55 protein-coding genes (1 of these 55 only partly in view) are annotated in these 55,366 nt (G+C 66.0%); 19 read left to right on the top strand and 36 right to left on the bottom strand.

Annotated elements, in window-relative coordinates; genetic code table 11:
* Positions 1-37 precede the first annotated feature (37 nt).
* From ACI48I_RS07655 to ACI48I_RS07580, 16 genes are all read right to left on the bottom strand, one after another.
* A complete protein-coding gene (locus ACI48I_RS07655) occupies positions 38-1,699 on the bottom strand; it encodes a 4Fe-4S binding protein (protein WP_498573795.1) in 1,662 nt (553 codons plus the stop codon).
* A 67-nt stretch (positions 1,700-1,766) separates the two neighbouring features.
* Positions 1,767-2,495 (bottom strand): DUF3306 domain-containing protein, encoded by a 729-nt coding sequence (locus ACI48I_RS07650; protein WP_498573794.1) that lies wholly within the window; start codon positions 2,493-2,495, stop codon positions 1,767-1,769.
* 8 nt (positions 2,496-2,503) lie between these two features.
* A complete protein-coding gene (locus ACI48I_RS07645; protein ID WP_498573793.1) occupies positions 2,504-2,944 on the bottom strand; it encodes a DUF3305 domain-containing protein in 441 nt (146 codons plus the stop codon).
* Entirely contained in the window at positions 2,944-3,660 is a 717-nt protein-coding gene (locus ACI48I_RS07640) for a hypothetical protein (RefSeq protein WP_498573792.1), read from the bottom strand. Before ACI48I_RS07640 ends, ACI48I_RS07645 begins: the two co-directional genes overlap by 1 nt.
* The gene (locus ACI48I_RS07635) at positions 3,657-4,121 is read right to left on the bottom strand and encodes a hypothetical protein (RefSeq protein ID WP_193685311.1); all 465 of its coding nucleotides are present in this window, start codon (positions 4,119-4,121) and stop codon (positions 3,657-3,659) included. Before ACI48I_RS07635 ends, ACI48I_RS07640 begins: the two co-directional genes overlap by 4 nt.
* An 8-nt stretch (positions 4,122-4,129) precedes the next feature.
* Entirely contained in the window at positions 4,130-5,206 is a 1,077-nt protein-coding gene (locus ACI48I_RS07630) for a formate dehydrogenase subunit gamma (RefSeq protein ID WP_193685310.1), read from the bottom strand.
* 9 nt (positions 5,207-5,215) lie between these two features.
* Complete coding sequence (locus ACI48I_RS07625) at positions 5,216-5,434, bottom strand: hypothetical protein (protein ID WP_193685309.1); 219 nt, start codon at positions 5,432-5,434, stop codon at positions 5,216-5,218.
* On the bottom strand, positions 5,431-6,114 hold the full coding sequence (fdh3B, locus tag ACI48I_RS07620; protein ID WP_227496418.1) for a formate dehydrogenase FDH3 subunit beta: 684 nt from the start codon (positions 6,112-6,114) through the stop codon (positions 5,431-5,433). Before fdh3B ends, ACI48I_RS07625 begins: the two co-directional genes overlap by 4 nt.
* Before the next feature lie 43 nt (positions 6,115-6,157).
* Positions 6,158-8,977: a formate dehydrogenase subunit alpha gene (locus ACI48I_RS07615; protein WP_193685308.1), complete on the bottom strand. Its 2,820-nt coding sequence runs from the start codon at positions 8,975-8,977 to the stop codon at positions 6,158-6,160.
* Positions 8,978-8,996: 19 nt separating this feature from the next.
* Positions 8,997-9,218: a twin-arginine translocation signal domain-containing protein gene (locus ACI48I_RS07610; RefSeq protein WP_193685307.1), complete on the bottom strand. Its 222-nt coding sequence runs from the start codon at positions 9,216-9,218 to the stop codon at positions 8,997-8,999.
* A 28-nt stretch (positions 9,219-9,246) separates the two neighbouring features.
* Positions 9,247-9,948, bottom strand: a complete 702-nt coding sequence (locus ACI48I_RS07605; protein ID WP_193685306.1) for a TorD/DmsD family molecular chaperone — start codon at positions 9,946-9,948, stop codon at positions 9,247-9,249.
* A 116-nt stretch (positions 9,949-10,064) separates the two neighbouring features.
* Positions 10,065-10,214 (bottom strand): DUF2474 domain-containing protein, encoded by a 150-nt coding sequence (locus tag ACI48I_RS07600; protein WP_193685305.1) that lies wholly within the window; start codon positions 10,212-10,214, stop codon positions 10,065-10,067.
* A complete protein-coding gene (gene cydB / locus ACI48I_RS07595) occupies positions 10,214-11,221 on the bottom strand; it encodes a cytochrome d ubiquinol oxidase subunit II (RefSeq protein WP_193685304.1) in 1,008 nt (335 codons plus the stop codon). Before cydB ends, ACI48I_RS07600 begins: the two co-directional genes overlap by 1 nt.
* On the bottom strand, positions 11,222-12,673 hold the full coding sequence (locus ACI48I_RS07590; protein ID WP_498573791.1) for a cytochrome ubiquinol oxidase subunit I: 1,452 nt from the start codon (positions 12,671-12,673) through the stop codon (positions 11,222-11,224).
* Between the two features lie 171 nt (positions 12,674-12,844).
* Positions 12,845-13,099, bottom strand: a complete 255-nt coding sequence (locus tag ACI48I_RS07585; protein WP_498573790.1) for a hypothetical protein — start codon at positions 13,097-13,099, stop codon at positions 12,845-12,847.
* Positions 13,100-13,179: 80 nt separating this feature from the next.
* Positions 13,180-15,018, bottom strand: a complete 1,839-nt coding sequence (locus ACI48I_RS07580) for a DUF885 domain-containing protein (RefSeq protein ID WP_498573789.1) — start codon at positions 15,016-15,018, stop codon at positions 13,180-13,182.
* A gap of 191 nt (positions 15,019-15,209) precedes the next feature.
* On the opposite strand from ACI48I_RS07580, the gene ACI48I_RS07575 reads away from it, so the two are divergent.
* Entirely contained in the window at positions 15,210-15,611 is a 402-nt protein-coding gene (locus ACI48I_RS07575) for a TraR/DksA family transcriptional regulator (RefSeq protein WP_193685300.1), read from the top strand.
* Between the two features lie 180 nt (positions 15,612-15,791).
* On the opposite strand, the gene ACI48I_RS07570 is transcribed toward ACI48I_RS07575, so the two are convergent.
* The gene (locus tag ACI48I_RS07570) at positions 15,792-16,265 is read right to left on the bottom strand and encodes a hypothetical protein (protein ID WP_498573788.1); all 474 of its coding nucleotides are present in this window, start codon (positions 16,263-16,265) and stop codon (positions 15,792-15,794) included.
* Positions 16,262-16,606: a hypothetical protein gene (locus ACI48I_RS07565; protein WP_498573787.1), complete on the bottom strand. Its 345-nt coding sequence runs from the start codon at positions 16,604-16,606 to the stop codon at positions 16,262-16,264. The genes ACI48I_RS07570 and ACI48I_RS07565 overlap by 4 nt, the downstream gene beginning before the upstream one ends.
* A gap of 975 nt (positions 16,607-17,581) precedes the next feature.
* Here ACI48I_RS07565 and ACI48I_RS07560 point away from each other — a divergent pair.
* The 7 genes from ACI48I_RS07560 to ACI48I_RS07530 all read left to right on the top strand — a co-directional run bounded on the left by ACI48I_RS07560 (position 17,582) and on the right by ACI48I_RS07530 (position 25,738).
* Positions 17,582-18,802, top strand: coding sequence for a metal-dependent hydrolase (locus tag ACI48I_RS07560; protein ID WP_498573786.1), 1,221 nt, complete (start codon positions 17,582-17,584; stop codon positions 18,800-18,802).
* A 169-nt stretch (positions 18,803-18,971) separates the two neighbouring features.
* Positions 18,972-20,294 (top strand): sigma-54 dependent transcriptional regulator, encoded by a 1,323-nt coding sequence (locus tag ACI48I_RS07555; RefSeq protein WP_498573785.1) that lies wholly within the window; start codon positions 18,972-18,974, stop codon positions 20,292-20,294.
* Between the two features lie 530 nt (positions 20,295-20,824).
* A complete protein-coding gene (locus tag ACI48I_RS07550) occupies positions 20,825-22,504 on the top strand; it encodes a hypothetical protein (RefSeq protein ID WP_498573784.1) in 1,680 nt (559 codons plus the stop codon).
* Positions 22,505-22,595: 91 nt separating this feature from the next.
* The gene (locus tag ACI48I_RS07545; RefSeq protein ID WP_193685295.1) at positions 22,596-23,027 is read left to right on the top strand and encodes a hypothetical protein; all 432 of its coding nucleotides are present in this window, start codon (positions 22,596-22,598) and stop codon (positions 23,025-23,027) included.
* Entirely contained in the window at positions 23,024-23,719 is a 696-nt protein-coding gene (locus ACI48I_RS07540; RefSeq protein ID WP_193685294.1) for a C39 family peptidase, read from the top strand. The genes ACI48I_RS07545 and ACI48I_RS07540 overlap by 4 nt, the downstream gene beginning before the upstream one ends.
* Positions 23,720-23,728: 9 nt before the next feature.
* Complete coding sequence (locus ACI48I_RS07535) at positions 23,729-24,253, top strand: hypothetical protein (RefSeq protein WP_193685293.1); 525 nt, start codon at positions 23,729-23,731, stop codon at positions 24,251-24,253.
* 24 nt (positions 24,254-24,277) lie between these two features.
* Entirely contained in the window at positions 24,278-25,738 is a 1,461-nt protein-coding gene (locus tag ACI48I_RS07530) for an acetate kinase (protein ID WP_227496417.1), read from the top strand.
* A 308-nt stretch (positions 25,739-26,046) separates the two neighbouring features.
* Here the strand turns inward: ACI48I_RS07530 and ACI48I_RS07525 are convergent, their stop codons facing one another.
* A complete protein-coding gene (locus ACI48I_RS07525) occupies positions 26,047-27,213 on the bottom strand; it encodes a 4-hydroxybenzoate 3-monooxygenase (protein WP_498573783.1) in 1,167 nt (388 codons plus the stop codon).
* A 126-nt stretch (positions 27,214-27,339) separates the two neighbouring features.
* On the opposite strand from ACI48I_RS07525, the gene ACI48I_RS07520 reads away from it, so the two are divergent.
* Positions 27,340-28,254 carry a helix-turn-helix domain-containing protein gene (locus ACI48I_RS07520; RefSeq protein WP_193685291.1) on the top strand — a complete coding sequence of 305 codons (915 nt, stop codon included), beginning with the start codon at positions 27,340-27,342 and terminating at the stop codon, positions 28,252-28,254.
* On the opposite strand, the gene ACI48I_RS07515 is transcribed toward ACI48I_RS07520, so the two are convergent.
* From ACI48I_RS07515 to ACI48I_RS07495, 5 genes are all read right to left on the bottom strand, one after another.
* On the bottom strand, positions 28,184-28,792 hold the full coding sequence (locus tag ACI48I_RS07515; protein WP_498573782.1) for a GNAT family N-acetyltransferase: 609 nt from the start codon (positions 28,790-28,792) through the stop codon (positions 28,184-28,186). The genes ACI48I_RS07520 and ACI48I_RS07515 overlap by 71 nt on opposite strands.
* Before the next feature lie 146 nt (positions 28,793-28,938).
* Positions 28,939-29,844: an alpha/beta fold hydrolase gene (locus ACI48I_RS07510; protein ID WP_498573781.1), complete on the bottom strand. Its 906-nt coding sequence runs from the start codon at positions 29,842-29,844 to the stop codon at positions 28,939-28,941.
* A complete protein-coding gene (leuD, locus tag ACI48I_RS07505) occupies positions 29,841-30,494 on the bottom strand; it encodes a 3-isopropylmalate dehydratase small subunit (protein WP_498573780.1) in 654 nt (217 codons plus the stop codon). Before leuD ends, ACI48I_RS07510 begins: the two co-directional genes overlap by 4 nt.
* Positions 30,491-31,891: a 3-isopropylmalate dehydratase large subunit gene (gene leuC / locus ACI48I_RS07500; RefSeq protein ID WP_498573779.1), complete on the bottom strand. Its 1,401-nt coding sequence runs from the start codon at positions 31,889-31,891 to the stop codon at positions 30,491-30,493. The genes leuD and leuC overlap by 4 nt, the downstream gene beginning before the upstream one ends.
* Positions 31,892-31,910: 19 nt before the next feature.
* Positions 31,911-32,870, bottom strand: a complete 960-nt coding sequence (locus ACI48I_RS07495; protein WP_193685286.1) for a tripartite tricarboxylate transporter substrate binding protein — start codon at positions 32,868-32,870, stop codon at positions 31,911-31,913.
* Between the two features lie 133 nt (positions 32,871-33,003).
* Between ACI48I_RS07495 and ACI48I_RS07490 the strand changes: the two genes are divergently transcribed.
* Positions 33,004-33,936, top strand: coding sequence for a LysR family transcriptional regulator (locus ACI48I_RS07490; protein ID WP_498573778.1), 933 nt, complete (start codon positions 33,004-33,006; stop codon positions 33,934-33,936).
* Positions 33,937-34,139: 203 nt separating this feature from the next.
* On the opposite strand, the gene ACI48I_RS07485 is transcribed toward ACI48I_RS07490, so the two are convergent.
* Positions 34,140-34,913, bottom strand: a complete 774-nt coding sequence (locus ACI48I_RS07485) for an IclR family transcriptional regulator domain-containing protein (protein ID WP_193685284.1) — start codon at positions 34,911-34,913, stop codon at positions 34,140-34,142.
* Between the two features lie 142 nt (positions 34,914-35,055).
* Here ACI48I_RS07485 and pcaH point away from each other — a divergent pair, with 142 nt between their 5' ends.
* From pcaH to pcaCD, 4 genes are read left to right on the top strand one after another with little or no spacing between them, the layout of a single operon-like run.
* Entirely contained in the window at positions 35,056-35,748 is a 693-nt protein-coding gene (gene pcaH, locus ACI48I_RS07480) for a protocatechuate 3,4-dioxygenase subunit beta (RefSeq protein WP_193685283.1), read from the top strand.
* A 10-nt stretch (positions 35,749-35,758) separates the two neighbouring features.
* The gene (locus ACI48I_RS07475) at positions 35,759-36,292 is read left to right on the top strand and encodes a peptidase associated/transthyretin-like domain-containing protein (protein ID WP_193685282.1); all 534 of its coding nucleotides are present in this window, start codon (positions 35,759-35,761) and stop codon (positions 36,290-36,292) included.
* 37 nt (positions 36,293-36,329) lie between these two features.
* Complete coding sequence (gene pcaB, locus ACI48I_RS07470) at positions 36,330-37,736, top strand: 3-carboxy-cis,cis-muconate cycloisomerase (protein ID WP_498573777.1); 1,407 nt, start codon at positions 36,330-36,332, stop codon at positions 37,734-37,736.
* Entirely contained in the window at positions 37,733-38,995 is a 1,263-nt protein-coding gene (gene pcaCD, locus ACI48I_RS07465; RefSeq protein WP_498573776.1) for a bifunctional 4-carboxymuconolactone decarboxylase/3-oxoadipate enol-lactonase PcaCD, read from the top strand. Before pcaB ends, pcaCD begins: the two co-directional genes overlap by 4 nt.
* 114 nt (positions 38,996-39,109) lie before the next feature.
* Here the strand turns inward: pcaCD and ACI48I_RS07460 are convergent, their stop codons facing one another.
* Both ACI48I_RS07460 and ACI48I_RS07455 read right to left on the bottom strand, forming a co-directional pair.
* Positions 39,110-40,066: a PDR/VanB family oxidoreductase gene (locus ACI48I_RS07460; RefSeq protein ID WP_498573775.1), complete on the bottom strand. Its 957-nt coding sequence runs from the start codon at positions 40,064-40,066 to the stop codon at positions 39,110-39,112.
* Positions 40,063-41,106: an aromatic ring-hydroxylating dioxygenase subunit alpha gene (locus tag ACI48I_RS07455; protein WP_193685278.1), complete on the bottom strand. Its 1,044-nt coding sequence runs from the start codon at positions 41,104-41,106 to the stop codon at positions 40,063-40,065. The genes ACI48I_RS07460 and ACI48I_RS07455 overlap by 4 nt, the downstream gene beginning before the upstream one ends.
* Positions 41,107-41,242: 136 nt before the next feature.
* Here ACI48I_RS07455 and ACI48I_RS07450 point away from each other — a divergent pair, with 136 nt between their 5' ends.
* Both ACI48I_RS07450 and ACI48I_RS07445 read left to right on the top strand, forming a co-directional pair.
* A complete protein-coding gene (locus ACI48I_RS07450; protein WP_193685277.1) occupies positions 41,243-41,752 on the top strand; it encodes a MarR family winged helix-turn-helix transcriptional regulator in 510 nt (169 codons plus the stop codon).
* 185 nt (positions 41,753-41,937) lie between these two features.
* The gene (locus tag ACI48I_RS07445) at positions 41,938-42,933 is read left to right on the top strand and encodes an extracellular catalytic domain type 1 short-chain-length polyhydroxyalkanoate depolymerase (RefSeq protein WP_193685276.1); all 996 of its coding nucleotides are present in this window, start codon (positions 41,938-41,940) and stop codon (positions 42,931-42,933) included.
* Between the two features lie 50 nt (positions 42,934-42,983).
* Here the strand turns inward: ACI48I_RS07445 and ACI48I_RS07440 are convergent, their stop codons facing one another.
* From ACI48I_RS07440 to ACI48I_RS07405, 8 genes are all read right to left on the bottom strand, one after another.
* Positions 42,984-44,147 carry an ABC transporter substrate-binding protein gene (locus ACI48I_RS07440; RefSeq protein WP_498573974.1) on the bottom strand — a complete coding sequence of 388 codons (1,164 nt, stop codon included), beginning with the start codon at positions 44,145-44,147 and terminating at the stop codon, positions 42,984-42,986.
* 183 nt (positions 44,148-44,330) lie between these two features.
* The gene (locus tag ACI48I_RS07435) at positions 44,331-45,032 is read right to left on the bottom strand and encodes an ABC transporter ATP-binding protein (RefSeq protein ID WP_193685275.1); all 702 of its coding nucleotides are present in this window, start codon (positions 45,030-45,032) and stop codon (positions 44,331-44,333) included.
* Positions 45,025-45,777, bottom strand: a complete 753-nt coding sequence (locus ACI48I_RS07430) for an ABC transporter ATP-binding protein (RefSeq protein ID WP_193685274.1) — start codon at positions 45,775-45,777, stop codon at positions 45,025-45,027. The genes ACI48I_RS07435 and ACI48I_RS07430 overlap by 8 nt, the downstream gene beginning before the upstream one ends.
* Positions 45,774-46,751 (bottom strand): branched-chain amino acid ABC transporter permease, encoded by a 978-nt coding sequence (locus ACI48I_RS07425; protein WP_193689012.1) that lies wholly within the window; start codon positions 46,749-46,751, stop codon positions 45,774-45,776. The genes ACI48I_RS07430 and ACI48I_RS07425 overlap by 4 nt, the downstream gene beginning before the upstream one ends.
* Positions 46,752-46,822: 71 nt before the next feature.
* Positions 46,823-47,689: a branched-chain amino acid ABC transporter permease gene (locus tag ACI48I_RS07420; protein ID WP_193685273.1), complete on the bottom strand. Its 867-nt coding sequence runs from the start codon at positions 47,687-47,689 to the stop codon at positions 46,823-46,825.
* 79 nt (positions 47,690-47,768) lie between these two features.
* Positions 47,769-48,971: a 3-oxoadipyl-CoA thiolase gene (gene pcaF, locus ACI48I_RS07415; RefSeq protein WP_193685272.1), complete on the bottom strand. Its 1,203-nt coding sequence runs from the start codon at positions 48,969-48,971 to the stop codon at positions 47,769-47,771.
* A 15-nt stretch (positions 48,972-48,986) separates the two neighbouring features.
* Positions 48,987-49,625 carry a CoA transferase subunit B gene (locus tag ACI48I_RS07410; protein ID WP_193685271.1) on the bottom strand — a complete coding sequence of 213 codons (639 nt, stop codon included), beginning with the start codon at positions 49,623-49,625 and terminating at the stop codon, positions 48,987-48,989.
* The gene (locus ACI48I_RS07405) at positions 49,622-50,287 is read right to left on the bottom strand and encodes a 3-oxoacid CoA-transferase subunit A (protein WP_193685270.1); all 666 of its coding nucleotides are present in this window, start codon (positions 50,285-50,287) and stop codon (positions 49,622-49,624) included. Before ACI48I_RS07405 ends, ACI48I_RS07410 begins: the two co-directional genes overlap by 4 nt.
* Before the next feature lie 189 nt (positions 50,288-50,476).
* Here ACI48I_RS07405 and ACI48I_RS07400 point away from each other — a divergent pair, with 189 nt between their 5' ends.
* Entirely contained in the window at positions 50,477-51,322 is an 846-nt protein-coding gene (locus ACI48I_RS07400) for an IclR family transcriptional regulator domain-containing protein (RefSeq protein WP_193685269.1), read from the top strand.
* Between the two features lie 172 nt (positions 51,323-51,494).
* Here ACI48I_RS07400 and ACI48I_RS07395 read toward each other — a convergent pair whose 3' ends face one another.
* A complete protein-coding gene (locus tag ACI48I_RS07395) occupies positions 51,495-52,583 on the bottom strand; it encodes a porin (protein ID WP_193685268.1) in 1,089 nt (362 codons plus the stop codon).
* A 172-nt stretch (positions 52,584-52,755) separates the two neighbouring features.
* On the opposite strand from ACI48I_RS07395, the gene ACI48I_RS07390 reads away from it, so the two are divergent.
* Positions 52,756-53,928, top strand: coding sequence for an ABC transporter substrate-binding protein (locus ACI48I_RS07390; protein WP_498573774.1), 1,173 nt, complete (start codon positions 52,756-52,758; stop codon positions 53,926-53,928).
* Between the two features lie 344 nt (positions 53,929-54,272).
* Positions 54,273-55,366: the 5' portion of a peroxidase family protein gene (locus tag ACI48I_RS07385; protein ID WP_498573773.1), read on the top strand. 526 nt of this gene lie beyond the right edge of the window; 1,094 of the gene's 1,620 nt are visible here — the first part of the coding sequence; it begins with the start codon at positions 54,273-54,275; its stop codon lies off the right edge, out of view.

The following is a 55,366-nucleotide window of genomic DNA, read 5'->3' as shown; positions in this document are numbered from 1 at the left end:
GCCGGCGCGGGGCAACCCGGCCGGCTCTTCGGGGAGATCAGCGTGGGCGGCGCAGCGGCACCGACAGCTCGCCCTCCGGCTGCATCATGTCGATCACGCGGCAATCGCCGCACATCTTGAGGCGATCGAGGTTGCCGGCAAAGGCGCCGTGCTGCGACAGCTTGGACAGCATGTTTTCGATCATGTGCAGGGTGCCGAAAGGCTTGCTGCAGCGGATGCAGTGGAAAGGCTGGGATTCGTTCAGCAGCACGGTCTGCTTGCGCGTTTCGCCGAAGGCCATGCGCGGCACCAGGGTGATCGCGTTTTCAGGGCAGGTATTCGCGCACAGGCCGCATTGCACGCAGTTCTGCTCGACGAAGCGCAGCTGCGGCGCGTTCGGCGTGTCCATCACGGCCGAGGACGGGCAGGCGCCGACGCAGGCCATGCACAGGCTGCAGGCCTGCTTGTCGACCGCGATCGCGCCGAAGGGGGCGCCTGCCGGCAGCGGCACGGCGTCCGGCTGCTGGCGCGCATGGCGGAACAAATGGTCGAGCGCGTAGTCGAGCGTATTGCGCTTGTCCTGGGCCAGGTTGAAGGTCGCGGGCTGGGCCGGGGTTTCGCCGCGCGGCGCGTGCTGCAGGGCGAGCGTCAGTTCCTGCGGGCCGGCGACGCGCAGCAGCTGGAAGTGCGGGCCGGCATAGCCGAGTCCATCGAGCACGGCCTGGGCGACGCGCATCTGGGTGTCGAGCGCGGCCGCGTATTGCGGGGCTTCGGCCTCGGTCATCAGCACCGTGATGCCGGCGGCGCCATAGGACAGGCTCGTGAGCCACAGGTCGATGCCGGTCGAGGCAGTGTGATGCAGGGCCATCGGGATCACGCGGCCGGGCACGGCGTCGATTGCCGCCTCGAGCAACGGCGCGCCGCCATCGCTGTGGAACAGCAGGACCGGGTCCTGGCCGCCGGCCTCGGCATACGCGCGCAGCGCGGCCTTGATGCGGCTGCCCGTGTGCGCCGGCGACGGATAGTTGTAGCTCATCGCGCCGGTCGGGCAGACGGTGCCGCAGGCGCCGCAGCCGGCGCACAAATACGGATTGACCTTGACGCGGTCGCCGTCGCCGACGATGGCCTTGGCCGAGCAGATCTCGATGCAGGCGTTGCAGCCGGTCAGGCCGTTGCGGCTGTGGGCGCACAGGCGTTCCTTGTAGGCGAAATACTTCGGCTTGTCGAAGTCGCCCGTCATCTCCATCATCTCGGCGGCGGCCGCGCGGCGGGCGCCCTCGTCGGGGCCCGGCGCGTAATAGCCGTGCGGATGCTGATGGGTCGAAATCAGCGGACTCGGCGACAGGTCGAACACGAGGTCGAACTTGCCCTGCTGGGCCGGCTGGCCAGGTGCCTGCCAGCGCGCCTCGAAGGCGCCGAGCCAGCCGGCAACGGCCACCGCGCGCGCCACGAAGACTGGGTACAGGCGCTCGCCGACGTCGACGTTGTCGAGCAGCAGCAGCGTGACCGGCAGGCTGCTTGCGAGGTGCTCGGCCCAGGCCAGGGCCTGCAGCGAGCTGCCGACGACCAGGGTGCGCCCGCCCGAGCGGTAGCTGACGGAGGCGGCCGGCTCGAAGGGCGCGATGGCGTCGGCTGCGAGGATGGCGGCGGTCTTGGCAAGGGCGTTGCGGCGTTCCTGCAGCGGATCGCCGGCCTGCCCTTCCAGAAATCGGATGTTCATGCGTTACCTTGGTTGAAATGCGCTTGAGTGAATTGCTGGTGGAGACTGGCCTGGGCTTCAATGACAATCACGGGCGTGCCTCTGCATTGTGCGCGCCCAGGCTGGGGAGTGCAATGGTGTCGACGGCGGGCTCGATGGGGAGCGCCGGGAGCGGCTGCGGCATGGGCGCTGCGCCGCTTGCCGGGTCGGACCGGACAGGCATGTCCGCGGCGGGTTCGTCGAGAGCAATCCCGGGCGCTGCCTGCTCCCCTGCCGCCGCGGCCTGCTCGTCGACGTCCGGCACCTCGGAGAGCTCCGCCTCCAGGGCCCGGGCTGCCGCGTCGGCGGGCCGGTCGCGCGCGGCCAGCCTTGCCAGCTCGGCCTGCACCTCTTCCGGACGGCGCAAGACCCCGCGCGCGTGCTCGAGCGCCGCCAGCATCGTGGCCGACACCGGGTCCGGCTTGTTGTAGTCGTCCATGTACATGTCGAGCCGGTCCAGCACCTTGAAATGGGGATCGGCGAACAGTTTTTTCAGCGCCAGGCGGCGCACGTCCTTGTCCACGCCCTGGCTGACGAAGGCGGAAAAGTCGGAAGCGGGCGTCAGCCGGGCAGCGTCCTCGAGCGTGGGAGCGGAAGCTGCAGGCCCGGCGGCGGGCTCGCCGGCGGGCGCCGCTTGCACGGGTTCGGGGACGGTGGCAGGCGCAGGGGCTGCGGCGGGCGGCCCGGGGCGCTTCGCTTCGGCCGGGGCAGCGTCGCTGCCAGCCTCGCCGGTTGCCTTCATGCGCGCCCAGCGGCGCAGGAATCCTTCTTCGGGCATCAATGCTCCTACCCGTGCTGGCGGCCGCGGCGCGGCTTCGGCGTGTAGTTCTCGCGCAGGTAGCCGGCGACCCAGGCGTAGATTTCGGCCGGCATCGTCACGCCGTCGGCCGATTCGCCGGAATCGAACATGCGCGTGCCTTCGACATAGCTGACCGAGGCGCGTGCAGGCATGGCGCGGCCGTCTTCCATGCGCCACAGTACGAACACTTTCGATTCGGGCGCGATCACGTTCTCGTAATAGCCTTCGTGTTCGTCCGTGTAGAGCTCGAGTTCCAGGCCCGAGACCAGGTAATAGTCGCGCTCCGGACTTTCGCCGAGTATCTGCAGGCGCGGCAGGTTGCCGCGGTCGGGCACGACGCCGACGGCGGACCAGGCCTCGTCGGCCCAGCGGTGCTGCAGCGCGCGGCGCTGCATGATCACCGCGATCGGCATGCTGGCCATTTTCATCAGTGCTTTACCTCTTTTGCATTGCCCTTGTCGACAGCCGGCGAAGCGCCCTTCGGCACTGCCTGGGTCGGAATTTTCTTGGCGTCCGGACTCGGCGTGGCGGTGCCGAGCTTCTCGCTCTTGATCGGCACGTTCGCGGACTCCATCGCCTGCGGGCTGCGCGGCGCCGCGCCGTTACCAGGCGAGGCGGCCGCATTGCCGGCCGGGGTGCCGGTGAGCGTGTTGGCCGAGACGCCGGTTGCGCGCGGCGCGACGCCTGGCATCGGCGTGCCGGTGGTGGCCACGCCGGTGGTCTGGACCGCCTGCGGCACCGCGCCGCTCAGCGCTGCGCCCGCTTGTGGACCACCTTGTGCGCCGGTGGCCGATGGACCCGGTCCGGGCACGCCCGCGGACGTTGCGCCGACCGATGGCGCGCCGGCGACCGGAGCGCCCGGCGCGCCAGCCGCGGCGGGCGCGGGTGCCGCCGCGATCGCCACCGGCGGGTGCGTGGTCCAGCCCTTGGCGCTGGCATTCGAACGCCAGCGCGCACTGAGCGACTCCATCGAGGCTGCCAGCAATTCCTTCTGCTTTGCCGCTTCGGCATCGGCCGCCGCTTTCTTGGCGGCCGCCGCCTGCTGCGCCGCCGGCGTCGGCGCCGGCAAGGTGGCCCAGGCAAAGCTGGTCGTGGCCAGCGAGGCCAGCACCAGTGCGCGCTGCAACAGTCGGATGCGCATCATTTCTTTTCTCCCGTCAGCGTGCCCGGGGCCGCGGCCGGGGTGCTGTCCTGGTTGGTGGCGCTGCCGGCGCCGACCGGGGTGACGCCGGCCGCCGGGGCGTTCGCCGCCTTGGTGCCGTAGTCGCCCGCAGGCTTGTTGCCCGGCGCCCCACCGCTGACCGGCGCGGTCACGCCCGAGGACGGGCCCTGGCCGGTCTCGGTGACGGTGCCGCCCATGGCCGCGCCGCCGGTGGTGCCGCCCGAGCCGCCGGCGATGCCCGGCGTGCCGCCGGCATAGGCGGCGTTGGTTTCAGGCTTGCTGCTGCGCGCCATCACCTGGCCGCTGGTGCCGCCACCGGCCGTGACCTGACCCGGGAATTTGGTCTGGATCACGCCGTCCTTCGGGTTGGCGTGGCCGCGGTCGCAGCCGGCGAGCGTCATGCAGGCGGCAAGGATGCCAAGAGCGAGTGTGGATACTTTCATCGTTGACCTCAGTGTGCCGGTCCCGGACGCGGCGCCGCCGGCGGCACCTGTCCCGGACGCGTGGTGTCGGGCGCGGCGCCCGATCTGGCTTCCTCGTACCACAGCGCGTGGTGCGCCTTGGCCCAGTTTTCGTCGACGCTGCCGTGGCGCATGGCGTCGTAGGCGCCCGGCGTACCGATCGTGCCGATATAGATGTGGCCCATGGCCGCCGCCATGTACAGCGTGGCGCCGCCGATGTGCAGGTAGTTCGCCATCTGCATCACGTAACGGGTCTGGCCGAAGGTGACGAAGTCGAGGATCAGGCCGGTGATCGACATGACCAGGCCGAGCATCACGACGCCGAACCAGAACCAGCTCTTTTCGCCGGCATTGAAAAAGCCGGCCGGCACGTGTTTATGGGAGATGAGTCCGCCGCCCTGCTTCACCCACTGCCAGTCGATGCGATTGAAGAAGTTACGGCGCAGGAAGGTGAAGATCATCAGGATCGAGCACAGGACGAACAGCGGCCCGACGACATTGTGCAGGTATTTCGAGATGATCGCGACCCAGGAGAACAGCGTGTGCCCCATCCACGGCATCAGGATGTTCTTGCCGAACATGATGATGATCCCGGTGACGGCCAGCGCGATGAAGGCAAAGGCCGTGGCCCAGTGCACGGTGCGTTCCCAGCTGTTGAAGCGGTGGATGCGCCGTCCGGACGGCGCCGGATCGAACGGCGCCGGACCGAAGGCTTTATAGAATACGAGCAGCAGCAGCGGCACGGCCAGCAGGATGGTTCCGGCGATCAGCGCCAGCGGACCATTGCGCAGGAAGCGCCAGGTATTGCCGCCGCGCTGGACGATGACATTCGCCTCGTTGTTGCCGTACTGGCCGAGGTAGTGGCGGTCGATATGGACGCGGCCCGAGGCGCTCTCGTCCAGACCCGGTTCGCGCACGCGCGAGTCGCCTTCGACCTGCAGCATGGTCTGCTCTTCGGCATAGGCCGGCCTCGCGTCCTTGTTCGGCACGCCCGCAAAGGCCGCGGGCACGAGCAAGGCCAGCATCAACGCAAGGATCGCACGCACGGCATTGAATTGAGCTCGCATGGCGGTCTCCTAGGGATTGGCGCGGTTGTACTCGTTCTGCTGGTTGTTGCGATTGATGATCGCAGCGCTCCAGGAGAGCTTGTCGTTATGGAACAGCGTCTGGAAATGGCGGGTGTCCTTCTTGCCCGCGTACTGCCCTTTCACCCAGGCCGGATGCTGTTCGACTTCGAGGCAACCGGACAGGGCGAGCACGAGCGGCAACGCCGCGAGGAGAGTCAGTTTTTTCATGTCGGCAGGCTCCCCGGATCGTTCTGGCTGTCGCCAGGTTTCTGGTTCACGCGCGGCAGGTCGCCGGTCGCCTTGCGCGGGCCGCCGCGTTTGTTCGGGCCGTAGGCGATCTTCCAGCCCCACAGCTCGGGGCCGTAGCCGCGCGTCTCGACGCGCTGGCGGTAGATGTCGGCAATCAGGTTGGCCTCGCCGCCCAGCAGCGCCTTGGTGCCGCACATTTCCGCGCAGGCCGGGAGCTTGCCCTCGGCGATGCGGTTGCGGCCGTACTTCTTGAATTCGTCTTCCGAGGTATCCGGCTCCGGACCGCCGGCGCAGAAGGTGCACTTGTCCATCTTGCCGCGGTGGTTGAACAGGCCGGTGGACGGGAATTGCGGCGCGCCGAACGGGCAGGCATAGTGGCAATAGCCGCAGCCGATGCACTGGTCCTTGCTGTGCAGGACGATGCCGTCTTCGGTGTGATAGATGCAGTTGACCGGGCACACGGCCAGGCAAGGCGCGTCGGTGCAATGCATGCAGGCGATCGACACCGAGCGTTCGCCCGGTGCGCCGTCGTTGATGGTGACGACGCGGCGCCGGTTCACGCCCCAGGGCGTCTCGTGTTCGTTCTTGCATGCGGTAACGCAGCCGTTGCAGTCGATGCAGCGCTCGGTATCGCAAATGAATTTCATCCTTGCGGACATGTTCGTCTCCTGTTCCTGTCCAGAGGTCTCGTCGTATGGTCTACTACGCGCGCACGAGGCGGCACAGCGAAACCTTGGTTTCCTGCATCATCGTGACGGCGTCGTAGCCATAGGTCCAGCCGGTATTGATTGCTTCGCCGCGCACCGTCGGCGCCCCGTCTTCGGGATAGTGGCGCTCCAGGTCCTCGCCCATCCACCAGCCGCCGAAGTGGAACGGCGCCCAGACCATGCCCACCGGAACCCGCTCGGTGACCATCGCCATCATCTTCAGGCGCGCACCGGTCGGCGTTTCGATCCAGACATAGTCGCCCAGCTTGAGGCCCGACTGGACCGCGTCCTTCGGATTGACCTCGACGAACATGTTCTGCTGCAGTTCGGCCAGCCAGGGATTGGAGCGGGTTTCCTCACCGCCGCCCTCGTACTCGACCAGGCGGCCCGAGGTCATGATCATCGGGAAGTCCTTGGAGAAGTCGACTTCCTGCACCGATTTGTACAGCGTCGGCAGGCGCAGGAAATTGGCCTTGTCGTCGTAGGTCGGGTACTTGGCGACCAGGTCGCGCCGCGGCGACATCAGCGGCTCGCGGTGGGTCGGAACCGGATCCGGGAAGTTCCAGACATTGCAGCGGGCGCGCGCATTGCCGAAAGGCGCGCAGCCGTGGGCGATGACGACGCGGATGATGCCGCCCGAATTGTCGGTCTTCCAGTTCTTGCCCTCGGCCATGGCCTGCTCCTGGGGCGTGAGCTCGGACCACCAACCCAATTTCTTCAGGAACACATGGTCGAATTCCGGGTAGCCGGTGTCGAGCTCGGAATCCCTGTTGGTCGAGCCGTCGGCCGCCAGCAGGGTCTGGCCATTGTGTTCGACGCCCCAGTTGGCGCGGAACGGCAGGCCGCCCTTCGCCACCGGCTTGTTGATGTCGTACAGGATCGGGGTGCCCGGGTGCTTCATTTCCGGCGTGCCCCAGCACGGCCACGGCAGGCCGTAATAGTCGCCCTTGCAGGGACCGGACTCGGCCAGCATGGTGGTCGGATTGAAGGTGTGCTTGTTCTCCATGTGCAGTTTCAGGCGCTCCGGCGAGCAGCCGGTGTAGCCGATGGTCCAGCAGGAGCGGTTGATTTCGCGCAGGATGTCCTCGATCACCGGCTCGTTTTGCACGACCTTGATGTTCTTGCACAGTTCATTGTGGAAGCCGAGCTTCCTGGCGAACAGGTACATGATCTCGTGGTCGGTCTTGCACTCGAACAGCGGTGCGATGACGCGCTCGCGCCACTGGATCGACCGGTTCGACGAGGTGCAGGAACCCTGGGTCTCGAACTGCGAGGCCGCCGGCAGCAGGTAGACGCCGTCGGTGCGGCCGTGCATGGCCGCCGTCATGCTCGGATAGGGGTCGATCACGACCAGCATGTCGAGCTTCTGCATGGCCGCCTTCATGTCCGGCAAGCGGGTCTGGCTGTTCGGCGCGTGGCCCCAGTAAAACACCGCCTTCAGGTTGGCCGGCTGGTCGACGAACTGGTTTTGTTCGTTGACAGCATCGAACCAGCGCGAGACCGTGATGCCCGGCTTTTCCATCAGCTCCTTGGAGCCGAAGCGCGACAGGATCCAGTTGTAGTCGACGCCCCACACGTTGGAGAAATGTTTCCAGGCGCCTTCGGCCAGACCGTAATAGCCGGGCAGCGAGTCGCCGTTCGGGCCGACGTCGGTTGCGCCCTGCACGTTGTCGTGGCCGCGGTAGATGTTGGCGCCGCCGCCGGGCACGCCGATATTGCCCAGCGCCAGCTGCAGGATCGAGAGCGCGCGCACGTTCGCGGTGCCGACGTGGTGCTGGGTAATGCCCATGCACCAGACCACCGACGAAGGGCGGTTCTTGGCCAGCATCTCGGCCGCCATGCGCACCGAGGCTTCCGGCACGCCGGTAATATCGGAAACCTTATCGGGCGTCCATTTCGCCACTTCCTTGCGCACGTCGTCCATGCCGTACGTACGGGCGGCGATGTATTCCTTGTCTTCCCAGCCGTTGTTGAAGATGTGCCAGAGGATGCCCCAGACCAGCGGGATGTCGGTACCGGGGCGCACGCGCACGTAGTGATGGGCGAAGCGCGCCGTGCGGGTGAAGCGCGGATCGACCACGATCATCTTCGCGCCCAGTTCCTTGGCGTGCAGGAAGTGCAGCATCGAGATCGGATGCGCTTCCGCCGGGTTCGAGCCGATGAACATCACGGCCTTGCTGTAGTGCAGGTCGTTGAAGGAGTTCGTCATCGCGCCGTAGCCGAAGGTCTGGGCCACGCCCGCGACCGTGGTCGAGTGGCAGATGCGGGCCTGGTGGTCGCAGTTGTTCGAACCCCACATCGAGGAGAACTTGCGCAGCAGGTAGGCCTGTTCGTTGTTGTGCTTCGAGCTGCCGATGATCATCAGCGAATCCGGGCCGGATTGCTGGCGCAGCTGGAGCAGCTTGTCGCCGATTTCATTGATCGCCTGGTCCCAGGAGATGCGCGTGTACTTACCGTTCACCAGCTTCATCGGGTAACGCAGGCGGTGCTCGCCGAAACCGTGCTCGCGCACCGAAGCGCCCTTGGCGCAGTGCGCGCCCATGTTGATCGGCGACTCGAAGGCCGCTTCCTGGCGTGTCCAGACGCCGTTGCTGACGATCGCATTCACCGAACAACCGACCGAGCAGTGGCTGCAGACGGTGCGCTTCAGTTCCGTCTTGACCGGTTCGGCCGCCGCGTCGGCGGCCTGGACCGGCTCGATCACGTTCAGCGGCAGCTGGCGCGCCAGCGCGCCGGCGCCGGCCGCGACGCCGGCCCCGACCAGGAACTTGCGGCGCTTCAGGCCCTTGTCGTTGGAACTCTTCACTAAAGACATGACGACTCTCCGGGTACGCTCACCAGTAGGCGGCGGTTTTATAGTAGGTACGAATGTGCTCGGTTTCGTGGTAGCCGCGTTTCACCTCGGGTTTCGCCGCCTCGGCGGGCGCGATCTCCGGTTTCGCCTCGGCGCCGCCGGCGACCACTGCCAGCGCGCCCAGCGGCGCCGCCTTCAGGAAGCTGCGGCGCGACGGGTCGGGTGTCGCTGGCGCTGCCTTGGCTTGTTCGTGCTTGTCCATCGCATTCCTCTCGATTTGCTTACCACTTTTATCCAGCATCGAAACCGTCCTCCACCGCAAAGGCTTCGGCCTCGATCGCCAGCAGCGCGGCAACAAAAGCCGCAACCAGCCGGTAGAAATTGGCGCCCTCGGCGTTTTGCATGTCCTTCAGGCAGCGCGCGTACCAGGGCGCGATCCGCGACTCGAAAAAGAGCTTCTGGCGCTCGAGCGGCTGGCGCCGGATCCCGTTGCCGCCCGCGATCAGCACGCGCATCGTCTCGCACAGGGCGCCCAGGTGATCCTCGGACTCGCCGACGCCGCGCACGCGCCCGATCCCGAAGACGGCGAGATCGGCACGCAGTTCGGCCAGCGGCGTATCGTTCATGAAGCCCGACAGGTAGAGCGAGCCATAGGGATTCAGTGCCGGCGTGCCGCTACTGATGAAGAGCGCGTCGAATTCCTCGGCGACGGCGTCGGCATCCATCACGCTCGAGGCCTGCCCGAGCTTTTCCCAGGCGTCGGCCAGCTGGTGGTCGCCGCCGTTCGATTCGATCGGATCGGCATGCGCCAGGCCGGCGAGGAGCCCTGCGTCAGGCGGAGCCAGCAGCAGGCGCGCCGCCAGGGCATACAGGTCGGCCCGGGCCTGGTCTTCGGCGCCAAGCGGCAGTGCGACCTGGACGCCTGCTGCAACGCCGGCAGGGGCGGCGTCGGGCGCCGCGGAAGGGGAAACATTGGGCGATGCAGACTGCATGGACACTGGCGGCACTCCGTTAGTAAATCTTCATCGAAAGTGTAAGCTTTCCTCTGGCAAAAGGCGCGCACGGTTGAACTTTTTTGGTGCATCCGCGGGCCATGCGGTTAATTTCTTCAGCGCATTCCAGCCGCGTGCATGATTACCCGGATCAAGCTGGCAACCAGATAGAGGGTCAGCACCCCGCCGGCCCACAGCACGACGAGCCAGCCCAGCCGCCGCAGCCAGAGGGGCGGCGCAGCCCGGATTGCCTTTGGCGCGCCCATCAGTGATACCCCGCGTCGGCCTTGACCTTGCCCCGGAATACCCAGTACGACCAGACCGTGTACATCAGGATCACCGGCAGGATGAAGAGCGTGCCGACCAGGGCGAATCCCTGGCTCGCCGGCGGCGAGGCCGCCTCCCAGATCGTGATGAAGGGCGGCACGATGTGCGGCCAGATGCTGATCGCCATCCCCGTGTAGCCGAGGAAGATCAGCGCCAGCGCGGCAACAAAAGGCCAGCGATGCGGGTCGCTCTTGAGCGAACCGAGCAGGACGACGATCGACAGCATGACCAGCACCGGCACCGGCATCAGGAAGACGATGTTCGGGAAGCTGAACCAGCGCTCGGCCACGGCCGCGTCGCGCAGCGGCGTCCAGATGCTGACCACGACCACGGCGCCGAGCAGCATCAGCGCGAACGGGCGCGCCACCTGCACCATGCGCTTGTGCAGCTCGCCCTCGGTCTTCATGATCAGCCAGGTGCTGCCCAGCAGCGTATAGGCGATCATCACGCCGAAGCCGGCCAGCAGCGGAAACGGCGCCACCCAGTCGAGCGGGCCGCCGGCATAGCTGCGCCCCGACACCGTGATGCCGTTGAGAAAGGTGCCGAGCGAGACGCCCTGAAAGTAGGAAGCGACTACCGAGCCGCCGATAAAAGCCTTGTCCCACAGATGGCGCCGGTGGTCCTTGGCCTTGAAGCGGAACTCGAAGGCCACGCCTCGGAAAACCAGGCCGATCAGCATGAAGATCAGCGGCAGGTAGAGCCCGGTCAGGATGATCGAGTAGGCCACCGGAAATGCCAGCAGCAGACCCTCGCCCCCAAGCACCAGCCAGGTCTCGTTGCCGTCCCAGACCGGGGCGACCGTATTCATCATGGTGTCGCGCTCGCGTTTGTCCTTGACGAACGGGAACAGCATGCCGATACCGAGGTCGAATCCGTCCAGCACCACATACATGAACACGGAAAAATAAATGATGACGGCCCAGATGACCGAGGTGTCGATGCCCATTCAATTCCCCTTGCCGTCGCGGTGCAGGGCCTCGCCGGTGCCCTCGTCGTCGTTGCCGACGTCGGCCGCCGACATCGGCCGCATCGGCGTGCGCTCCTCGCCCGGGCCGCCGGCCGTGGCCCGGTGCAGTTCGAAGGCCTGCGGCCCCTTCCTCATCATGCGCAGCACGTACACGGTGCCGGCGCCGAACACGAAGAAATAGGCGACGACGAACAGGGCCAGCGTGAGCCCGACCGAGACGGCGCCGTGCGGCGAGACCGCGTCAGCCGTCCGCAGCACCCCGTACACTACCCAGGGCTGGCGCCCGACCTCGGTCGTCACCCAGCCGGCCAGGATGGCCACCAGTCCGGCCGGCCCCATCCACAGCGCGGCACGCAGGAAGGGGCGCGTGGTGAAGATGCGCCCGCCCCGCCTGAGCAGCAGGCTCCAGGCGCCGAGCGCGATCATCAGCAGGCCCAGGCCCACCATCAGCCGGAAACTCCAGAACACGATCAGGGAATTCGGCCGTTCGTCGCGCCGGAACTCCTTCAGGCCGGGGATCTGGCCGCGCCAGGAATGGGTCAGGATCACGCTGCCCAGGTGCGGGATGCCGACCGCATAGCGGGTTTTTTCGGCCTCCATGTCGGGGACGCCGAACAGCAGCAGCGGCACCGCCTCCCCCGGCTCGTTCTGCCAGTGCCCTTCCATCGCCGCCAGCTTGGCCGGCTGGTGCTCGGCGGTGTTGAGGCCGTGGAAGTCGCCGATCACGGTCTGGATCGGCGCGACCAGCAGCAGCATCCACATCGCCATCGACAGCATCTTGCGCACCGCCGGGTTGTCCCTGCGGCGCAGCAGCTGCCAGGCCCCGGTGGCGCCGACGATCAGGGCAGTGGTCAGATAAGCCGCCACCACCATGTGCATCAGCCGGTAGGGAAACGAGGGATTGAAGACGATCGCCAGCCAGTCGGCGGGCACCATGCGGTTGCCTTCGATGGCATAGCCCTGCGGGGTCTGCATCCAGCTGTTGGCGGCCAGGATCCAGGTGGCCGAGACGAGGGTGCCGACGGCGACCATGCAGGTGGCGAAGAAATGCAGGGCGGGGCCGACCCGGGTCCAGCCGAACAGCATCACGCCGAGGAAGCCTGCTTCGAGGAAAAACGCGGTGAGCACTTCGTAGGCCAGCACCGGCCCCATGATCGAGCCCGCGAACTCGGACATGTAGCTCCAGTTGGTGCCGATCTGGTAGGCCATCACGATGCCCGAGACCACGCCCATGCCGAACATGACGGCGAAGATCTTCAGCCAGAAGTGATACAGGTCGACGTAGACCTGGCGTTTGGTCTTCAGCCAGGACAGTTCGAGGACGGCGAGGTAGCTGGCCAGGCCGATGGTCACCGCCGGGAACAGGATGTGGAAGGACATCGTGAACGCGAACTGGAAGCGTGCCAGATCCAGGGCCGACGGGCTGAACATGTGCTGTCCTCTTGAGCTGCGGTGTCCAGAATCTAGCACGGCTTTGGGCGCGCACAATTGGGAATCGGCCCGGACCCGACCCAGGTCTACACGCATGCCGGAATGCTTTTCCGCCTCGTTATCGAGTCTTGCCAGACGGATATTCTCGCGCCGCTCGCCTGAACCTGGGCTTCAGAAGGAAATCGTGACCGACGGCGCGAACCAGAAATAATCGTCGCCCTCGCCGCCCAGGGGCACCTGCAGCACCTGGAACATCGCAGTGTAGAAAGCTTTCGAGGCCGGCAGGTCGCGTACAACCAGCTTTTCAGGTGAGTCCCTGGCCGCCGCGTACCGTAGGGTGGGCTCTCGAGCCCACGCGTGCAGCGCCGTCACAGCTGCCTTCCTCGCTGGAGCGGAGACATCGGCGCCGCGCGACCAGACTATCATGTCGCATGCGGTGAACGCGTGGGCAGGCGTACCCACCCTGCGTTACACGGCCGCCAACGGATGTCGGTGCCGATACGCCCCTAGACCGCCTTCGCCTTTTCTCTGGCAATCCACCCGTCCACCAGCTGCCCCAGCACATCCAGCGGCACCGACCCTGCCCCCAGCACCATGTCGTGGAAAGCCGGCAGCGAGAACTTCGCCCCCAGTTCCGCCTTCGCCTTCTCGCGCAGTTCGACGATGCGCAGCATGCCGATCATGTAGGCGGTCGCCTGGCCCGGCCAGACCACGTAGCGGTCGACTTCCTCGACATTGATGCCGTAGTCGACCGCCTGCTGGCGCGTCCAGCCCTTGGTATGCAGGCCGGTATCGACCACCAGGCGCCGCGCGCGGAACAGTTCCGAGCCGAGGGCGCCGAGCAGGCCCGGGATATCTCCCTCATACCAGCCCTGCTCCACCGCCAGCCGCTCGGTGTACAGCGCCCAGCCTTCGGCATGGGCGCTGCCGCCGCTGAAGATGCGCTGGCTGCGGTATTTCGGGATGCCTGCCAGCTCCTGCTGGATCGCCAGCTGGAAATGATGGCCCGGCACCGCCTCGTGATACGAGAGGCTGCGCATGCGGATCATGTCGAAGGTCGGCCCGCGCATCGGCACCCAGAACACGCCCGGACGGCTGCCGTCCGGCGCCGGCAGGCTGTAGTGGGCGGCGGCCGAGGCTTCGGTCAGCGGCGGCTCGCGCAGCACCTCGACCGGGGCGCGCGGCTTCAGGTTGAACAGCTTCTCGCTGCGCACCAGGGCGTCGTTCACCATCGCCTTGTATTTCTCCAGGATCGCCGGCCGCGGATCGCCTTCGCCTTTGGGCTGGAAAGTCGCGTCGAGCGCCTTCATGCGCGCCTCGATGTTGCCCTCGGTGAAGCCGAGCGAACGCAGGTGCTTGTCCATCTCGCCTTCCAGGCGCGCCACTTCGCGCAGGCCGATCGCGTGGATTTCCTCGGCGCCAAGCGTGGTGCTGGTGAAGTTGGCGAGCGCACGCTCATATGCTTTCAGTCCGCCCGGCAAACGCGAGATGCCGGCCGTGTCGTTCGTCTTCGGGTGCAGTTCCGCCATGAAGCCCTGCACGCGCACATAGGCCGGGCGGATCTTCTCCTCGACGATGCGCGTCGCGCGCGCGATCGCGGCGCTGCGCGCCTCAGGCGTCAGGTCCTTCAGCTCGGCGCTGCGCTTTTCCAGCGAGGCCACCAGCACGTTCTGGCTTGCCGCCGGTTTCAGGAAAGTATCGACCTGGAACTGGGCGCGTTCGAGGATGAAACGCGGCGGGATGAGCTTGCGTTCGGTCGCGCTGCGGGCGCGCGCCAATGCTTCGTCCATGCGCGTGCCCATCTGGTCAAGGCGCGCCAGCCAGCTATCGACGTCCGCGGCCGTGCGCATCGGGTGCGTCTGCGTCATGTAATTCACCAGACCGACCTGCGGACCGCCGAACTGCGAGAACACGAAGTTGTAGTCCTCGAAGGGCTCGTTCGCGATCACGTTCGACAGCGACCAGCGCATCACGGCGGCCGAAATCTTCTGGGTCTCGTCCAGGGGACCGGCGATCCACTTGTCGAGGCGGGCCACGCCCTGCTTCGCCATGGCGACCATCTTCTTGCGCCGTTCCGGGGTCTGCGGCGTGAGCTGGCGGTCGAGCGCGGCCTGTTCAGCGCCGCTGAAGTACTGGGTGCTGCTGGCCAGCTGCGGGTTCATGCGCACCCAGTCGTCGGCGAAGCGCTCGGCCCATTTCTCGAAGGCGGCGTTCGGTCTGGCGGCGGCGGTCTTGGCCACCGGCGCGGCGAGTGCGGCATCCGGGAGGACGCTTGCTGCCAGCGCGAGGGGGACGAACAGGGTGGCAACGGCGGCGCGCAAGCGGCGCGGGGAGGAAATCGGCATGGTCTCTCTTCTGGTTATCGTTCGCTTATCGTTTGGCTATTGCCGGCCTGAATCTAGCATGGAAGAGTTGCCGCGGACAATCTTTACAGGGCCACCGCGGCCCCAAGCTGGCGCGGGCATTGCCCGTAATCGGCTAGAGTATTCAGTACTGCTTTTTTAGAAACGTTCACTTTTTACTATCAGGAAACCGCATGCCCATCTCACCTTCCCTTCACGCCGACATCGCGAAAAAACTGAACGAAAGCCGCGAAGCCGCGCTCGCCACCGTGCGCGCGCGCACCGATTCCGACTCCTCGGGCGACGAGCCGCCCGTCATCTCGCCGCGCGCCCACCTGGTCCAGAACGACGACGCCCCGACCGCGGAAATGATTGCCCACGACGAAGAACATTTCGCCGACCACGAAACGGCCCTGCTGCACGAAATCGACGCCGCCATCGGCCGCCTCGAAGCGGGCGGCTACGGCATCTGCGAGTCCTGCGGCTGCGAGATTCCGGAGCAGCGCCTGCTGGCGACGCCGACGGTGAGGACCTGCGTGCCGTGCCAGGAGCGGATCGAGAAAGAAGAAGGCACCGGGCGCGGGCCGACGATGTAAGACGGTGCCGGGGACGCGTCAGTGGTCGGGTGGTTGCTGACGCAGCATTTTTTTCACACCGATGCAGGGTGGAGGGTAGGCCTGATCAGCAGACACCAGCTCTTCCTTGTTCGGCCGGTGCGAGTTGAGCTCGTATCCGATGTCAGACCTTACCCTGCTTTCCTGACGCAAACGCTCCCGTCAAGGGCGTTCTACCCGGATCAGATCGTCATACTCTCCGAATTCTGGAATTGCAGAAAAATTCGTCTTGACATCAACGAGCGTGGTCGCTTTCTCGATTGACTTCGGATCATAGGTTGTATGAGTGATCGAGACAGTGCCGTTACGATCAAATAAGTACAACGACCCTGACGCAATCTTATCTGTGCCCCCTTGATATTCACGGTAAGTTGCCTGAATCAGGAAGACGTTTCTCTCATCATTTTTCTCAAAGACATACGTCAGCTTTTCACGGCAGCGATCATCTAGAAATCCCACGACAAAAACTTCCCGTACGCATTCAATAAAACAAAATGGCGCATCGATCGAATCGACCAGTACGGTGAATGGACGATTTTCATGAAAAGCGCGCAGAGCATCGTCCCTGGTCCAAATTTCGGTAGGGCATTTCTTTGCCCTGAACCATGACTTGCAAAAAAAGATTTGACGTTTCATTCATAAACCTTGCCATTGACGTCACGGATCACGATGTCGGCCTTTTTCGCCGCGTGGAGGACGGATCGAGGAACCGGAGCGGTTTGGGCAGGGATTTCCAGGAACTGCTGGCCAATCAGTCGTTGCCCTGCCAAATCTTTACTCGTCGGAACTGAGGCAATTACTGCATCAGGTGGATACTTGACCTCAAGCTCTCGCAAATAACCCAGTGCGGTCGACTCTTTAATTTCGCTTAGCTGAGTAAATTTTCGCGAAACAATCTCGCCCGCCACAGGATCATAGGAATCTAATATTGTAACCGGGGTCAGGTCTGGCATTGTAACCGGGGTCAGGTCTGGCATTGAGACACGGCCTCTGCCCTATCACCCTAGTTCTTGTTGAAGTCGTGCCTGAAGGTCAGACTTAACCACGTTCGTCATGACCCCGTGCTTCACTGTAGCGGTAGCCGGTCAATGCGGTCATCTACCCGCGCACCAGCTGCTGCTCGGAGAAGCCGTCGCCGAGGCGCTTTGCGTAACGCCCGGGTTGGTCGAGACCTTGCCGATCAGACAAAAAAGGCATGGCCGGGAATGATGCTTGGATAGGTACGCTTTATTCTCCTGCTAGCTGTTGAGCTCGTGTCCGAATGTCAGACATGACCCTTAGTTTCTGCTTAGTTTCGCGGTTATGCGACTCGTCATGCGGAGAGTTTGCATCTGCCACGGGATGTAGAATCCGCACGGGCCGGCTACGTAATCGTTGATTGCTGCGCGGATTCCTGCCAGGACAGCCGGCGCCATCGCGCTCGCCAATATAAAACCACCGACCGGAACGAAAGGATTTGCTAAAACGCGGAACCATTAACTTGCCTTGTGCAATTTTGGTTGCAGGCAAGTATATGGTTTATGTTTTCCAGCTGCAACACAAGATAAGTTGCAGCATTTATTTACAACAGGCCACCGCGGTTAACGGGCCGAAATTAAATAAGTACTGCCCAATAATTGGTGAGAATTATCGCCGCTCGAATAAGACGTAGATTCACGCGATATTCATAGCGGCGCAATTCACGCATTAATTTCCATGCCTGCGCCATTCGGCCGTGCCGCGGCCTGTTTGAATCATCAGTTCCGTCAATGCGGCGCCTGTTTCTATCAGCCAGCCGTACTCCCAATTTAAATGGCGCGAGGCCCTGGAATCCTTGAGCGACACCACGTTCGTGACGACCCGATAACGTTCGCCGTACGTGCAGCGGTTTTTGAAAATTTACGCTTGACTGTTTGAAACCGCGAGTATGTCCTCAGCCTGCTATGGCGCCAGGGCGATGCTAATATTGCAATATGGATAATCTCACCCACTCGCTCGTCGGCCTGGCGCTTGGCGAACTCACCCATCGCTTGCTGCCGCGCGAGGCCGACCTGGCCAAGGCAAGCACCCGCCGCCGCTTGCTGCTGAGCAGCGCCGCGCTGGCTAGCAATTTCCCCGACCTCGACCTGGTCCTGACCGGGCTGGCGCCGGCGCCCCTGGGCTACCTGCTGCACCACCGCGGCCACACGCATACGCTGCTGTATGCGCTGCCCCAGGCATTGCTGTTGCTCGCCGCGCTCTGGCTGTGCTGGCCCGCCGCGCGTGCCATGCTGCGCGGCAGCGGCCCGGCGCGCCTGGGCTTGGGCGCCGCGATCGTGGCCGGGCTGCTGCTGCACTTCGGCATGGACGCGCTGAATGTCTACGGCATCCACCCGTTCGCGCCCTTCGATCCGCGCTGGTATTACGGCGACATGGTCTTCATTGTCGAACCCGTATTCTGGCTGGCGCTGGGCACGCCGCTGGCGGCGCACGTGGCGCACCGCGGCTGGCGCCTGTTGCTGCTGGGCCTGTTGCTGGCGGTGCCGGCGCTGTTCACGCTGGCCGGCTTCCTCCAATGGGGCTCGTTGCTGGGGCTGGCGACCGTATGGGCGCTGGCGCTGCTGCTGACGCGGCGCCTGGGCGAACGCGCCGCCCTGCTGGCCGGGGTGGTGGTGACCGGCGCCTTCGTGCTGCTGCAGGGCGCGATGGCGCAACAGGCGCGCAGCGAACTCACGGCGGCGCTGCGCCGGGCGGACCCATCCGTTCAGATCCTCGACCTGCCGCTGTCGGCGTTTCCGGCCAACCCGCTGTGCTGGGGCGCGATCGCGATCACGCGCGAGGGGACGAACGGCTACCGCGTGCGCCGCGGCGTGCTCAGCCTGGCGCCCCGCATCGCGCCGGCCGCGTCCTGTCCGGTGGCCATCGGCGGCGTGCGCGTGGCCCCAAGCCCGGCCGCCGTCGTCTGGGCCTGGGAGGAGCCCGGTTCGGTCGCGGCGCTGCGCGCCCTGCAAGCGCGCGACTGCCGTTTCGACGCCTGGCTGCGCTTTGCACGCGTGCCCTCGCTGGCCGGCGGCAGTGCCACCGACCTGCGTTTCGGCATTCCCGGCGCACCCAACTTCTCGACCCTGCCGCTCGACAAGGCTGCCTCCGCTTCCTGCCCGGACAGGGTGCCGCACTGGGGCTATCCGCGCGCCGATCTCCTCGGCCTGCACTAGCTTCGGCCCGCCGTCAAGCCCCGCGCATTGTCGAGTTGGTAACGAAACACGGCGCCCTCAATGGCCGGGTGTGCAACGCAAATAATGCAGTATGCTTACCCGAAGTTACAGGGTCGTCCGGCGAACCCAGCTGCATCGAGCCCGGCGGCGTAGCGAAGCGAGGAGATGAATGGTTCAGAAACGATTACTCTGCATTTCGCCCGATGACCTCCTTGCGGTCGACCTTTTGCGGGCGGAGATGCCGGACTGGCAGATCCGTACCGTGCGCAGCGTCGACGAAGCACGCACCGAGTTGCGCCAGGATGCTTACCTGGTCGGGTTGTTGATGCACGTGATCGGTTCCCGCCCGCAGCTCGAGGTCGAACTTTTCCTGCGCGAGCACAGCCAGGTGCAATGGGTCGGCGTGTTCCGCTCCGAAGCCATCGCGGCCGCGGGCTGGCGCGACCTGGTCGCCGACTATCTCTGCGACTACCATACGCTGCCGCTCGACAGCCGGCGCCTGGTGCACACGCTCGGCCACGTGCACGGTCACGCCCTGCTGCGCGGTCCGCGCCCGCGCCCGGCCAGCGTACCGTCGTCCCTGATCGGCAGCTGCCATGCGATGCTGCGCCTGCGCAGCCAGGTCGAGCGGGTGGCGAAGGTCGATGCGCCCGTGCTGATCTGGGGCGAAAGCGGCAGCGGCAAGGAACTCACGGCCCAGGCCATCCACCGCCAGTCGCTGCGCTCGACGGGCCCGATGGTGCCAATCAATTGCGGCGCGATCGCCCCCAACCTGATCCACTCCGAACTCTTCGGCTACGAGCGCGGCGCCTTCACCGGCGCGGCGCGCCACAAGGTCGGCCTGATCGAATCGGCCAACGGCGGTACCCTCTTCCTCGACGAGATCGGCGACCTGCCGAAAGACCTGCAGGCGAACCTGCTGCGCTTCGTGCAGGACAAGACCATCATCCGGCTCGGCTCCACGCGCCCCATTCCGGTCGACGTGCGCGTGATCTCGGCCTCGCACGTGAATTTGCAGCAGGCGGTCGCGCGCGGCGATTTCCGTGAAGACCTGTACTACCGGCTGAGCGTGCTGCCCGTGACCGTGCCATCGCTGCGCGAGCGCCGCGACGACCTGGTCGAACTGGCCGAACACTTCTTCCAGCTGCATTGCGCCGACAAATCGCCGCGCCTGAAAGGCTTCAGCAGCAAGGCCCTGGCCGCCATCGCGGCCCATGACTGGCCAGGCAATGTGCGCGAACTGATCAACCGCGTGCGGCGGGCGCTGGTCATGGCCGACGGCAAATGGATCGAACCGGACGACCTCGACCTCGTCCCGCCCTCGCCGCCGATCGAGGCCGTGCTCGACGATGCGCGCTGCAGCTCCGAGCGGCTTGCGATCCGCGACTGCCTCGACCGGACCGGCCAGAACGTCAGCCGCGCCGCGCGCCACCTCGGCGTCTCGCGCACCACCATGTACCGCCTGCTTGCCAAGCACGGAATGCGCCCCTGAACCACCTCCGGCGGCACGCCGCGCCGCTTCCTTCCCTGTAGCCCTGCCGTGCCTGCACAGCCTGCGTGAGCCTGCCGACGCCGGGCCGGCGTGCCGCTTGCCGTCATGCGCTCCGCCTGGACGTCGTCGCCGCCGTACACATCAGCGGCCACGCCGTCATCATCCAGCTCAGGCACAACGCGCCAGCGCGCGCTGCAAGCGGCCTCAGGCGCCAGGGACCGGCATCCAGGCGGCTCTCGGCGAATGGGCTGGCTTGCGGTCGGCATCCCGCTGGGTTGGTCCTGATGGACAGTGTCCACCTCCAGCCCGGCCAAACGGCACACAAATGTTCCATATCCGGCACACCCGAATTCGCTTAAATTCCTAACAACAATTCCCATTCGCAATTTCATCATTTTCGAGATGGAATTGTGCTTATTGATCAACGATTTGAGCATGTTCATCCGCCTCTGGCATCCCTCTTGCATATATCCGGGTTCAGCTGGCACGACCGCCAGTCGAACTCAACCACACACCCTAGGGGAATTTGCATGAACAAGACTTTGCTCGTTACTGCGCTGTCGCTCGCTTTTGCACTGAATGCCCAAGCCCAGACGACAGATCCGACCACTGACAACTCGAATCAGGGGAACAACTCGTCGACGAACACGACTGACAATTCGAACCAGGGCAACAATTCCTCGACCAACACGGCGGACAACTCGAACCAGGGTAACGATTCGTCCTCGCGCGACAGCTCGGGCCAGAACAATAGCAGCGGCGCAGCGAGCGCCAGCGCCGTCGGCGGAGTTGCAGCGAATAACGGCGGCACCGCGACCTCGACCTTCTCGAATTCCTTCAACACCTCCAGCGCCACCGCCAACAGCACGCTCAACGGCACGGTGTCGGGCAACTCGATCAGCAACATCGGCAACATCGCCACCAACATGGGCAACGCCAACGGCGGCGCCTCGACCGGTGGCGCCGGTGCCAGCGGCTCGGGCGGGAATGCGCGCGGCGATGGCGGGGCCGGCGCCAGCGGCACGGGCGGCATGGCGGCGTCGGGCTCGACCGGCGGCAACGCCACGACCGGATCGGCAAGCGCCGGTGCTGCCAGCGCAGGCGGCGCCACCGCAGGTTCAGGCGGCGCCGGCGGCCTGGCATCGAATGCGACGAGCGGATCGGGCGCATCGGGCGGTGCGGGTGGTGCCGGCGGCGCGGGCGGCTCCAGCGGTAACGCCGGTGGCGGCATGGGCGGTGCCGGCGGCGCGAGCGGCGCCGGTACCGGCGGCGCCGGCGGCGCAGCGATGGGTGGCAGTGGCGGCAACGGCGGTAACGCCGGCCGGGTGGCTGCGGGTGACGGCGGCATGGGCGGCACTGGCGGACTCGGCGGACGCGGCGCGGCCGGCGGCATGGTGACGGTCGGCGGCGCATCGTCGACGGGCGACGCATCCGGCGCGGGCGCCGGCATGAGCGGTAACACGGCCTCCAGCGGCAGCGGCGCCTCGACCCCGGATTCGACCGGCGGCGCCAGCGGCGCGGCTGACAGCGGCACTGCCAGCAGCACTGGCGGCACCGTGACCGGCGCCACCAACACGGCCTCGGCAGGCACTGGCACGGGCGGCGCAGGCGGCGCGGGCGCGGCAGGCGGCGCGGGCGGCGCAGGCGCGGCCGGCGGTACCGCTACCGGCGGCACCGGCGGCGCCGGCGCAGCGCTGTCGAGTACCGGCGGCGCGGCAGGCACCGGCACCAGCGGCGCAGGCGGCACAGGCGGCTCGGCCACGGCCGGCACCTCGACCGGCGGCGCGGGCGCGGCAGCCGGTGCGGGCGGCGCGGGCGGTTCCACCGGCCTGGCATCAAACACCGGCGGCGCAGGGTCGGCGGGCGGTAACGCCACCTCGGGCACCGCCACCAGCGGTTCGGGGACCTCGGGCACGGCAACGGCCGGCACCGGCGGCGCGGGCGGCGCCGGTGGCACCGGCACCGGTGGCATGGGCGGTGCGAGCGGCACCAACACGGCCGGTACCGGCACCGGCGGCGCCGGCGGCGCGGCGACCGGCGGCGCGGGCGGCACCAACACCGTCAACGCAGGCACCTTCGACATGTCCAACACCATGACCAATGTCGGTCAGTCGGCCGCAGGCGTGACGGTCCTCAGCCAGAACAACGGCTTCTCGTCCCTGATCCAGCAGAGCGTCAACGTCCAGAGCAACCTGTCCGTCGGCCCGTAAGCTGAACCGAGCGTAGTGAAGCAGGGATTGCCGTGCCCTTCGCGGGCGCGGCAATCTGATTCAGGGAGACACGATGAACACGATTTTTGCAATGCCCCGCTTACCGCATGCCTGCGTCCTGGCACTGGCCGCCTTCGTTGGCCAGGCCTGCGCCGGCGAACCTGCCACGGTGGCACCCGAACGGATCGGTGCGCCCGCGATCGCAGGGATCGAACAGGTTTTGAGGGCGCCGCCCCCGCTGGCGCAGGAACCCGCCACCACTCTTTCCATCGGCGGCGACCGGGTCCAGGCGGTCGACCTCGACAAGCTCGAGCACGAACGTGGCCGCGCCGACACCGTCCTCAACGACACCAAGCTCAACGGCGACGTGGCGAACAACAGCGCCACCAATGTCAACACCGGGTCGAACACCATCGATTCCGGCTCCTTCGCCAACATGTCCGGCATTCCGGTCGTGATCCAGAACACCGGCGCCAATGTGCTGATCCAGAGCGCGACGGTCATCAACCTGCAGTTCAAATGAGACATCGCGTACGACTTGGCACGTTTGCCGGCAGCCTGGCCCTGCTGCTCGGCCATGCCGCCGCGCATTCGGCCGAACTGGCACTGCCCAATGGCATGCGCGTCGGCAGCATGCCCGTCAAGAGCATGAAGGACCTGCGCTTCCAGGCAACGCTGCGCCAGCAGTACGACTTCAGCTGCGGCTCGGCCGCGCTGGCCACGCTACTGACCCACCACTACAACACGCCGACGACGGAAGAGGTCGCGTTTCAGGCCATGTTTGCCGGCGGCGACCAGCAGAAGATCCGGCGCGAAGGCTTTTCGCTGCTCGACATGCAGCGCTTCCTGAAAGACCGGGGCTTCACCGCCAACGGCTTCCAGCTGCCGCTCGACAAACTCATCGAAGCGAAACTGCCGGCGATCGTCCTCATTTCCGACAATGGCTACCAGCATTTCGTCGTGATCAAGGGCGCGGAAGACGGGCGCATCCTGCTGGGCGACCCGTCGCGCGGCACCCGCCTGATGGCGCGCGAACGCTTCGAATCGCTCTGGGCCAACCGGATCCTGTTCGTGATCCACGAAGGGCCGGTGAAACCCGCTTTCAACCAGGCCGCCGATTGGCGCAATGCGCCACGCGCGCCGCTCGCCGAAGGCGCCAGCCGCGCCCTCGACAGTATTTACGGGCTGCCGAAATTCGGCCCCGGCGATTTTTAAGGACACACCATGCGGCGGACCTGCCCAAGCTTTTTCACTTCCCTGCCGCTCCTGCTGCTGTCGATGGCGGGCGCGGCCATGGCGGCGGCGCCCGATGCGCCCGCCCTGGCAGCCTTCGACCCGGCCGATGCGGTCGACGACGCCACCCTCGACGGGGCGCGCGGCGGCTTCCTCACCGGCGACGGCCTGATGGTCAACCTGGGCCTGGAGCGCCTGGTCTCCATCAACGGCAACGTTGTCGAGCGCACCGAACTGCAGCTCGGCGACATCGGCAAGCTGGCCCGCGGCGAAGCGACCCTGTCCACCCAGGCCGTCGGCGAATTGCGCCTGATCCAGAACGGCGACGTGCGCACGATGGCCGGCAATGCACAGAACCTGCTCGGCGGCACCATCATCCAGAACTCGCTGAACGACCAGATCATCCGGAACCAGACCGCCATCAACGCCACCGTGAATACCGCCGGAATGTTACGTGCGCTTAATTTTGGAACAAGCTTGAATAATGCTTTGACAACAGCCGTAGCGCCCCGCTGACGGCCCACCACCATGGAGCAATTTATGCAGAAGATCCCGGCGCTATGTGCTGGAGCACTCGCCGTCAGCGCGGCCTTTTGCGCTCTTCCGGCGCAGGCGCAATCCGTCCAGGAACTGGCTGAACAGGTGAAAGCGATGCGCCAGCAGCTCGAGGCCCAGCGCACACGCATCGATGAACTCGAGCGCGATGTGCGCACGGCACGCGCCACGGCGCCGGGGCCGGCCGCGGCCGCGACGGCGGACCCGATGCTGGCCGGCGGCGCGGTCTCGCACGCCACGCTCGACGGCACGCGCGGCACCGGCAACGCGCCGCCTGATCCGGCAACGAGTTCGCCCCTGGCCGCGGGCCTGGCCGTGCCGGCTTCCGGCGCCCAGCTCGGGTCCATGCGCGGCACCGGCGGCGCGCCGGGCGCTGCCGGCGCGCCCCAGCAGCCCGCGGCGCCGGCCGCCCCGGTCGGCGGCCCGGCGAGCGCGCCGACTGCAGCAACGAACACCGCCCCCGTCGGCCGCGCCCCGAGCGAGAACAGCCGCCCGCGCGAGGTCGCCCCGATCTTCGAACAGCCGGGCGTGCTGACACCGCGCGGAAAATACGTCTTCGAACCGGCCCTCCAGTACGCCTATTCGTCGAGCAACCGCGTGGCCCTGGTCGGCTACACCGTCATCCCTGCCCTCCTGATCGGCCTGATCGACGTCCGCGAAGTCAAACGCAACACGACCACCGCCACCGCCACCCTGCGCCGCGGCCTGACCAACCGCTTCGAAGTCGAGGCCAAGCTGCCCTATGTGTACCGCAGCGACGCCACGGTCAGCCGCGAAGTCTTCACCGGCACCGCCGTCGAGCGCGCCTTCGAGACGAGCGGCAAGGCGATCGGCGACGTCGAACTGGCGGCGCGCTACCAGCTCAACGACGGCGGCGTCGACAAGCCCTTCTTCATCGGCGGCCTGCGCTTCAAGTCGCGCACCGGCAAGGACCCGTTCGAGGTCACGACCGATTGCCAGCGCCGCTGCATCGGCGAAAACATCACGGGCAGCGGCCTGCCCCTGGAACTCCCGACCGGCTCCGGCTTCTATTCGCTGCAGCCGAGCCTCACCTGGCTGTTCCCGTCCGATCCGGCCGTGTTCTTCGGCAGCTTCAGCTACCTGCACAACTTCAAGCGCGACGTCTCGCGTACCGTGCTGAACGGCGAAAAGGAGTCGCTCGGGGAAGTCGCGCCCGGCGGCGTGATCGGGTTCAACTTCGGCATGGGCCTGGCCCTGAACGACAAGGCTTCGTTCAGCGTCGGCTACGACCACAACTCGGTCGCCCGCACCAAGCAGTCCGGCCGCACGGTGCCGGGCTCGGTGCGCCTCCAGCTCGGCACCCTGCTGATCGGCTATTCCTACCGCCTCAGCGACAAGAAGACGCTGAGCGTGGCCGTCGGTGCCGGCCTGACCAGGGACACGCCGGACGTGACCCTGATGGTGCGGGTGCCGATGTCGTTCTGAGGCAGTCGGCCAAACGCTGTGCCGGTGCGTGCAACGCGCGCCGGCGTGGGACTTTGAGTCGGCCAGCGACTGCGCGCACAGGCTATCGAGCGTACGCGGCAGGAAGGCGTCCTGTTCGTAGCTGGGGATCAGGACAGTGATGCGTGGCAGGTGCGCTCGTGCTTGCATGATCCCGGCGTGCCCGTCGATGAGATGGATCGAGCTTACGTCGGCACATCCTTCGCCGTTTGTGGCGCATCAGCCGTGAAGATGGAACTGTGCAGTTTGGTGGCGGCGGCCGGAGGATCAATCGAGCCCGCCCCCGGCTCTCAAAACGCCCCCACATAATTCTCCGCCAGCGCCGTGCGCAGTGCGCGCGAGGCCACCACATTCTCCAGTTCCGCGCGCTGGATCCGGCGTTCGAAGGGAGAGGCATCGTCGAAGGTGTGCAGCAGCCGCGTCATCCACCACGAGAAATACTCGGCGCGCCAGACGCGCTTCAGGGCGGTCTCGGAATAGGCGTTCAGCCCATCTTCGCCCCCGGTTTTGTAGAACGACACCAGCGCCTGCGACAGCACGCGCACGTCGGAAATGGCGAGGTTCATGCCCTTGGCCCCGGTCGGCGGCACGATGTGGGCGGCGTCGCCGGCCAGGAACAGGCGGCCATGGCGCATCGGGGCGCAGACGAAACTGCGCATGCCGATGATGCCCTTCTGGAAGATCTTGCCTTCCTTGAGTTTCCAGCCATCGTTGTGCTCCAGCCGCGCATGCAGTTCGGACCAGATGCGGTCGTCCGACCAGTTGTCGACCTTGTCGTGCGGGTCGCACTGGAAATACAGGCGCTGCACGCTCGGCGAGCGGGTGCTGACCAGGGCGAAGCCGCGTTCGTGCTGGGCGTAGATCAGCTCGTCGGACGAAGGCGCCGACTCGACCAGGATGCCGAACCAGCCGAACGGATACACACGCTGGAAGTCTTCGCGCGTCCCGGCAGGAATCATCGGGCGTGAAACCCCATGAAAGCCATCGGCCCCGATCACGAAGTCGGCCTCGATGCTTGCGCCCTGCCCCGCATGGACGAAGGTCACCGAAGGCTGCGCACTGTCGATATCGTGCAGCGCCACCTCGCTCACTTCGAAGCGCACATCTCCGCCGGCCGCCAGGCGCGCCGCCACCAGGTCGATGATGACTTCGTGCTGTGGATACACCGTGATCGACTGGCCCGTCAGTTCGGTGAGGTCGACGCGGTGCCGTTGCCCACCGAAGGCGAACTCGAAGCCATGGTGCAGCGCCCCTTCGCGCTGCATGCGCTCGCCGACGCCGGCCTCGTTGAGGATGTCCATGCTGCCCTGTTCGAGCACGCCGGCGCGGATGGTCGCCTCGATGTCGGCGCGGCTGCGCATTTCGAGCACGATCGATTCGATGCCCTGCAGGTGCAGCAGGTGGGATAGCAGAAGGCCGGCCGGGCCGGCGCCGATGATGGCAACCTGGGTACGCATGACAATGTCTCCGAATATGTTTTAGTAAGCCTCATCCTAGCCCGGGCAGCGCCCGGGTAAAATGGATCAAACACGAAAAAACTTGTACTATTTATTCATTCGGCCCAGCCACCCCACAAAGCGCACATGCCCGCCGCCATCGAAGCCTCACCCGTCACCGTCCCCGAATTCGCCCTCTACGGCGAAGCCACGCGGGGCAAGGACGCCGAGGCCGTGCATATCGAACTGATCGAGACCCGCAGCCGCAAGCACGACTGGCATATCGGCACCCATACCCATGCCGGCATGTTTCAGGTACTTTTTTTATTCAAAGGGCAGGTCCGCGCGGACATCGACGGCGACCTGTGGGAATGCGACGGGCCGGTGGCGCTGACCATCCACCCGTCCCTGCCGCACGGCTTCGATTTTTCCGAGGAAGCGCACGGCTATGTGCTGACGGTCGACCAGAACATGCTGTTCGCGGCGGCCGGCCACGAGGGGGATTTGTTCTCTCCGCTGTTCGTGCAGCCGCTGGCGGTCGGGCTCGGCGGGGCGCCGGACATGCTGGCGCGCATCGAAGCGCTGCTGCAGAACCTGATCCACGAAGCTTCCTGGCCGCGCCACGGCCACACCCTGATGCTCGAATGGCTCGCCCGCAGCACCCTGCTGATGCTGGTGCGGGTGCAGGCCGAGCGCCGCATCGCCGATACCTCCGGGCGCGGCGACTTCGAGCTGTTCAGCCGCTTCCGGGTCGAGGTCGAGCGCCATTACAAGGAGCAATGGCAAGTCGGACGCTATGCCGACCTGCTGCGCGTGGCGCCGGCGCGCCTGAACCGCCTGTGCCTGAAACTGGCCGGCAAATCGGCCTTCGAGATCACCCAGGACCGGCTCATGCTCGAGGCCTGCCGCAAGCTGACCTATGTCCCGGCGGGGGTGTCGAGCATTGCCTATGAGCTGGGCTTCCAGGACCCGGCCTATTTCAGCCGGCTGTTCAAGAAATTGATGGGGTTGACGCCGAAGGAGTTCCGGCGCAAGGCGCAGGCGCAGGACCGGCACGCGTGAACTCGGCGGCCAGCAGGCCATACACGTACTGGTCGACGAACACGCCGTTCAGGAATTCGTCCTGGCGCAACAGGCCTTCACGCACGAAGCCCAGCCGTTCGGCAACGCGCATGCTGCGCCCGTTCGAGGAGGCACAGTGCAGCTCGATCCTGTTCAAGCCGAACGGGCCGAAACACCATGCGAGAACGGCCTTCAGTGCCGAGCTGACGATACCTTTTCCCGCAAACCCGCTGCCGAGAAAATAGCCGATCTTCGCTTTGCGGTCGTCCCGGTCGATGTCTTTCAGGCGCACTGCGCCGCACAAGGTGTCGCCGGCAAACAAATGCCACTCGAAGGCTCCGCCATCGGCAGCGCGCGCCGCAGCCCGCTCCAGGTGCGCACGCGCCGCCTCCGCCGACGCCAGCGTCGCCACCATCGGCAGGTACGCGTTCAGGTGTTCCCGGTTCCCTGCGACCAGTGCCGCCAGCATGGCGGCATGCTCGACGCTCGCGGGAACGATGGCGATATCGGAGGCGGTGTCGAACAAGCTCGGATGCATGCGCTACTTTCAGCAGGACGGGTTGGCGGACGGAAGGTGCCCGCACTACCGGGCGCTAGGCCGATGATAACCGGTCGAGCCTGTCGCGTGCGCCTGCGGCCGAGCAAGACCCGTGCGCCGGGATTCCAGGACCTGCCTGTTTCAGCTCAGGCGCGGCCTTCCGCCAGGAATGGCAAGGCGCGTGCCAGCAGCTGCTCGGGCGCCTCTTCCGGGATGTAATGGCCGCAAGGCAGGGTTTCGCCCTCGACCCGGTCCGCCACCTGGCGCCATTCGCGCAGGGGCTCGAAGCAGCGGTGCACCACGCCCTGCTCGCCCCAGAGCACGAGCAGGGGCATCGCCAGGCGGCGACCGGAGGCAATGTCCTCGCGGTCGTGCTCGAGGTCGATGCCGCTTGACGCCCGGTAATCCTCGCACAGGCCGTGCGCGGCGCCCGGCAGTGCCAGGCAGCGCGTGTACTCGGCCAGGGCACGCGGATCGAAGGGGGCAAGGCCCGCGCTCCTGCGTCCCATGACGTCGCGGATATAGGCGGCCGGATCGGCTTCGATCAGGCGCTCGGGCAAGGGCGCGGGCTGGATCAGGAAGAACCAGTGCCAGTAGGCGCGCGCGAACTGCTCCGTGGTCTGGGCGTACATCGCCACCGTGGGCGCGATGTCGAGCAGTACCATGCGCTCGACGGCCTGCGGATGATCGGCCGCCAGGCGATGCGCGACGCGGGCGCCACGGTCGTGCGCCAGCACCCTGAAGCTGGCGAAACCGAGCGCGCGCATCGCGGCCAGCATGTCGCCCGCCATGGTGCGCTTGCTGTAGGCGGCGTGTCCATCGTCGCCGGCCGGCTTGGACGAGTCGCCATAGCCGCGCAGGTCGCAGGCGACGACGGTGAAGCGCTCGCACAATGCGGGCGCGACGCGATGCCAGATCGCGTGCGTCTGCGGGTGGCCGTGCAGCAGGAGCAGCGGCGGGCCCTTGCCGCCGACCAGCGCGTGAATGGATATGCCCGGCGCAAGCTCGATGTCGCGCGCGCTGAATCCCGGAAACAGGTCGAGGTCGCTCATGCTGCCGCCCCGATGCACGCTGCCCCGTCGAGCCTGGTGCGTGCGTGCGCGGCAACGTCCGCCAGCCAGGGCTGGTCCTGGCGCCACCGGCGGGCAAAGGCTTCGATGGCAGGCAGGTGCAGCAGCGACGCGCCCAGCATGTCGAGGCCGTCCAGGAACATGCGGCGATGGCGTTCGCTGAGCGTGAAGCCGGTCGTGCCGACGCTGCTCGCGACTTCCAGCCGTTCGACGTCGATGCGCAGCTGCAGCGGCCCTTCGTGCGCGAACAGCTGCTCCATATAGGCTTCCGGCACGGTGGCGAGCATGAGCCCATTGTTCATCGCGTTCGAATAAAAAATCTCGCCGAAGCTCGATGCGACGACTGCACGCACGCCGAACTGCTGCAGTCCCCACACGGCGTGCTCGCGGCTCGAGCCGCAGCCGAAGTTGGCCCCGCCGAGGAGAATGGGCGCGCCCGCGTAGGCCTCCTGGTTCAGGACGAAATCGGGGCGCGGTGCACCGCTGCCGTCGAAGCGCAGGTCGTACAGGATGCCGCGGTCCAGGCCCGCCTTGTCGATGCCCCGCAAAAACTGTTTCGGGATGATCTGGTCGGTGTCGAGATTGGCGAGGGGAAGCGGCGCGGCGATCCCCTCGATGATGGTGTGCGTCATTGTGCAGCCTCCATGAAGGTTCGGACGTCGGTGATCTTGCCGGTCACCGCGGCGGCGGCGGCCATGGCTGGGCTCATCAGGTGGGTGATGGCGCCGCGTCCCTGCCGTCCTTCGAAATTGCGGTTCGTGGTCGAGGCGCAGCGGGTACCAGGCGCCAGCACGTCGTCGTTCATCGCCAGGCACATCGAGCAGCCGGGTTTGCGCCATTCGAAGCCGGCCGCGATCAATTGCGCCGCGATGCCTTCCCGTTCGGCCTGCTCGCGCACCGCGCCCGATCCGGGTACGACCATCGCGCGCACGCCCGGCGCCACCTTGTGTTCGCCCACCACTTCGGCCACCGCGCGCAGGTCCTCGATGCGGCCGTTGGTGCACGATCCGATGAACACGTGCTGGACGGCGATGCCCTCCAGAGGCGTGCCGCTGGCAAGCCCGGCGTACTGCAGCGCCCGCGCGTCGGAGGCGTCGCGTGCCGGCGGGATCGTGCCCGTGATCGGCATCGCCTGGTCGGGACTGGTTCCCCAGGTCACGGTCGGCGCCAGCGTCGAGGCGTCGAATACGTGCTCGACCTCGAACACGGCATCCTGGTCGCTGAACAGGGTGCGCCAGTGCGCCCGTGCCCGCGCGGCCATGTCGGCGTCGCCGGCCAGGTCCGGGCAGTGTTGCATCACATAACGTATGGCTGTCTCGTCGGGCGCGATCAGGGCGCCGCGCGCGCCTGCTTCCACCGCCATATTGCACAGCGTGAAGCGCGCCTCGATGCTCAGCGCGGCGATCGCCGAACCGCAGAACTCGACCACATAGCCGCGCGCGCCCTGGGCGCCGATCCGGGCAATGACCATCAGGATCATGTCCTTGGCCGTGGTGCCGGCCGGCAGCTGGCCGTCGATGCGGATCCGCATGTCGCCGGCCAGGCGGTAGACCAGGGTCTGGGTCGCCAGCAAATGCTCGACCTCGGTGGTGCCGATGCCGAACCCGAGCGCCCCGAGCGCCCCGTAGGTCGTCGTATGGCTGTCGCCGCAGATGACCACCATGCCGGGGCGGATCATGCCGTGTTCCGGCGCGATCACGTGTTCGATGCCCTGGAAGCGGTCGTTGGTGTCGAACAGGGGAATGCCGTGGCGCTCGCAGTTGCGCTTCAGGTTGCTGGCCTGGAGGGCCGAGTCGGTATCCGCGATGATCCGCAGTTGATCGGCATGGGTCGGGATGATGTGGCTGACCGTGGCCACGTTCTGCCCCGGATACAGGGTTTTCAGGCCTCGTTCGTGGAGGCCGGCGAAGGCCTGGGGACTGGTGTACTCGTTCATCAGGTGCAGGTCGGCGTACAGCAGGACATTGTCCGCGTCCAATTGCACGACTGTGTGTGCAGCCACCAGCTTTCGGTAAAGGGTCTTGCTCATTTTGCTTGCCTGGTTAAGGTTATTCGGCGGTGATGCCGCGGTCCTTGATCAGCTTGCCCCATGAAACGAGTTCCTGCGACAGGCGGGCCTGGGCCTGGGCCGGCGTGGACGGAATCGGGTCGAAGCCGTCCTTCACCAGTTTTTCCTTCAGTTGCGGCGACGTGATCGCCTTGTTCAAGGCGCCGTTCAGCTTGTCGATGATCGGCTGCGGGGTGCCGGCCGGCGCGAACACGATGAACCAGGTCTCGAAACTATAGCCGGGCGCGCCCGATTCCTGCAGGGTCGGCACGTTCGGCAGCAGCGGCGAACGCTTCGGCCCGGTGACACCGATGGCGCGCAGCTTGCCGCCGTTCACGTGCGGCACGACCGCGGACAGGACCGGGAAGCTCATGTCCACCACGCCGGCCATGGTGTCGACCAGAGCCGGACCGCCGCCTTTATAGGGGATGTGGGCGATGTCGGTGCCGGTCACGTCCTTGAACAGCTCGGCCGACATGTGGAAGGTGCTGCCGGGACCGGCGGAACCATAGGTGTACTTGCCGGGCTTCGCCTTCACTGCCGCGAGCAGCTCTTTGGTGTCCTTGCCCGGGAAGGCCGGGTTGACGACCAGCACGTGCTGGGAGGTGGCGACCATGCCGATCGGCGCCAGGTCCTTCAGCGTGTTGTAGGGCATCTTCGCGAACAGTGCGGGATTGATCGCCAGCGACACGGTCTGCAGGCCGATCGTGTACCCGTCCGGGGCCGCCTTGGCCACCGCATCGACGCCGATGTTGCCGCCGGCGCCGGCCTTGTTCTCGACGTACAACGTGCCGCCCAGCGCCTTCGCCCATTCGTCGCCAATGCGGCGCGCGACGATGTCGGCGCTGCCGGCAGGGGCGTAAGGCACGATCAGGCGGATCGGGCGCGAGGGATAGGTCTCGGCATGGGCAAGGGTCGATGCAAAGGCGGCCAGCGCCAGCAGGGCAAGTTTGATCTTCATGGGTCTCCTCCAATGGATGGAATGGTCGTTCCGGATCGCTGCCGGATAACAACATGATATTCAAAATATGAAGTCGTATAATGAATATTTCCGAACTTGATTCGGTCCTCACAGTTACGAATCGGACTGACGAATGGATAGCCTCGACGATTTGTCCTTCTTTGCCGTGGTCGTCAAACGCGGCAGCCTGGCCGCCGCTGCCCAGGAGCTCGGCATCACGCCGCCGGCCGTCAGCAAGCGCCTGGCCGCGATCGAGGCGCGCCTGCGCGTGCGCCTGCTGAACCGCACCACGCGGCGCATGAGCCTGACCCCGGAAGGCGAAGCCTGGCTGGGCGAAGGCGGCCGCCTGGTCGCCGAACTGGAAGAACTGGAACGCAAGATCTCCGGCGGCAGCGTGGTGCCGCAGGGCCTGCTGCGCCTGAATGCCACGCTCGGCTTCGGCCGCAAATACGTCACGCCCGAGCTGTCGCGCTTTGCGCGCGCCTATCCCGGGGTGGAGGTGCAGATGCACCTGAGCGACCGCCCGGTCAACCTGGTGGAACAGGCCTTCGACCTGGCGATCCGCTTCGGCGAACAGCCGGACGCGCGCATCACCGCGCGCAAGCTGGCCGACAACCGGCGCTTCCTGTGCGCATCTCCCTCTTACATCGCGGCGCACGGCATGCCGGCCTCCCCGCGCGACCTGCACCGGCACAGCTGCATCGTGCTGCGCGAAAGCGACGAAATCTACGGCAGCTGGCAGTTCCGTTCAGGGTCGCGCCAGGAGACCGTCAAGGTGCGTGGACCGCTCAGCACGAACGACGGCGAGGCGGCGCTGTCCTGGGCGCTCGACGGACATGGCATCGTGCTGCGTTCGGAATGGGATGCAGCGCCCTATCTGCGTTCGGGGCGGCTGCAGTTGCTGCTCGAGGACTGGGCGCCGCCGCCGGCCGACATCTATATCCTGTTTCCAACCAAAAGCCATTTGCAGGCGAAGACGCGGGCGATGGTCGATTTCATGCTTGACGCGTTTGCCGACAGGCGCGGGACGGAGAGGATGCGCAGCGGGGGCAGCCTGCTCTGGTGAGCCACCCGCAAGAACGGGCCTGTGCCGAAGCAGGTCTACTGGCGGCGGGCAGGTGTCGCCAGATCGCACTGTTCGGCCGGCGCAGTCTTGCCGCAATGCTTGAAGAACAGCTTTGCGAGGTCGACCGCCATTTTCACATCCATCGACCTCAGGTTCGCATTGGAATCGCACCCACATCCTGTGAGTCCTCCTTGCCTGGCGGACTACAGCAAGGCCCCCAGCTCCACCTGAATCTTGATCATTGCCGGCAGACAGCGCTCGACCATCTGCTCGATCGGCAAACGCCCCGCGTGCACGCTGACATTCATTGCCGCCACCACGTCCCCCCGGAAATTCTTGACAGGCACGGCGATCGTCCTCAATCCCAGTTCCAGTTCCTGGTCGACCAGCGCATAGCCCTGGGCGCGGGCACGGGCAATTTCCAGCGCCAGCCGTTCGCGGTTGACGATCGTATGCGTGGTAATCGCCTCGGGATGGGCTCGCGCGAGAAAGGCCTCGATCTGCGCCTGCGGCAGGCTGGCCAGCAGCATGCGTCCGTTCGCCGTGCACCAGGCCGGCACGCGCGTGCCCGGCTGCAGCGTGGCCGACACCAGCTGGCCGGCGCTGACCGCCGCCACGCAGACCAGCTGGTCGTGGTCGAGCACGCCGACCGAGGCGGCCTCCCCCAGCGAATACGCGAGCCGGTACAGCAGCGGCTGGGCAATGCGCGGCAGGCGCGCCGAGTGCAGGTAGCTCTGGCCCAGGCGCAGCACGGCCGGCGTCAGCGAAAACAGTTTGTTTTCGTGGCGCATGTAGCCGAGGTGGGTCAGCGTGATCAGGTAGCGGCGCGCGGCGGCGCGGGTCAGGCCGGTGGATTCCGCGACCTCGGCAATGGAGAGGCGCGAGCGTTCCTGGTCGAAGGCTTCGATCACCTTCAGCCCCTTTTCGAGGCCGGCGACGAGGTCGCGTTCAAGCGGCGGGTCGGTTTCCGTGGGCATAAGCGCAAATAAACGGGGAATTGTGCGAGTATCGCACAAAGTGTGCGCACTGCGGACGGCCCTGGCCCTCTGCCGCTTGTGAGCCACGCAAGGCTGGCCTACCATTTATTGCATCGACAAGACCACCTGAAGGAGACACGCCGTGAAATTCGATCCAGTCGAGCCGGGCATTTATCCGGAACTCATCTATCCCGCCTACAAATCCACCGTCAAGCGCGGCCCGCAGCAGCCGGCCCTGCGCATCGAGGCGCCGGTGCCGACCAGCCGCAACATCGTCGCCGGCCCGCACATCCTGCTGCCGCACGATACCGACCTGACGGCCCATGGCGCGAGCGAGCCGCTGGGCGAGAAGATCGTCGTCACCGGCCGCGTTGTCGACGAAGACGGCAAGCCGGTGCGCAATTCGCTGGTCGAAGTCTGGCAGGCGAACTCGGCCGGCCGCTACTGGCACAGCCGCGACCAACACGCCGCCCCGCTCGACCCGAATTTCCACGGCCTCGGCAAGATGCTGACCGACGACGACGGCCGCTACCGTTTCGTCACGATCAAGCCCGGCCCCTACCCCTGGGGCAACCACGACAAGGCCTGGCGCCCGGCCCACATCCATTTTTCGCTGTTCGGCAACGTGTATGCCCAGCGCCTGGTGACCCAGATGTATTTTCCGAGCGACCCGCTGTTCGACTACGACCCGATCTTCCAGAGCGTTCCGGACGAAGCGGCACGCCAGCGCCTGATCTCGCGCTTCAGCATGGAACAGACGGTCGGCGGCGAAATGCTCGGCTACGAATTCGACATCGTCCTGCGCGGACGCAACGCCACGCCGATGGGCCTGTAAGGAGACGACCATGAGCAACGCATCGAACAAAATCACCACCTCGCAAACCATCGGTCCCTTCTCGCACGAGGCATGGCAATGGGCGGTCGACGCCTGCATCCCCGGCAACCTGAAAACGACGGGCGACACCGTCCTCGTCACCGGCAACATCTATGACGGCGACGGCGCCCCGATCAACGACGCCCAGATCGAGGCCTGGACGCCGATTGGTGCCGCCCTGGAGCCGGAGCAGATGATTCCGGGCTTCCGCCGCGTGCCGAGCGGCGCCGACGGCGAATTCAGCCTGCGCGTCTCGCTGCCGCAACCGGCCGTCCGTGGCGAGCCGCTGATGTACGTGACCGTGTTCGCGCGCGGCCTGGTGCTGCACCAGTTCACGGCCGTCTTCCTGGAAGACGACGCCGGCCTGGCCGAATCGACCATCCTGAACCAGGTCCCGGAAGCGCGCCGCGCGACCCTGCTTGCGCGCCGCACCGGCGAGGGGCAGTATCACTGGGATATCCGGATGCAGGGCGAAGCGGAAACCGTTTTCTTCGACTACGCATGACCTGCCTCCACCAAGAGGCGAAGTTCAAGGACCACCTATGAGCGTATCGATCTTCGACAGTTTCCTCACCACGCCCGAGATGATCGCCGCCTTCGACGACGCGGCCATCGTCGGGGCGATGTTCCGCTACGAAGCGGCACTGGCGCGGGCCCAGGCCGAGGAAGGCCTGATTCCGCACGCCGCGGCGAGCGCGATTGCGGGCGTCTGCAAGGCCGACCTCTACGACATCCCGGCCCTGATCCACGCCGGCCGCCGCGCCGGCAGCCTCGCCATCCCGCTCGTGAAGGAACTGACCAGGACCGTCGCCCTCTACGACGAGGAGGCGGCGCGCCACGTGCACTGGGGCAGCACCAGCCAGGACGTGATCGACACCGCGCTGGTGCTGGCCACGCGCGCGGCCCTGCAGCTGCTCGACGATGAGCTGGCGGAGCTGGGCGTCCACCTGGCGGCGCTGGCCGAACAGCACCTGGCCACGCCGGTGCTGGCGCGCACGCTGATGCAACCGGCCCAGGTGACGAGTTTCGGCTTCAAGGCAGTCGGCTGGCTGGCGCCGCTCGTACGCGCGCGTGCCGCGCTGCGCGCGACCGCCGCGCACGCCTTGCAGCTGCAACTGGGCGGCGCCGTCGGCACCCTCTCCGTCATGAAGGAGCAGGGGGCGGCGGTGGCCGCGCGCGTCGCGCAACAGCTTGGCCTCAAAGTCGCCGACGCCGCCTGGCATACGCAGCGCGACGAGTGGGTCCGGCTCGGCATGGAAGTGGCGGTCCTGACGGGCAGCCTCGGCAAGCTCGCGACCGACCTTTCGCTGATGGCGCAAGGCGAGATTGCGGAACTGGCCGAACCCTCGGGCAATGGCCGCGGCGGCTCGTCGGCGATGCCGCACAAGAGGAATCCCGTCTCCAGCATGATCGCGCTGGCCGCTTCCCGCCGCACGCCCCAGCATGCGGCGGCGTTGCTGGCCTGCATGGACCAGCAGCACGAGCGCGGCTTGGGCAACTGGCAGGCCGAACTGGCCGAGTGGCCGCCGCTGTTCCTGTCGGCGCACGGCGCGCTGCACGCATTGAACGACGCCTTTGCCGGCCTCACGGTCGACCGCGAACGGATGCTGCGCAATATCGCGGCGCTGCAGGGACTCGTGTTCGCCGAGAGCGCCTCGAGCTACCTGGCCGGCGCCATCGGCCGTCCCGCCGCGCATGCGCTGCTGGAAGGCCTGACGCGCCGGGTCACGAGCGAAGGCCGTCCGCTCGATGCCTTGCTGGCCGATGCCGTCAAGGCCGATCCGCAGCTTGCCGCCCACGTCGACCTGCAGCAGCTCGCCACGCTGTTCGACCCGGTCGCCGCCCTCGCACCGGCGCGGCGCCTGGCCGCCAGCCAGCTCGACGCCCTGCGCCAGCGCATGGCGGAGCTGGATACCACCCACCCTTTTCATGAGGCAGACGACGCATGAGTTTCGACCCGCTTGACCACGATTTCGAACGCGGCCTGCAAAACCGCCGCACCATCCTTGGCGACGCCTGGGTCGACCGTTCGATCAACAACGCCAACAGCTTCAATGCCGACTTCCAGAACCTGATCACGCGCTTCGCCTGGAACGAGATCTGGGGCCGGCCCGGCCTGGACCACAAGACGCGGCGTGCAATCGTCCTCTCGATCACGACCGCGCTCGGGCGCTGGGAAGAGTTCGAGCTGCACGTGCGCGCGGCCCTGCTCGGCGACGAGAGCAGCCGCCTCACACCCGACGAGATCAAGGAAATCCTGATGCAGTCGGCCATCTACGCGGGCGTGCCGGCCGCGAACACCGCCTTCGCGCACACGCTGGCGATCCTGCGCGAAGTGGGCGAGCAGATCGGCTATGCGCTCGAACCGGCGGCGCCGGGGGCCGTCGCGCACCCGGGCGTCGGACGCGAAGGCCGCACCGCGAGCAGCCCTGCCCTGCACTACAGCGTGCGCGAGCCGAGGAATGGCAAGGCGCCGCGCCACACGGTGGTGCTGAGCCATGCGCTCGGCTGCGACCTGACGATGTGGGACAGCCTTGCGAACCAGCTGGCGCTGGATAAGCGCGTGATCGCCTACGACCACCGCGGCCACGGCAGCTCGGATGCGCCTGACGCGCTGTATTCGATGGCGGACCTGGCCGACGACGCCGCGCGCCTGCTGCGCGAGCTCGATACCGGGCCGGTGGTCTGGGTCGGCCTGTCGATGGGCGGCATGGTGGGCCAGGAGCTGGCCCTGCGCCATCCGTCGCTGGTGCGGGCGCTGGTGCTGGCGAATACGACCAGCGGCTATCCGGAAGCGGCGCGCGCGGTGTGGGAACAGCGCATCGCAACCGTACGCGCCGAGGGCATCGAGGCGATCGCGGATGCGGTGATGGGACGCTACTTCCACGACGCCTTCCGCGCGCAGAAGGCGGCGACTGTCGCGCGCTTCCGGCGCCGGCTGGTCACGACCGATGCGACCGGCTATGTCGGCTGCTGCGAGGCGGTGGGCAAGGTCGATACGGGGTCGCGGCTTGGGCAAATCGGCGTGCCGACCCTGGTGATTGCCGGCGAACTCGATCAGGGGACGCCGGTGGCGATGGCGCAGGCGCTGGCTGAAGGAATTCCCGGCGCGCGGCTGGAAGTGCTGCAGGATGCTTCGCACCTGAGCGCGGCCGAGCAGCCGGAGGCGTTTGCGGCAAGCGTCGTCGGGTTCGTGGCGGGGCTGTAATCCGTAGGGTGGGCTCCGCCCACGCGGTTCACCACATGCATACCGAACCGTCTCCGCATACCGTGCGGCATGCGAAGGGTGTACCGCGTGGGCAGAGCCCACCCTACGTCGGCGTCACAGGTCGAGCACCAGCACCTTCGACTTGGAACGCGAGCAGCACGGCGTAAACTGATCGTTCGCCGCCTGCTCCTCCTCCGTCAGATACATGTCGCGGTGATCCGGCACGCCTTCCAGCACGCGCGTCAGGCAGGTCCCGCAGACTCCCTCCTCGCAGGAATACGGCACCTCGACGCCCGCATCAAGCAGCACCTTGATCACCGTCTGCCCCGGCGGCACCGTCAGCAGCTTGCCGCTGGACGCGAGCTTGACGTCGAAGGGCTGGTCGCCGGTGGTATCCACCGCCGCCGCGCTGAAGTATTCGACGTGCAGCTGGGCCGCCGGCCAGCCCTGCGCCTTGGCCGTGTCCAGCACGTACGAAATAAAACCCTGCGGACCGCACACGTACAGGTGGGTATCGGCCTGGGGATTGGCCAGCAGCGCCGCCATGTCGAGCTTCTGCGCCGCGTCGCCGCTGTCGTAGTGGAAGTGCACAAGGTCGCGCAAATGCGATTCGCCCAGGCGCTGCTTGAACGCCGCCTTTTCCGGCGAGCGCGCGCAGTAATGCATCTCGAAGGCGGCGCCCCTGGCGGCCAGCGTCTCGGCCATCGCCAGGATCGGCGTCACGCCGATGCCGCCGGCCAGCAGCAGGGTGCGTTTCGCCTCCACCAGCGGGAAGTGGTTCTTCGGCTCGGAAATGCGCAGGACCGAGCCGACGTCGATGTGGTCGTGCATCGCCTCGGAGCCGCCGCGCGAATCGGCGTCGCGCAGCACGCCGATCTGGTAGCGGTGGGTCTCGCCCGGCGCATTGCAGAGCGAGTACTGGCGAATCAGGTTGCCCGGCAGGTGGACGTCGACGTGGGCGCCGGCCTCGAAAGCCGGCAGCGCGCCGCCGTCGACGCGCACCAGCTCGTAGCTGCAGATGCCGTCGGCCTCGTTTTGCCTGGTCGCGACGCGGACTTCAATCGTGCTCATGGCGCGAACTCCTTCATCTCTTCTTTCTGCAGCCACTGATCGATGATGCGGCGCGACTGCACGCCGCCGGCGTCGATGTTCAACATGAGCAGCTTGCGCTCCGGGTGGCGCAGGATGTTCTGCTGCTGCAGCTCCAGCATCTCGCGGTCTTCGCCGAAGATCTTGCCCTGGCCTTCGCGGATGGTCTTCGTCAGCTCCGCATCCTCCGGCTTGAAGTTGCGCGCCATGCCCCAGAAATACCAGTGCGAGGTTTCGGTTTCGGGGGTGATGAAGTCGACCACGATGGAGGACGCCTTGTACTCGGCCGGCGCGTTGTAGCCGCCCTTGCCCGCATGCGCGACGCCGACCTCGATCATCACGTGGCTCGGCGCGTTGAAACGGCAGATCTGCCAGCGGTCGACCGGCACGTCGTCGGCCAGGTGGTTGCCGCGCAGGGCCGCCTGCCAGAACGGCGGCGGCATGATGTTTTCCATGAAGCGGCTGGTCACGACCTGCTCGCCCTCCACTTTGGTCGTGACCGGCGCCTCGTCGATTTCCTTCTGACCGATCGAGGACGCGTGGACATAGGTCTCGTGGGTCAGGTCCATCAGGTTGTCGACCATCAGGCGGTAGTCGCAGTTAATGTGGTACAGGCCGCCACCGTAGGCCCACTCGGGATTATCGGCCCACTCGAGGTGGTGGATGGTGGCCGGGTCAGCCGCTTCCTTGTCGCCGGTCCAGACCCAGATGAAGCCATAGCGCTCCTCGACCGGATAGCTGCGGATGCAGGGGAAGCCGCGCACGCGCTGGCCCGGCATGCTGATCGCCTTGCCTTCGCAGCCCATTTCCAGGCCGTGATAGCCACACACGAGGTTACCGTCGCGGACGAAACCGAGCGAAAGCGGCGCGCCGCGGTGCGGGCAGAAATCCTCGACCGCGGCGACCTTGCCGCCCTGGCCGCGATAGAACACGATCTTTTCGCCGCAGATCTGGCGACCCAGGGGCTTGCTGTCGATTTCATCGGGCGTGCAAGCTACATACCAGGCGTTTTTCGGGAACATCCTTGTCTCCTCCATCATGTGGAATTAATATTCAGTGTACTGAATGTCAGGAAAAGTATCACGCGTTTGCGGCACGAAGTAAACTGTGTTTTCAAACTTTTTTCATGGTGCGCTGCACCAACTCCTCATAAGCAATATGCCTACAGAAAAAGCACGCGATGGACGGGGCGAGATGCTCGATTTGTACCAGCATCCGGGCCATTTGCTGCGCCGTGCCCAGCAGATCTCGGTGTCGATTTTTTACGACGAAATGGGGAATGAACTGACGCCCGTGCAGTACGCGATCCTGAGCCGGCTGGCCGAACATCCGGGCATCGACCAGGTATCGCTGGCCGGCCTGGCGGCGATCGATACCTCGACCGGAGCGACCGTGTGCGCGCGGCTCGAAGAAAAGGGGCTGCTGGAGAGAAAGGTGATTCCGCATAACCGGCGCCAACGGGCCTTGAGCATCACGGCTGCCGGAAAGGCGCTGCTGGACGGACTGGTGCCGGGCGCGCAGCGGCTGCGGCAACGGCTGCTCGAGCCCTTGAGCGCAGACGAGCAGCGGGTCTTCATGGGCTTGCTGGCCAAGCTGGTGCACGAAAACAACGAGCAGAGCCGGGCGCCGCTGGCCCTGCCCGCGGCCGTGGACAATGCGGGCGCCTGAGCCTGCACCAAAAGGCCGATGTAGTCGTCGATATCCCCCCGCCTGCCCCCGTGACGGCCGCCGCTTTCGAAAGCTCAGCCGGTTGTCCTACAAGCAGCTGGGGTCGCGCCCCACGTTGTGCATTGCAGCATTGGCGATAATGTCTGAAAGAACTGGAGACTTCATCGATCTTTTAGGAGTCGCACATGCTGCATATCGTATTCAATGCCTGGACCTCGGCCGCACTGACGGGTTGGACCAATGTGTCCGGCCTCGGTGGGAGCCCCTCTGTCCAGGAGAAGGCAAGCGGCACATTCAACAGTGGCAAGTTCGAGAGCGCCGCCGGCACCCTGGACTATAAACTGTTTGTCCCGAGCACCTACGACGGGACACCCATGCCGCTGGTCGTCATGCTGCACGGCGGCGGTCAGGACGCGGATGATTTTGCGCGCGGCACCGGCATGAATGAGCTTGCCGAAGAATGCCGGTTTCTCGTGCTGTATCCCGAACAGTCCAGCGGCAGCAACTGGCAGCGATGCTGGAACTGGTTCGAGAAAGCACACCATGAACGCGGCCAGGGAGAGCCGGCCCTGATCGCTGGAATGACGCGCGAAATACTGTCCGGATATGCCGTCGACGAGACCAGGGTCTGTATTGCCGGCTTGTCCGCGGGCGGCGCGATGGCCGTCATCATGGGCCGTGTCTACCCCGACCTGTTCACTGCGGTCGGCTGTCACTCCGGCCTGGCGCATCGCAGTGCGACGGACGGCTATGCCGCATTGCAGGCGATGCGCGATGGTGTCGATGCATGCCAGGTCGCTCAAAACGAATCCTCCCCGGGCGTTCCCGTCATCGTCTTCCATGGCGATATGGACACGACCGTCCACGTGAAGAACAGCACGGGTATCGTCCAGCAGTCGATCGACACCTATCTCGCGCAAACGCTGGACGAGGAGGTGGAACTTGCGTTTTCGGAAAACACCGGCGAAACGGCCAGCCGGCGCTTTACCCGCAGCGTCCACTGCGGGAAAGCCGGCGAGGTCGTCGCCGAACACTGGACCTTGCACGGGGCCGGCCATGCCTGGTCGGGCGGAAACCGCCGTGGAAGTTACACGGACGCGCATGGGCCGGATGCGAGCAAGGAAATGCTCCGGTTTTTCCACCTGCCCGTGCCTGGCGATACCGAGCGCCTGGTCCAGTGACGATCGTTCGAACCCCGGCTGCAGGAGCCTGAACCCCGGCACCGACGCCTTTACTCCACGCCAGGATCCTTGAACTTCTCGACCTTGTCGAATTCGACGTTGTACACGCCGCCATCGACCTGCTCTGCCTTGCGGATATACACCGTCTGGACGATGTCGCGGGTGGCCGGATCGATCGTGACCGGGCCGCGCACGCTCGTCCAGGACTGGCCTTTCATCGCTTCCAGCAGGGCCGGGCCCTCGCTCTTGCCGCCGGTTTTCTTCAAAGCGGCGTACAACAGGTGCATGCCGTCATAGGCACCGACGGCGTGGAAGTTCGGGCGCATGTTCTTGTTCGCCTTGGTGAAGGCGGCCACGAAGGCCTTGTTTTCCGGTGACGGATGGGCGGCCGAGTAATGGTGGCTGCTGACCACGCCCAGGGCCGCAGGGCCGATGCTCGGCATCAGGTCGTCGTCGAGCACGTCGCCGGTGGCGATCAGCCTGATGCCGGCTTGCGCCAGGCCGCGGTCGGTGAACTGCTTCAGGACGGCCGCGCCCTCGCCCGACGGCACGAAGACGAACAGGGCGTCCGGCTTGGCGTCCTTCACGCGCTGCAGGAAGGGCGAGTAATCCGGGTTGCGTAGCGGCGCGCGCAGCGAGGCGACAATCTTGCCGCCGGCCTTGGTGAAGTCCTTCACGAAGACCTTCTCGGCGTCGATGCCGGGGCCGTAGTCGGACACAAAAGTCACGACCGACTTGATCTTGTTCTTCGCCGCCCACTGCGCCATCGGCGCCGTCACCTGCGCCAGCGTGAAGCCGGTGCGCACGATGTAGGGCGAGCGTTGCGGAATGACGGAAGTGGCCGCGTTCATGACGATCATCGGCACCTTCGCCTGCGTGGCCACCGGGGCGGCGGCAAAGGCGAGCGGCGTCAGGCCGAAGCCGGCCAGCACCTGCACCTTGTCGCGCGAAACCAGTTCCTGGGCGATGCGCTTGGTGACGTCCGGCGAGACGCCGCCGTCGTCCTTCAGGATGATCTGCACTTCGCGGCCGGCCACGGTTGCGCCGTTCTGCTGCATGAAGAGTTTGACGGCGGCGTCGACCTGGCGGCCGGTGGAGGCGAAGGGGCCGGACATCGGGACGATGAGGCCGACTTTCAGGGGCTCGGCGGCGGATGCCAGGCCGGCCGACAGCAAGGCGGCGCCGAGCAGGATGGTGCGGCGGGTGGTATTCAGGTGGTTCAAGGTTGTCTCCTGTTTTTTATGAGTGCGCTTGAAGGCGCTTTTTGTAGGGTGGGCTACGCCCACGCGGTGATACGTACTGGCTCCGATCTCGTGCTCGTCGATCTCGCCGTCGCGTATCACCGCGTGGGCGGAGCCCGGTGAAGCCGTCATTGAAGCCACTGGCTTCAATGACCCCTACGCAACGGCTACCAATCGGTCCAGCTTTTCGCCATCGGCCAGCAGGCTTGCCGAATCCGAGTCATGCACGATGCGGCCCCGATCCAGCACGATGGCGCGGGACGTGAGCGACAGCGCCAACCGCGCATGCTGCTCCACGACGATGACGGACATGCCCTCCTCCGCCACCAGCTTGCGAATGACGCGCACCAGCTCCTGCACGATGATCGGCGCGAGACCCTCCATCGGCTCGTCCAGCAGCAGGATGCGTGGGTTCGTCATCAGGGCGCGCGCAATCGCCAGCATCTGTTGCTCGCCGCCCGAGAGCTGGTTGCCCATGTTGGCGCGGCGCTCGAACAGGCGCGGGAAGATCTCGTAGATTTTCGCGAGGTTCCAGGGACCGGGACGGGCGACCACGGTCAGGTGTTCCTCGACGGTCAGCGAAGGGAACATGTGGCGTTCCTGCGGCACCCAGCCCAGGCCTGCGCGCGAGCGCTTCCAGGTCGCCACGCGGGCGATGTCGGCGCCGCCCCAGCGGATCGACCCCTTGTGCAGGCGCGTCAGGCCCATCAGGGTGACAAGCAGGCTGGTCTTGCCGACGCCGTTACGGCCCAGCAGCGCCAGGCTGTCTCCTTCGTTCATCGTGAACGACACGTCTTCCAGCACGATCGATTCGCCGTAGCCGGCGGTGACCTTGTCCAATGCCAGCAATTCAGCCATGTTCGGCCTCCCCCAGATACACTTCTTTTACGCGCGGGTCGGCGGCAATCTCGTCCGGCGTCCCTTCGGTCAGCACTTTCCCGCCCACGAGCACCGTGATGCGGTCGGCAAAGCGGAACACGAGTCCCATGTCGTGCTCGATGAAGACGACCGTCACGTCGCGCGGCAGCGCGGCGATGACTTCGAACAGTTCCTTGCTCTCGGCCGAGGGAATGCCGGCTGCCGGTTCGTCCAGCAGCAGGATCTTCGGTTTCGTGGCGAGGGCCAGCGCGATCTCGACCAGGCGCTGTTTGCCGTAGGCCATGCTTCGGGTGATCGAATTGGCTTCGTTCGTCAGCTTCAGCGTGGCCAGCAGCTCCATCGCCTCTTCCACCACCTCGTCATGCTTCTCGACCGTCTTCCACCACACCTTCTGCAGGCCGCGGCGTTCGCAAATCGCCAGCACCACCGATTCGAGCACGGTCATGCCCGCGAACAGGGTGTTGATCTGGAAGGTGCGCGTCATGCCGAGTTTGACGCGCTCGTGCTGCGGCAGCTTCGTGATGTCGTGGTTGCCCAGGTAGACCGCGCCGCTGGTCGGCGGGAAGCCGCCGGTCAGCAGATTGATGAACGTGGTCTTGCCGGCGCCGTTCGGGCCGATCAGCGCGTGGCGCGCGCCGGGCTCGAAGTTGAGCGTGATGTCGGTATTCGCCTTGAAGCCGCCCCATTGCTTCGAGAGCCCTTCGGTACGCAAGGTGTTCGTCATGCTGGCTCCTTAGGTTTGAATCGCGCGAAGATTTTTTCCGCGCCGCCCATGATCCCGCCGCGTGCGAACAGCACGATCAGCACGAGGAACAGGCCGATATAAAACTGCCAGTAGGCCGGATCGAGCCCCGAGATCTTGTCCTGCGCCACCATGAACACGGCCGCGCCGATCAGCGCGCCGTACAGGCGGCCGGTCCCGCCCAGCACCAGCATGATCAGGAGTTCCGCCGAACGCGGGAAGCCGAGTACGTCGAGGCCGACGAACTGGGTCGTCTGCGCCAGCAAGGCGCCCGCCACGCCGGCCACCGCCGCGCCGATCGTGAAGATGGCTTTCAGGCGGCGGTCGACGTTGGCGCCGATCGCCGGCATGCGCCGCCCGCCTTCGCGGATGCCGCGCAGCGACATGCCGAAGGGAGAATTCACCAGGCGGCGCAGCACCACGAACAGGAGGAACAGCACGCCGAAGCTGTACCAGAAGGCGGTCTTGCCATACAGGTCGAACTCGAACACGCCGAACAGCTTCCCCGTGGCCATGCCCGACAGGCCGTCGACCCCGCCGGTAATGAAGGCAGCCTTGTTGGCCGCTTCAAACAGCATCAGGCCGATGCCGAGCGTGACCATCAGGCGCGCCAGGTCCTGGCCGCGCACGACCAGGAAGCTGACGATGAAGCCCACGATGCCGGCGACGATTGCCGCCGCCAGCACCCCGGAAATCGGCTCGCCCCAGCCGTGCACGGACAGCAGGCCGGCCGTATAGGCGCCGAGCCCGAAGAAGGCCGCGTGGCCGAGCGAGACGATGCCGGCATAGCCCAGGATCAGGTCGAGCGACAGCGCGAACAGGCCGACGATCATGATCTGGCTGACCAGCACCAGGTAGTCCGGGAACAGGAAGTAGGACGCCACCGGCAGCAGCCAGAACGCGATCTCGAGCGGCTTCCAGCGGTCGTTCGGAAGGCGCAGCGCGGATTTGTCCATGGCGGTCACAGGCTCGTTATTGGAAGCACCGGCGGCGCTCTTGGCTTTCAGGGCGGAAGTGGAAAAGGCACTCATGCTTTCCTCCGCACCAGACCAAACGGGAACAGGATCAACAGGACGACCATCAGCGTGTAGATGACGAAGGCGCCCACTTCCGGCACATAGTATTTGCCGGCCACATCGAACACACCCAGGATCAGCGCCGCGATCAGCGGACCCTTGATCGAACCGGCGCCGCCGACGGCGACCACCAGCAGGAAATAGACCATGTATTTCACGGGGAAGCTCGGGTCCAGGCCCAGCACGTCGATGCCCAGGCCGCCGCCGAGGCCGGCCAGGCCGGAACCGAGGGCGAAGGTCAGCGAAAAGACGCGGCTGACGTTGATGCCGAGGCCCGCGGCGGCGGTCTGGTTGTCGACCGAGGCGCGGATCTGGGCGCCGAAGCGGGTACGCTCGATCAGCAGGTAGAGGCCGAGCGTGATCAGCACGACGACGCCGATCAGGAACAGGCGATAGGAACCGAGGTCCAGGCCGAGGACGTGCACCTGGCCGCGCAGCCAGTCCGGCAGGTTCACAGGCTGCTGGGTCGGCCCGAACAGGAAGGTGGCGCCGGCCACCGACATGAAGGTCAGGCCGATCGAGAACAGCACCTGGTCGAGGTGGGTCGCCTGGTACAGCTGGCGGTACAGGGTGCGTTCCAGCACCAGGCCGACCACCGCGGCCGCCAGGAAGGCGAGCGGCAGCGTGGCCAGGAAAGGCAGGCCCAGCTTGCTGAGCAAGGTGACGCAGACATAGCCGCCGACCATGGCAAAGGCGCCGTGGGCCAGGTTAATGAAGTTCATCATGCCCATCGTGACCGAGAGGCCGACGCTGATCAGGAATAACAGGCTGCCGTAGGCGATGCCGTCGAAGAGGACGCCGATGAAATTACCGATCATGGCCGCCTCCCCTGTGTCGTGAAGTGCTGGTTCATGCTTTTGTCTCCTGCTTATCGTTTTTCAGTGCTGCGGTACTGCCTCAGACCCGTTCGATCACCATCGCAATCCCCTGCCCCACGCCGATGCACATCGTGCACAGCGCGTAGCGCCCGCCGGTGCGGTGCAGCTGGTACATGGCGGTGGTGACGAGACGGGCGCCGCTCATGCCCAGCGGGTGGCCGAGGGCGATGCCGCCGCCGTAGGGGTTCACCCTCGGATCGTCGTCGGCAACGCCGAGTTCGCGCAACACGGCCAAGCCTTGCGATGCGAAGGCCTCATTGAGTTCGATGATGTCCATCTGGTCGATGGTCATGCCGAGCTGGGTCAAGAGCTTCTTGGTGGCCGGCGCCGGGCCGATGCCCATCACGCGCGGCGGCACGCCCGCGGTGGCCATGCCGACGATGCGGGCACGCCTGGTCAGACCGTATTTCTCGGCCGCTTCGCTGCTGGCCAGCAGCACGGCGCAGGCGCCGTCGTTCACGCCCGAGGCGTTACCGGCGGTGACGCTGCCTTCCGGATGCACGACGCCCTTGAGTTTCGCCAGGGCTTCGAGGCTGGTTTCGCGCGGATGCTCGTCCTTCTCGAAGCTGATGTGATCCCCTTTTTTCTGGGGAATCAGTACCGGGACGATCTCGTCCGCGAACAGGCCTTCGGCCTGGGCGCGCGCCGTCTTCTGCTGGCTGGCGAGCGCAAACTTGTCCTGGTCTGCGCGCGAGACCTTGTAGTCGACGGCGACGTTCTCGGCCGTCTCCGGCATCGAATCGGTGCCGTACTGGTGCTTCATCGCCTTGTTCGGGAAGCGCCAGCCGATCGTGGTGTCGTAAATCGTGGCCTGGCGCGAGAAGGCGGATTCGGCCTTGCCCATCACGAAAGGCGCGCGCGTCATCGATTCGACGCCGCCCGCGATCATCAGCTGCGTCTCGCCCGACTTGATGGCGCGTGCGGCGATGCCGATCGCGTCCATGCCCGAGCCGCACAGGCGGTTCACGGTGGTGCCCGGGACATCGGCCGGCAGGCCGGCCAGCAAGGACGACATGTGGGCCACGTTGCGGTTGTCTTCGCCGGCCTGGTTGGCGCAGCCGAAGATCACGTCGTCGACTTGCGTCCAGTCGACGCCGGGATTGCGCTTCATGAGTTCGCGCAGCGGGATGGCGCCGAGGTCGTCGGCACGGACGTCCTTCAGGGCGCCGCCGTAGCGGCCGATCGGGGTGCGGATTGCGTCGCAGATAAAAGCGTCGGTCATGATCATCCTCTCGAATCAGGAAGCCAGCAGGGTCGCGGAAGTGGCGGCCTGCAGCTCGTCAAAGGTAAGGCCCGGCGCCATCTCGACGACGCGCAGGCCATCCGGGGTGACGTCGAGTACGGCCAGGTCGGTATAGATGCGGTTCACGCAAGCCACGCCGGTGAGCGGATAGCTGCACTCGCGCACGATCTTGCTTTCGCCGGTTTTCGTCTGGTGGTCCATCATCACGTAGACCTTTTTGGCGCCGAGGGCCAGGTCCATCGCGCCGCCGACTGCCGGAATCGCGTCCGGCGCACCGGTGTGCCAGTTGGCCAGGTCGCCCTTTTCGGACACCTGGAAGGCGCCCAGCACGCAGATGTCGAGGTGGCCGCCACGCATCATGGCGAAGGAGTCGGCGTGGTGGAAATAGGCGCCACCCGTCAGGATCGTCACCGGCTGCTTGCCGGCGTTGATCAGGTCTTCGTCCTCTTCGCCGGGCGCAGGCGCGGGGCCCATGCCGAGCAGGCCGTTTTCACTGTGCAGGAAGACTTCGCGGTCTTTCGGCAGGAAGTTGGCCACCTTGGTCGGCAGGCCGATGCCGAGGTTGACGTAGGCGCCTTCAAAGATGTCCTGCGCCACCCGGGCGGCAATCTGGTCTCTCGTGTAGCGGTTCATGCTGCCTCCTTCACCACGCGCTGTACAAAAATGCCCGGCGTGACGATGTTTTCCGGGTCGAGTTCGCCGAGCGGCACGATCTCGCTCACTTGCGCGATGGCGACCTTGGCGGCCATCGCCATGATCGGGCCGAAGTTGCGCGCGGTCTTGCGGTAGACGAGGTTGCCCCAGCGGTCCCCTTTCAGGGCCTTGATGAGCGCGAAGTCGGCGTGGATCGGCGACTCGAGCACATAGTGGCGGCCGTCGATCAGGCGCGTCTCCTTGCCCTCGGCCAGCAGGGTGCCGTAGCCGGTCGGGGTGAAGAAGCCGCCGATGCCGGCGCCGGCGGCGCGGATGCGCTCGGCCAGGTTGCCCTGCGGGGTCAGCTCGAGCTCGATTTCGCCGGCGCGGTACAAGGCGTCGAAATGGTGCGAGTCGCTCTGGCGCGGGAAGGAGCAGATGATCTTGCGCACCCGCTTGGCAGCCAGCAGCGCGGCAAGGCCGGTATCGCCGTTGCCCGCATTGTTGTTCACGATGGTGAGCTCGCGCGCGCCCTGCTCGATCAGCGCGTCGATCAGTTGGGCCGGCATGCCGGCATTGCCGAAGCCGCCGATCATGACGGTCGCGCCGTCATGCACGTCGGCGACGGCACGTTGCAGCGATTCAAAGGTTTTATCGATCATGTGTCCACCTTGATGTGCACCGCACGAATCGTGCGTGACGCACTTGAAAGAATGTTGCAGTTGTTCGATAATCGAACTAATGGTTGATTACCGCCCAACCAGTGTAGTGGCACGCTGGCCGAAAGGTCAAGAAAAAAAGACCGACTCATAAATCCGACCCGGCGCACTCCCCTGCATTAAAATCCCGCCATGACAAAATCGACCATGCAATCAAACGAGCCCGACAGCCCTGAAGTCCCCGAAGAGCGCGAACCGACGATCGCCGAACAGATCGACGCGCTGACCGACCCCAGCTTCATGACCTCGCTGGCGCGCGGCCTGGCCGTGGTGCAGGCCTTCAGCGACTCGCGCAAGCCGCAAACCATCGCGCAGATCAGCCAGAAGACCGGCATCCCGCGCGCCGCCGTGCGCCGTTGCCTGTTCACACTGCAGCAGCTCGGCTATGTCGAGGCCGAACTGAACAATTTCTCGCTGCGTCCGAAGGTACTGACACTAGGTTACTCCTACCTGTCGTCCACACCGCTCACGGTCTCCAGCCAGCCCTACCTGAACGGCATCAGCGCGCAGCTCGGCGAATCCTGTTCGCTGGCCGTGCTCGACGACGGCGAAGTGCTGTACGTGGCGCGCTCCGCCGCTTCGCGGGTGATGTCGGTGGCCCTGAACACGGGCAGCCGCCTGCCGGCCTACTGCACCTCGCTCGGCCGCGTGATGCTGGCGCACCTGGCGCCCGACGCGCTGGACGCGTATTTCGCAAAAGCCAGACTGAAACCCATGACCGACAAGACCGTCACCAGCCAGAAGCGCCTGCGCGAGATTCTGCTGCAAGTGCGCCAGGACGGCTATGCGATCAACGACGAGGAACTGGAGCTGGGCCTGCGCTCGATCGCGGTACCGGTGCGCGGCGCCTCGGGCCAGGTGCTGGCCGCGCTGAACGTCGGCGCCCAGGCCAGCCGCGTCAGCGCCGACAGGATGCGCGAAGAATTCCTGCCGGTGCTGCAGAGGGGTGCGCAGGAATTGGCGGTGCTGCTGCCGTAGAGACTCGTCCGGATGACTACTAACCGCTGCGCACCGTAGGGTGGGCTCTCCGAGCCCACGCGTGATACGTGCCTGCTCCGTTATCGTGCTCGACGATCTCGCCGTCGCGTATCACCGCGTGGGCACGGAGTGCCCACCCTACGAATCTACGTTACGCACCAGCCAGCGATGATCAGAAGTGGTGGCGCAGGCCGACCATCACGCCATTCTGACCGAGGCCGGCGCCAACGGTTCCACCCGCATCCAGCGCCACCGCCGACGCGCCCTTGTTATCCATGCGGCCGACAGCCGTATAGACGAAGGTCCGCTTCGACATCGCATAGGTCAGGCGCGCAACATACATGTCGACGTCGTTGGCCGAGTTCTTGGTCTCGCGCCGTGCGACCTGGGCGTCGACGACGAAGGCGCCGATCGGGTGGCTGACGCCGAGGTAGTACAGGTCGGAATCGGTGCGGCCCGTGGCGGCGTTCGTCTCGCGGTCGACCACGCCCCCGCCCAGCTTGGTCGGGCCGAACATCACATAGCCGTTGACGGTTTTGCGGATGTCGGTGTTGGCGCTGCTGGTCAGGCCGCCGGCCGCGCCGACATTGCCGTTCATGCGGTCATAGGAGGCATTCAGGCCCCAGGCTTTCGTCTCGTAGCCGACCAGGCCGGTGTACTGGCGGCAGGCGCGCGAGTCGCCCGCCACTTCGCCGGCGCAGTTGGTGGCGGCTGGTCCGCCGGCGGCCGAGGCATCGCGCCCGAAGCTGTAGGTTGCGCCCAGCACGAAGCCGCCGAAATTGCCCATGTAGCCGATCGCATTGTCGCTGCGCGCGTTCGGCAGGTAGGGATCGATGCTGCCGATGGCGAACAGGTGCGGTCCCAGCACGTCGGTCTTCAGGCCCGAGATATAGGTCATGTTCAGCTGGCGGCCGATCGTGACCGTACCCCACGCACCCTTGATGCCCACGTTGGCCTGGCGCCCGAACAGGCGGCCGCCCTGCTGCTGGGTGCCGGTGTCGAGGGCCAGGCCGTTTTCCAGCACGAAGAAGGCCTGCAGGCCGCCGCCGAGGTCCTCGGTGCCGCGGAAACCGATGCGCGACGGGAAGGAACTGGTGAGCGACGGCACCTTGGTGATCGAGTCGCCCGCACTATTCACGTTGGTCAGATGTGCAACGCCGCTGTCGACGATACCGTAGATCTGGACTGCGGTCTGTGCCTGGGCTGCGGACGCGGCCAGGCCGCACATCAGCGCGACGGCGCTGCAGATGGTGTTCTTCATATTGTCTCCGTGTTTTATAAGATGTGTTCGATTATCGAACAAGAGGTTGTTAATCGAACACAAAGCCGATACTATGGTTCTCACGAAAGCTTGTCAACAATATGCGCATGCAGGCTATGATGCAGTGGTGATAACGACACGCTTCCGACAAGACCAACCACAGGAGACACGCATGAAATTCACGACGATTGCCGCGGCCTTTGCCACCACCGCCCTGTTCGCCTTTGCGCCCGGCGCGCAGGCCCAGGACACCATCAAGGTCGGCGTGATCGCCGCCTTCTCCGGCCCCTTCGCCGACTACGGCAAGCAGATGGAGGGCGGCATCAAGGCCTGGATGGCACAGCACGGCGATACCGTGGCCGGCAAGAAGATCCAGATCATCTACAAGGACACCACCGGCCCGGCGCCGGAAGTGGCCAAGCGCCTGGCGCAGGAACTGGTGGTGCGCGACAAGGTCGACTTCCTGGCCGGCTTCGGCCTCACGCCGGAAGCGCTGGCCGTCGCCCCGATCGCCCAGCAGGCGAAAAAGCCGATGATCATCATGAACGCGGCCACCTCCGTCATCACCACGAAGTCCGACTACATCGCGCGCTTCTCGATGACCCTGCCGCAGATCTCGGCGCCGATGGCCGACTGGGCGGTCAAGAACAAGATCAAGACCGTCGCTACTGTCGTCGCCGACTACGGTCCCGGCATCGATGCCGAAAAGGCCTTCAGCGAGCGCCTGGTGAAGAACGGCGGCACGGTGGCGGAAGCGATCCGCGTCCCGCTGCGCAACCCGGAATTCGCGCCCTTCATCCAGCGCATCAAGGACGCCAAGCCGGACGCCGTGTTCGTCTTCGTGCCCGCCGGCGAGCAGAGCATCGCCTTCATGAAGGGTTACCGCGAGCGCGGCCTGGCTGCCGCCGGCATCAAGGTCATCGCCACCGGCGACCTGACCGACGACCACGTGCTGCCGGCCATGGGCGACGCCACCCAGGGCGTGATCACCACCTTCCACTACTCGGCCGCGCATAAATCGCCGGAGAACGACGCCTTCCTGAAAAGCTTTGCCGCGGCCAATCCGCAGGGCGGCCGACCGAACTTCATGGCCGTCGCCGCGTATGACGGCATGAACGCGATCTACCAGGTCAGCCAGAAACTGAACGGCAAGATCGACGGCGACAAGGCGATGGAGGTGCTGAAGGGCATGAAGATCCAGAGCCCGCGCGGCCCGATCAGCATCGACCCGGCCACGCGCGACGTGGTGCAAACGGTGTACGTGCGCAAGGTCGAGAACGTCAACGGGCAGCCCTACAACGTCGAGTTCGACCAGTTCACGAACCAGAAAGATCCAGGGAAATAAACCCTCGGAATGCTCGCCCGGCCTGTCCCGCACAGGCCGGTGTCGGATGTAAAGATACGTAAATACCGCGCCGGGAGTGCGGCGCCACGCTAGCCCCGCCCCCCAGCCGGCAGGGGCATCAGCCGGGCAATTTCCGGCTGCCTCACCTTGCTTGACATCCTTTTTTCGCTACCGATACTGAACCCATTCAACGTTTTCCTCGTTCGGTTTCGTGTCTTTCCCTCTGCCCTTTCACTGCTGCCGCCCATCCCGGCCGGTACGCCTCTGATCCTTTTCCCTCATGCATGGGTGTAGGGTGCGCCCCGCGCGCGCGTTGAATGTTTGTTTTTTTCAGGAGTCACCAGATGAGAAAGCACCTTCTGTCGGCGCTCGCGCCATTCGGTTTATCTCTGCTTGCAACTACCGCCCATGCGGACACCGTGACGGCGCGTCAACCAGCGCGCGCCCCCCATCCGGACAACGTATTCACACGCATGTATCCCGGCCTGCCCTCCTTCGCGCCGCAGACCGGTACGGCGCGCGCGGCGCTGCAGCGCATGGGCGCACGCAACGACCTGATCGACGCCGGCGACAAGCTCACCGACCCGGTCCAGTCGATCCTCAATCCATCCGTGTTCAGCCCGAACAATCCGGACAACCCGAACATGACCGCGGGAATGACCTTCCTGGGCCAGTTCCTCGACCACGACATCACCTTCGACAAGAAGTCGATCCTGAACGCGAACGCCTCGCCGATGCAGACGGTGAACTTCCGCACCGCGGCCTTCGACCTCGATTCGGTCTACGGCAACGGGCCGGCGGGCTCGCCCGAACTGTACGACACGGGTTCCGGCCGCATCAAATTCCGGCTCGAGCGCATCCCGGGTTCCGAGGCCGTGTCCCGCCATGGCGCGGTGCGCAACGACCTGCCGCGCGACCGCGCGGGCAATGCCATCGTGGCCGAAAGCCGCAACGACGAGAACCTCGTCATCTCGCAGATGCAGGTTGCCCTGCTCTCCTTCCATAACCGGATCACCGATTTCCTGGCGGCCCAGCCGGCCTACAGCGGGGCCCCGGCCGAGCGCATCTTCGCCGACGCGCGCCGTCTCGTGACCTGGCACTACCAGTGGATCATCCTGCATGAGTTCCTGCCGCTGACGATCGGCCAGGAGCGGCTCGATGCGATCCTGCGCGACGGCCTGCAGTACTACCGGCCGCAGGACGCCGTGAACCGCTTCAGGATGGGCGACGGCCACGAGATGCCGCGCATCCCGATCGAATTCAATGCCGCCGTGTACCGCTTCGGGCACTCGCAGGTGCGCCCCAGCTACCGCGCCAATTTCGGCCCCACCGGCGGCACACCCTTCTTCGCCTTCATCTTCGACGACACGGAAAATCCGGCGGCGCCCGATCCGAACGACCTGCGCGGCGGCAAGCGGGCGGCGCGCCGCTTCATCGA

It is taken from the genome of Massilia sp. LXY-5 (assembly GCF_059801075.1).
This window is presented reverse-complemented; position numbering and strand designations above follow the sequence as displayed.

What these genes read in the sequence shown, in the direction of transcription:
- ACI48I_RS07655 (WP_498573795.1), bottom strand. Translation starts at nt 1,699, where the DNA reads ATGAACATCCGATTTCTGGAAGGGCAGGCCGGCGATCCGCTGCAGGAA.
- ACI48I_RS07650 (WP_498573794.1), bottom strand. Translation starts at nt 2,495, where the DNA reads ATGCCCGAAGAAGGATTCCTGCGCCGCTGGGCGCGCATGAAGGCAACC.
- ACI48I_RS07645 (WP_498573793.1), bottom strand. Translation starts at nt 2,944, where the DNA reads ATGAAAATGGCCAGCATGCCGATCGCGGTGATCATGCAGCGCCGCGCG.
- ACI48I_RS07640 (WP_498573792.1), bottom strand. Translation starts at nt 3,660, where the DNA reads ATGATGCGCATCCGACTGTTGCAGCGCGCACTGGTGCTGGCCTCGCTG.
- ACI48I_RS07635 (WP_193685311.1), bottom strand. Translation starts at nt 4,121, where the DNA reads ATGAAAGTATCCACACTCGCTCTTGGCATCCTTGCCGCCTGCATGACG.
- ACI48I_RS07630 (WP_193685310.1), bottom strand. Translation starts at nt 5,206, where the DNA reads ATGCGAGCTCAATTCAATGCCGTGCGTGCGATCCTTGCGTTGATGCTG.
- ACI48I_RS07625 (WP_193685309.1), bottom strand. Translation starts at nt 5,434, where the DNA reads ATGAAAAAACTGACTCTCCTCGCGGCGTTGCCGCTCGTGCTCGCCCTG.
- fdh3B (WP_227496418.1), bottom strand. Translation starts at nt 6,114, where the DNA reads ATGTCCGCAAGGATGAAATTCATTTGCGATACCGAGCGCTGCATCGAC.
- ACI48I_RS07615 (WP_193685308.1), bottom strand. Translation starts at nt 8,977, where the DNA reads ATGTCTTTAGTGAAGAGTTCCAACGACAAGGGCCTGAAGCGCCGCAAG.
- ACI48I_RS07610 (WP_193685307.1), bottom strand. Translation starts at nt 9,218, where the DNA reads ATGGACAAGCACGAACAAGCCAAGGCAGCGCCAGCGACACCCGACCCG.
- ACI48I_RS07605 (WP_193685306.1), bottom strand. Translation starts at nt 9,948, where the DNA reads ATGCAGTCTGCATCGCCCAATGTTTCCCCTTCCGCGGCGCCCGACGCC.
- ACI48I_RS07600 (WP_193685305.1), bottom strand. Translation starts at nt 10,214, where the DNA reads ATGGGCGCGCCAAAGGCAATCCGGGCTGCGCCGCCCCTCTGGCTGCGG.
- cydB (WP_193685304.1), bottom strand. Translation starts at nt 11,221, where the DNA reads ATGGGCATCGACACCTCGGTCATCTGGGCCGTCATCATTTATTTTTCC.
- ACI48I_RS07590 (WP_498573791.1), bottom strand. Translation starts at nt 12,673, where the DNA reads ATGTTCAGCCCGTCGGCCCTGGATCTGGCACGCTTCCAGTTCGCGTTC.
- ACI48I_RS07585 (WP_498573790.1), bottom strand. Translation starts at nt 13,099, where the DNA reads ATGATAGTCTGGTCGCGCGGCGCCGATGTCTCCGCTCCAGCGAGGAAG.
- ACI48I_RS07580 (WP_498573789.1), bottom strand. Translation starts at nt 15,018, where the DNA reads ATGCCGATTTCCTCCCCGCGCCGCTTGCGCGCCGCCGTTGCCACCCTG.
- ACI48I_RS07575 (WP_193685300.1), top strand. Translation starts at nt 15,210, where the DNA reads ATGCCCATCTCACCTTCCCTTCACGCCGACATCGCGAAAAAACTGAAC.
- ACI48I_RS07570 (WP_498573788.1), bottom strand. Translation starts at nt 16,265, where the DNA reads ATGAAACGTCAAATCTTTTTTTGCAAGTCATGGTTCAGGGCAAAGAAA.
- ACI48I_RS07565 (WP_498573787.1), bottom strand. Translation starts at nt 16,606, where the DNA reads ATGCCAGACCTGACCCCGGTTACAATGCCAGACCTGACCCCGGTTACA.
- ACI48I_RS07560 (WP_498573786.1), top strand. Translation starts at nt 17,582, where the DNA reads ATGGATAATCTCACCCACTCGCTCGTCGGCCTGGCGCTTGGCGAACTC.
- ACI48I_RS07555 (WP_498573785.1), top strand. Translation starts at nt 18,972, where the DNA reads ATGGTTCAGAAACGATTACTCTGCATTTCGCCCGATGACCTCCTTGCG.
- ACI48I_RS07550 (WP_498573784.1), top strand. Translation starts at nt 20,825, where the DNA reads ATGAACAAGACTTTGCTCGTTACTGCGCTGTCGCTCGCTTTTGCACTG.
- ACI48I_RS07545 (WP_193685295.1), top strand. Translation starts at nt 22,596, where the DNA reads ATGCCCCGCTTACCGCATGCCTGCGTCCTGGCACTGGCCGCCTTCGTT.
- ACI48I_RS07540 (WP_193685294.1), top strand. Translation starts at nt 23,024, where the DNA reads ATGAGACATCGCGTACGACTTGGCACGTTTGCCGGCAGCCTGGCCCTG.
- ACI48I_RS07535 (WP_193685293.1), top strand. Translation starts at nt 23,729, where the DNA reads ATGCGGCGGACCTGCCCAAGCTTTTTCACTTCCCTGCCGCTCCTGCTG.
- ACI48I_RS07530 (WP_227496417.1), top strand. Translation starts at nt 24,278, where the DNA reads ATGCAGAAGATCCCGGCGCTATGTGCTGGAGCACTCGCCGTCAGCGCG.
- ACI48I_RS07525 (WP_498573783.1), bottom strand. Translation starts at nt 27,213, where the DNA reads ATGCGTACCCAGGTTGCCATCATCGGCGCCGGCCCGGCCGGCCTTCTG.
- ACI48I_RS07520 (WP_193685291.1), top strand. Translation starts at nt 27,340, where the DNA reads ATGCCCGCCGCCATCGAAGCCTCACCCGTCACCGTCCCCGAATTCGCC.
- ACI48I_RS07515 (WP_498573782.1), bottom strand. Translation starts at nt 28,792, where the DNA reads ATGCATCCGAGCTTGTTCGACACCGCCTCCGATATCGCCATCGTTCCC.
- ACI48I_RS07510 (WP_498573781.1), bottom strand. Translation starts at nt 29,844, where the DNA reads ATGAGCGACCTCGACCTGTTTCCGGGATTCAGCGCGCGCGACATCGAG.
- leuD (WP_498573780.1), bottom strand. Translation starts at nt 30,494, where the DNA reads ATGACGCACACCATCATCGAGGGGATCGCCGCGCCGCTTCCCCTCGCC.
- leuC (WP_498573779.1), bottom strand. Translation starts at nt 31,891, where the DNA reads ATGAGCAAGACCCTTTACCGAAAGCTGGTGGCTGCACACACAGTCGTG.
- ACI48I_RS07495 (WP_193685286.1), bottom strand. Translation starts at nt 32,870, where the DNA reads ATGAAGATCAAACTTGCCCTGCTGGCGCTGGCCGCCTTTGCATCGACC.
- ACI48I_RS07490 (WP_498573778.1), top strand. Translation starts at nt 33,004, where the DNA reads ATGGATAGCCTCGACGATTTGTCCTTCTTTGCCGTGGTCGTCAAACGC.
- ACI48I_RS07485 (WP_193685284.1), bottom strand. Translation starts at nt 34,913, where the DNA reads ATGCCCACGGAAACCGACCCGCCGCTTGAACGCGACCTCGTCGCCGGC.
- ACI48I_RS07475 (WP_193685282.1), top strand. Translation starts at nt 35,759, where the DNA reads ATGAGCAACGCATCGAACAAAATCACCACCTCGCAAACCATCGGTCCC.
- pcaB (WP_498573777.1), top strand. Translation starts at nt 36,330, where the DNA reads ATGAGCGTATCGATCTTCGACAGTTTCCTCACCACGCCCGAGATGATC.
- pcaCD (WP_498573776.1), top strand. Translation starts at nt 37,733, where the DNA reads ATGAGTTTCGACCCGCTTGACCACGATTTCGAACGCGGCCTGCAAAAC.
- ACI48I_RS07460 (WP_498573775.1), bottom strand. Translation starts at nt 40,066, where the DNA reads ATGAGCACGATTGAAGTCCGCGTCGCGACCAGGCAAAACGAGGCCGAC.
- ACI48I_RS07455 (WP_193685278.1), bottom strand. Translation starts at nt 41,106, where the DNA reads ATGTTCCCGAAAAACGCCTGGTATGTAGCTTGCACGCCCGATGAAATC.
- ACI48I_RS07450 (WP_193685277.1), top strand. Translation starts at nt 41,243, where the DNA reads ATGCCTACAGAAAAAGCACGCGATGGACGGGGCGAGATGCTCGATTTG.
- ACI48I_RS07445 (WP_193685276.1), top strand. Translation starts at nt 41,938, where the DNA reads ATGCTGCATATCGTATTCAATGCCTGGACCTCGGCCGCACTGACGGGT.
- ACI48I_RS07435 (WP_193685275.1), bottom strand. Translation starts at nt 45,032, where the DNA reads ATGGCTGAATTGCTGGCATTGGACAAGGTCACCGCCGGCTACGGCGAA.
- ACI48I_RS07430 (WP_193685274.1), bottom strand. Translation starts at nt 45,777, where the DNA reads ATGACGAACACCTTGCGTACCGAAGGGCTCTCGAAGCAATGGGGCGGC.
- ACI48I_RS07425 (WP_193689012.1), bottom strand. Translation starts at nt 46,751, where the DNA reads ATGGACAAATCCGCGCTGCGCCTTCCGAACGACCGCTGGAAGCCGCTC.
- ACI48I_RS07420 (WP_193685273.1), bottom strand. Translation starts at nt 47,689, where the DNA reads ATGATCGGTAATTTCATCGGCGTCCTCTTCGACGGCATCGCCTACGGC.
- pcaF (WP_193685272.1), bottom strand. Translation starts at nt 48,971, where the DNA reads ATGACCGACGCTTTTATCTGCGACGCAATCCGCACCCCGATCGGCCGC.
- ACI48I_RS07410 (WP_193685271.1), bottom strand. Translation starts at nt 49,625, where the DNA reads ATGAACCGCTACACGAGAGACCAGATTGCCGCCCGGGTGGCGCAGGAC.
- ACI48I_RS07405 (WP_193685270.1), bottom strand. Translation starts at nt 50,287, where the DNA reads ATGATCGATAAAACCTTTGAATCGCTGCAACGTGCCGTCGCCGACGTG.
- ACI48I_RS07400 (WP_193685269.1), top strand. Translation starts at nt 50,477, where the DNA reads ATGACAAAATCGACCATGCAATCAAACGAGCCCGACAGCCCTGAAGTC.
- ACI48I_RS07395 (WP_193685268.1), bottom strand. Translation starts at nt 52,583, where the DNA reads ATGAAGAACACCATCTGCAGCGCCGTCGCGCTGATGTGCGGCCTGGCC.
- ACI48I_RS07390 (WP_498573774.1), top strand. Translation starts at nt 52,756, where the DNA reads ATGAAATTCACGACGATTGCCGCGGCCTTTGCCACCACCGCCCTGTTC.